Raw genomic sequence first — 57671 nt, forward strand, 5'->3', positions numbered from 1 at the left:
AAAAGCCTAGGCTTGATAGCAGGTCATCAACATCATCTTGCCCCGACACCACATCATCACGCGTATCTGCATGAATTTGTGGCCCTTCGGCACCAGAGTCTAAGCCTTGTTTTTTTTTGTTGGGCTTAGCGGCAGGGTCTTTAACTATGCCGGTTAACTCTTCGATTTGACCTGCTACACGCATTAATTCAACTAAGCGATCTTCAACATCTTGTACCAGCGCTATCACCTTGGTGATGACCTGGCCGGTTAAATCTTGAAAATCCTGCGCCAATAAAATTTCATTGAACTTTTGGCCGAGTAAGGCATTGCCATCGATAGACTGCACTAAAAAGCCGTCTATACGTTCGGACAATAACTTAAACTCATCCACATCCATTTCGCGGCGCAATAAGCGCCCCCAGTCGGCTTGCAGCTGTTTGGCCGCTACACCTTGGGCTGTGGCGATGGGTATGCCTTCTTCAACCATGTCCATGGTCTTATCGGCAGAAGTTTGAGTAAGATTAATAACATAATCTAAACGATCTTTGGCGTTGGCCATTTGCGACTCATTATTCGCCGCATCACCGCCCGCTTTGCCGGGGTCAAGGTCAAAGTTGACTATCGCATCGTGTAAACCACGGGTTAGTTTACCCACCTCTTTGTAGAGGGTGTTATCACGCAACTCATTGAGATCTTGGATGACGTTATTGGCAGCAACATAATCGCGCTCTTCCAAGCTACTCATGAGAATGCCGGCTCGCTCTTTCAGCGACTCCCATACATCATCACTAGTGCCGGCCTTAGCCTGAGCAGAGTTATTGTTATCGTCCATGTAAAGCTATGCCTATCCCGAAGGGATCTGAGGGTGACTAACCGACGCGTTCAAAAATCTTTTCGATTTTTTCTTTTAGCACCGCTGCGGTAAAAGGCTTCACAACATAACCATTCACGCCGGCCTGTGCGGCCTCGACGATTTGGTCACGCTTAGCCTCTGCTGTCACCATCAAAATAGGCATGTCTTTTAAACGTGCATCTGCACGCACGGCCTTGAGTAGTTCTATACCGGTCATGCCAGGCATGTTCCAGTCAGTAACTAAAAAGTCAAAACTGCCATTTTGTAACATGGGCAAGGCTGTCTGACCATCATCAGCTTCTGATGTATTGGTAAAGCCCAGATCACGCAACAAGTTTTTAATGATACGCCTCATTGTTGAAAAATCGTCAACAACCAGAATCTTCATATCTTTATTCAAAGCCACCTCCAAACATATCATTACCCGCTTTGCGTTCGGTAAAATTATAATGTATCCAGTCTAGCCCCTGATTAGGGCGTAGCCAGTTTTTCTAACAAAAACAACGAATTAATCCTATTAAACCACAATACGTCAAGCTATGTATTAGCAACTGCCGTGGTTTGTTGCCTTAATAGGTATCTCGCTGCCAAGCCGACATACGGGTACGTAAACGCATCGCAGCCTGGCTGTGTATTTGGCTGACTCTGGACTCACTAACGCCCAGCACCAAACCAATTTCTTTGAGATTAAGTTCTTCATCGTAATACAATGACAGCACCATACGCTCACGCTCAGGTAACTGCGCTATACATGCCGCTAGACTTTCCCTTAGCGCTTGGCTTTCTATGCCATCTAGTGGATTTTCTGCATCACTAGGCAACTGCTCCTCGGGTTTGTCGTCACCGCTAACCAGCTCATCATAACTAAATAATTTGCTGGATGCAGAGTCTCTTGTAATTTTATAGTAATTTTCTAGGGGAATATTAAGCTCGTCGGCTACTTCTTGATCACTGGCATCTCTACCTGTGCGGTTTTCAACCGCTCGCATACCCTCGGATACCATCCTGGCATTACGATGCACTGAGCGCGGCGCCCAATCACCACGTCTAACATCATCTATCATTGAGCCACGTATACGTATGCCGGCGTAGGTTTCAAAGCTAGCACCTTTAGTGGTGTCGTAATTACGCGAGGCTTCCAGCAGGCCGACTAAACCCGCCTGAATTAAATCGTCTACCTGCACACTGGCGGGCATGCGGGCGAGCATATGGTGGGCAATACGTTTCACCAGCGGCGCGTGTCTCTCTACCACTTCATCTTGCGAAATACTTTCAACGTCGCTATACATCGATAATCTACTCGCTACAACCATTGGTTATTTCTCACCGCTACGATTCTGCCGAACCGTGTACTAGGCGCTCTACAAAAAACTCTAGGTGGCCGCGAGGGGTTGATGGCAAGGGCCATAAATCCACTTTTTCGGCCAACTGTTTAAACGCTATACCGGCTTTACTGCGAGGGGCAATATCCACTACCGCCCGCTGCCTTTGTACCGCTTTACGCACGGTTTCATCAAAGGGAATCTGACCTACATATTGCAGCGATACATCTAAAAAGCGTTCGGCCACGTGGGTAAGCTTATTAAATAAATTACGGCCCTCTTGGGCGGTGCGCGTCATATTGGCAACCACTCTAAAACGATCCACGCCATACTCACGATTTAGTAATTTAATCAGTGCGTAGGCATCGGTAATGGATGAAGGCTCGTCACAAACCACTACCAGTATTTCTTGTGAGGCGCGTACGAAGCTCACTACCGAATCAGAAATGCCGGCGGCGGTATCTATCACTAACACATCTATTTGGTGGCTAATTTCACTAAAGGCATGAATTAAGCCGGCATGTTCCATAGTGCCCAACATGGTCATTTTTTGGGTGCCGGAAGAAGCGGGAATAATACGTATACCACCCGGGCCAGTGAGCATTATATCGATTAAGGAACACTCCCCCGCCAACACATCTTCTAAGTTGCGCTTGGGGGTTAAACCCAATAGCACATCGATGTTGGCCAAACCCAAATCAGCATCCAATAGCGCAACGCGGCGCCCCATATTCGCCAAACTGACACTGAGGTTTATAGAGACATTGGATTTACCCACCCCGCCTTTACCCCCGGTTACTGCAATCACTTGTACTGGATGCGAACTACTCATGCTAGCGCTGACTCCTCGCTGCTATTATTTGAATGGCAATATTGCTTGGCATTCTACACTAACTATTCTGAATACCTAGCGATACACCGGGTATCACTAGGCTATTACGCTTATTCGGTTTAACTGATTAAGGCCTGTAACTCGACACTCATATCATCATCATCAACCTGCTGGTCTTTGGCCAACGCTATAGCCTCCCTAACAATAGTAGTCGACTCGGCAATGGCAATATCCTCGGGGATATTTTGGCCGTGGGTGCTATAGGCTACCGGTAGATTTTTTTCTACCGCCAAGCTAATACACTCCCCTAAGCTGGCGGTTTCATCCAGCTTGGTCAATATGCAGGCGGTTAAATTATCGGTTTTGTAATGATGATAAGCCGCTCGCAATACCTGCGGCTGACTGGTGGTAGGCAGCACCAGTATGGTTTTAACTTTAGCAGCCAATTCATTAATCGCCTGCGCCTGCTTAATTAAGCGTTGATCTTGATGGGTAAGCCCGGCGGTATCCACCAACACCCACTGCTTATGACGCAAGCCGTGCAGCACTCTGTCCAAGGGGTTATTTTTATCCACCACTTTTACCGGCACATTTAAAATGCGGCCCAGCGTGCGCAGCTGTTCATGGGCGGCAATACGGAAAGTGTCGGTAGTCACTAGGGCTAGGCTGTCAGCGCCATGTGCCATCACATGCCTGGCCGCTAACTTGCCTATCGTGGTGGTTTTACCGGCGCCGGTAGGCCCGACAAACACAAACACGCCCTGCTGGTTAATTAAATCTTCACCTACCACCGGTAATTGGTGGCTTAAGCGCCGCATTAATTGCATCCACACCGGTTTCTGGGCACTTAAAGCTGTAGGCCCTTCTAGTGACTGCCCATCTAGCAATTGATTAGCCACCTTAGCGGCTAGACCCATGCGCTTTAAACGTCGCCATAGGCCAGCCTTTTCAGGCTCGCTACTCGCAAACTGGCCCCAGGCCATAGAGGAGAGTTGCTGCTCTAATAACTGACGCATGGATTGTAGCTCTGAGCGCATTTGCAATACTTGCGGATCTTCGGTGTTGGCTGGCTGCTGCGACTTCGTGTACTCCTGCACCGCTGCCGCAACGGCCTCTTGTATGGCCTGTTTGTTTTGTTCAGCCTGCTGCGTTTGGCTGGCTGCAGAGATGGCTGTAGGGCTGTCTGCATTAGCAGCAGGGCTTAACTCTGGCGTAAAGCCCTGCTGCTGCATGGCTTCAACAAATTGATGCTGCTCATTCTTACCCAGTGTTGCTGCCAGTGCCGACGCCCGTTGGCGCGCCTGGTTTTGCATTCTGTCCACTTCTCTTTCTAGCTTGCTGGTCTGCTTTTTCTGTACTTTTTTGGTGGCTGCATGTGGCTGCATATCGGAGGGGTAAACACCGTTATCTTCAATTTCAGGCCGGTCTATGGCCGTCATTAATTCAACGCCTTCGGCGACCCGCTTATTCGACAGAATAACCGCATCGGGGCCCACTTCTTCCCTGACCATTTTTAAGGCCTGGCTCATGCTGGGAGCTACGAATCGTTTTAATTGCATCACGGTACCTACTTATTTAGTCAGCTTGCTGCTTATCAACCTATCGTGCCTCACCCTATGGTGCTTTCAATAGTGACCTGCTTGTCATCAGGTATCTCTGCGTAAGACAACACCTGCATATCGGCGGCGCTATAGCGTATAAACTTCGCCATCACCGCTCGCAGTGGTGCAGAAACCAGTAACACCGATGGCTTACCTGCCATTTCTTGTTGCTGCGCTGATTCCTGAAGAGCCTGTTGCAAGCGCTCCGCCAGCCCCGGCTCTAAAACAATGTCATCGCCGTTACCGGCTTGCTGGGACTGCTGTAAAGACTTAAGCAATAACTGTTCCATTGCTGGATCTAATGCAATAACAGGCAATAAACCGTCCCTACCGTAGATGGCCTGTACGATCACGCGGCGCAACGCCACCCTAGCCGAGGCGGTTAAGGCGGCAGAATCTTGACTCTGGCTACCGCTGGCCGCCAAGGCTTCGGCGATAGTGCGCAGGTCGCGGATGGGCACCTGTTCAGCTAGCAAGTTTTTCAGCACGGTAAGCAGCATATTCAAGGGCACTACACTGGGCAGTTCCTCAGCTAACTTAGGAGAGTTCTTGGCCAGCTTATCCAGCATCTGCTGCACTTCATCGTGGCCCAGTAACTCATGGGTGTGCTTTTGTAATAATTGGTTGATATGGGTGGCCACCACGGTGCTGGCATCCACCACCGTGTAGCCTAGCGTTTGCGCCTGATCTTTAGAGGCCGGGTCTATCCACACCGCCTCTAAGCCAAAAGCTGGATCGGTGGTGGGTACGCCATCTAGTTTGCCGAATACCTGGCCAGGATTAATAGCCAAGTCTCTATCGGGATAAATCTCGGCTTCACCGGCGGTAACCCCCAACAAAGTTATGCGGTAGGCATTGGGCAACAGCTCTAAATTATCCCGTATATGCACCGAGGGGATTAAGAAACCCACCTCTTGCGAGAGCTTTTTACGTATGCCTTTAATACGATTAAGTAACTCGCCGCCCTGGGATTTATCCACCAGCGGTATCAGCCTATAGCCCACTTCTAGGCCTATGGCATCGACGGGATGGACGTCATCCCAACCCAGTTCGGGTAGCTCTGCGGCCTGCTTGGCGGCCACCTCTTGCTGCTCTAACTGACCGCGTTCGACTTGCTGTGCTTGCTCTATTTTTTCGTCGCCATTTTTATTAATATACCAAGCCATACCTCCCGCCATTGCCGCCAAGGTTAAAAAGGCAAAGTGCGGCATACCGGGAATTAAACCCATAAACGCCAGAATCACCGCCGCCACACTTAAGGCCTTGGGGGATTCGAACATTTGGCTCATCACCTGCTCGCCCATATCCTTAGAGCTATTCACCCGCGTCACCATAATAGCCGCAGTAGTTGAAAGTAATAACGAGGGGATTTGCGCCACTAAGCCATCACCGATAGTGAGTAGCGAGTACACTTGCATGGCCTGACCAAACTCTAGGTCATGCTGCACCATACCTATGCCTAGGCCACCCAATATATTAATGGCGAGGATTAACATGCCCGCCACCGCATCACCGCGTACAAATTTGCTGGCACCGTCCATAGAACCGTAAAAATCAGCTTCACCGCCTACTTCTTCACGGCGGGTACGGGCTTCATCTTGGGTAATAAGGCCTGAGTTTAAATCAGCATCGATGGCCATTTGCTTACCGGGCATAGCATCCAAGGTAAAGCGCGCGCTCACCTCCGAAATACGGCCGGCACCTTTGGTTACCACCACAAAGTTAATAATCATGAGGATTAAAAACACCACTAAACCCACGGCGTAATTGCCCCCTATCACCACCTCACCAAAGGACTGAATCACCTTACCGGCGGCATCACCGCCCTTATGCCCTTCTAACAACACAACGCGAGTAGAGGCCACGTTTAAGGCTAAACGCAGCAAGGTAGCAATTAACAAAATGGTGGGGAATACCGCGAAGTCCAGCGGTCTCAGGGCGTAAGCTGCGACCAGCAACACGACGATGGCCAAGGCAATATTAAAAGAGAACAGCACGTCTAATAAAAACGGCGGCACCGGCAATATCATCATGCCCAATAAAGCCAACAACAATATCGGTGCACCTAGATTGCTTTGCAATATAACCTGCAGGGGAGTACGACGTGTTGCGGTAGTAACGGCCATAAGGGTTTTGGGCTCTTAACAATAGCGCCAGTTTTCTGGCAAAAAGTGGGTAATAAGGCTAATAGAGCAAGAAGCTTTCCAGTTTTTAGTTTTCCGGCGTATCGGGCCTAATTATTTTCCCATCCACCCCATAACTCACGTCATTAGGCACCTCTACATCCGCCATAGGTTTAGGCTTGACCCCCTCACCCTTGCGATGCGCCTTAAGCTGAAACACATAGGCCAGTACTTGCGCTACCGCCAGATATAACTGGCTGGGAATCTCTTCATCCAAATCAGTAGTGAAGTAAATGGCCCTAGCCAATGGCGGCGCGGCCATCATCATCACGTTGTGGGCAACGGCAATTTCGCGTATTTTTAACGCAATTTGGTCGGTACCCTTGGCTACCACTACCGGTGCACCGCTACCTTCTAAGTCATACCTAAGCGCTACCGAAAAGTGCTCAGGGTTGGTGATAACCACATCAGCGTTAGGCACTTCCGCCATCATACGACGCTGTGCTATCTCCCTTTGCATCTGTCTTATTCTACCCTTCACTTCCGGCTTACCCTCGGAGTCTTTCATTTCATCCTTGACTTCCTGTAGGGTCATTTTTAATTTTTTCTTATGGGAATACAGTTGATAAGGCACATCAAAGATAGCGATAAAAATCGTGGTTGCACTGATAGTCAGCACCGCATAGGACACCACCGCTATCGCATGCGGCACCGCCTCTTGTACCGAAGAAACCCCTAAGTTTAATAATTCGCCCTGAAAATAATTCAGCACCAGCATGGTAACGCTAGCCACCAATACAAACTTCGCCAAGGCCTTGGTCAGCTCCACCAGCGAGTTAGGTGAAAACAAACGCCCCAAGCCTTTAACTAGACTTAACCGGCTAAACTTCGGCATTAAAGCCTTAGCACTGAGCATCCAACCGCCCAGCAAAATATTGCCCATAAAAGCGGCTATAGCCAAGGTCACCATAAACGGTGTTAAAGCTTGTATAGCGGCGAAGGCAGTAGCCCCCAAGTGCGCAAACATCATTTGTTCATCGAAGGCCGCGGCTCTATCCAAGCTAAAGTTGTAGCGCATAATATTTTTTAAGGCTTCGGCCAAAGGCCCGCCAAAGCTAATTAAACCAATTACCCCGCCCACCAAAACAAAGGTGGTGTTTAGCTCTTTGGAACGGGCTATCTGCCCGTCCTCCATAGCCTTTTGCAGCTTTCGAGGGGTGGGTTCTTCGGTTTTTTCTTGACCGTTTTCGTTTTCTGCCACGTGGCTACTCAGTGATCGTATCTATTTAGCAGCCCGCGTCAAAAAAACACGCAGCTACGCCGTATTACAGGGTTAGAGCAAGACTTGTGCCTATATGCCTATTAATGGAGTTAGCGGTACCTCGCAGCGACCTAAACCATTAATTTGTAATAATTTGTAAAAACCGCTTTCACATAGGTCAATTACTTATATGCTTAAGCCTAATAATATATTTAAAGAGCCTAAGCTATGCCTATGTTTTCTTGTTTCAAACATTGCAGCCTCCCAACTTTACTCATACTGTGTTGCTGCCTACCTTTACAGGCTCACAGCTGCAACCTAAGTATGGGCTGGGAAGAATGGCAACCTTACGCCTACAAGAATACAAGCGGCGAAATAACCGGCCTAGATATAGAGTTAGTGAGTAGCATATTGGAAAACATGAACTGCCAATTACAGTTAAAAAATATGCCTTGGAAGCGACTGCTCAACGACACCAAAGAAGGTAGCAACGACTTAGTCTCTGGCGCCTCGATTACCGAAGAAAGAAAGCAGTGGGGTCAATTCACCCTTCCCTACAGGCAGGAAACTCGCGCCTTATTTGTGCGCAAAGGCACTAGCGAAAACTTTGCCATTAACCAACTGCAAGACATGGTAAGTGCAAAGTTTAAATTAGGCTTAACCCGTGGCGTTTATAACGGTGATGCATTTGCAAAGATGATGGGGAGCCCTGAATTTAAGAAACTCACCCAGGTAGTTAGTAAAGAATCTATCAATCCGAAAAAACTAGTGAAAAATCGTATCGATGGCTATGTGGCCGATGCTATTTCTGGCAGCCAGATACTTCGAGATATGGGCCTATCCGATAAAATAGAAATCCACCCCTATACCATCTATGCCGCTGACGTACATGTGCTGATGAGTAAAAAATCCACTAACCTAGAATTACTAGAAAAATTTAATAACAGCTTGGCGCAGCTGCAAAGCGAAGGAAAACTACAGGCCATAATTAATCGCTATCTACAGCAATAAGGTGGAGAGACCCTATTAGCGTATAGCGACCACTCCAGCCATCATATCTAAAGCCTCACGAGTAAAGTGTTCAAAGTGAGGCAAATAATTACCCATAGACGCCCAGATAATAGCCAAGCCTAGGATTACCATAAACGGAAAGCCTATGGTCATAATATTAAACTGCGGCGCTGAGCGCGTAATAACACCTAAGGCAGAGTTAACAATCATTAACGAAGTCACCGCCGGCAACGCGATTAACACGCCCGCGGCAAACATCCAACTAAACCAGCCCATGATACTCCATAATGCATTGTTACTAATAAACCCTGCACCTACAGGTAATACCACAAAACTTTCGGCCAACACTTCTATCATGGCCAAGTGACCACCCACCGCAACAAACAATAACGTCGCCAACATCAGGTGAAACTGGCTGACCACGGTAACGCTAATACCGTTACTCGGGTCTACCATAGAAGCAAAGCCCAGGCCCATTTGCATCGCTATCATTTGCCCGGCTAAAATAAAAACCTGCATTAACATTTGTAAAGCCATAGCCATGGCCACACCAATCAACACTTGCTGCACGGTAATAAAAAATGAATTTAGACTGACAGCATCAATGGCGGGCATAGCCGGTAAAATAGGTGCCAAGACTAGGGTCATTAATAGTGACAGCATTAAACGTATGCGCGCTGGCACCAGCTGGCTGCCCACTATGGGCGCCATCATAAAAAAACCGCTAATACGAAATAACGGCCACAGGTATTGCCCCACCCATCCACCTATTTGCTCAGCAGTAAGCTCTATCATAGGCTCTAACCGATTAAACTAGGTATGGACTCTAACAGGCGGATGAAAAAATCCATTACCTTATTAAGCAGCCAGGGGCCAGCAATGACCAGAGAGGTTAAAGTGACTAATAAACGGGGTAGAAAACTGAGAGTTTGTTCATTAATTTGGGTGGCGGCTTGAAACATACTCACCACCAAGCCCACCAACAAGCTAGGGATAACCATCATGGCCACCATCAGCATAATAATAAAAATAGCTTCTCTAAAAATATCTAAGGCAACTTCAGGCGTCATAACAGCACCCTAAATACCAAAGCTAGCAGCGAGGGTGCCGATAATCATCGCCCAACCATCCACCATCACAAACAGCATAATCTTAAAGGGCAACGAAATAATAACCGGTGACAACATCATCATACCCATGGCCATCAACACACTGGCCACCACCATATCGATGATGAGAAAGGGAATAAACAATAAAAAACCAATTTGAAAAGCGGTTTTTAATTCGCTGGTAACAAAGGCCGGCGCCAACACAAAAAACGGCACCTCTTCTGGGGTATTAACCGGCTCTGTTTTTGAGATACGCATAAATAAATCTAAATCTGACTCACGGGTTTGTGACATCATAAAATAATGAAACGGCCGAGACCCGGACTCTAAAGCCTGCACCGAGGTAATCTGCTCATTGAGATAAGGCTGCACCGCCACATTATTCACCTCATCAAACACCGGCATCATAATAAAAATAGTAAGGAATACCGTTAGCCCTAATAAGACTTGTGATGAAGGCGAACTTTGTAAACCCAGCGCCTGTCGCAAGATGGCAAACACAATAATAATACGAGTAAAAGAGGTCATCATAATTAAAAATGACGGCAATAAGGTCAGCACCGTCATCAGTGCCAGAATTTGCAGAGTTACTGTGTATTCCTGACTACCATCGGCATTGGTGGTGAGCTTAACGGCGGGTATGCCGCCTGAAGATTGGCTGACAGCTTGAGTTAGTGCGCCAGCAGCGGAGTTGATAGAGCTAGCCGCGCCGCTAGTTTGTGCCTGCGCAGACAGTGTAAAGCACAATAATAGGATCAGACCAAACCAGCGACAACAACAACTCATGGTTTTGGGCTCTCAGTGCTGGGCTTTTGTTGTTTATGAATAAACTGTTTTAATTTATTGGCAAAGTCATGGGGCTGTTCGGCATCAGTGATGACAACTTTTTCATCAAATACATGCAGTGCATTGATACTGCCCGGCGCCACGCCGATTAAAATTTGCTTATCACCCACCTCTATTAGCATCGCTTTTTCGCGCGTGCCCAAGGACAAAGTGGAGACCACTTTCATATGCTGATTGGCCATAAAGCCCGTTTTATTAAAATGTTTGATTAGCCAGGCTAAAAAAAATATCAAGCCCACTACCACTAACAAACCTAACAATACAGTTAAGGGGCTGGAGGTCGCTATGGCCTCGCTATGTTTAATAGTGCTGAGTGGCGACTTAATAGGCTCTGCTGCCCAGCTTGCAGCGGACATCAATAGCAGGGCTATTAGTAGCCCGTGTGTTTTTTGCAGGTATCCACACAGCATATTATTCATAAAGCTTACCGCAGTTTTTTGATGCGTTCTGAGGGGCTTATGACATCGGTCATGCGTATCCCAAATTTTTCATTCACCACTACCACTTCTCCATGGGCGATTAGCGTGCCGTTAACCAAGACATCCAGCGGCTCGCCGGCCAGCCTATCCATTTCGATAACCGAACCTTGATTAAGCTGCAATAAGTTACGTATGCTGATTTGGGTATTACCCACTTCCATAGAAATCCGCACCGGTATATCTAAAATCACATCCAAGTCGGGCGCTTCGCCACTGGCTACCGAGGTGTCGGTGAGCTCTTCCATAGGCGCAGGTTCAGCGGCAGGTGGGCTATCGTCCTGCGCGCCCGATAACAAAGCATCGATATCGTCTTGATCGGCCTCAACCCCCTGTTCGGACATCGCGGCAGCCCAATCATCGGCCATATCTTCTTGGTTGACATCTTCATCATCGCTCATAGTAACGCTCCACTACCTGTGCACCTGAGTGCGCTAAAACTTTGTTATTCAGACAAGGTTATTAAGACAAGGATTTACGATCAACCTTATCAATTATTTGTAAGGCCATATTGCCTTTGGACACACCTAGCTTGGTATTAAACACCGGTACATCATTGGCAAACAGTATCATTTTATCGGGGATGTCTACCGGTATAACATCGCCCTCTTGTAAATCTAATATATCGCGCAGCGATACCGTTTTTTTCGCAATAGTGCCATTCAGCGTAACCGCAGCACCCATCACGTCCTCGCGCAGTGAATTAACCCAGCGGTCATCGACATCATCAACGTCCGTTTGCAAACCGGCATCTAAGGTTTCACGTATAGGCTCTATCATGGAGTATGGCAGCGTAATATGCATATCACCGCCACCGCCATCCAGCTCTACGTGGAAGGTACTCACCACCACCACTTCGCTGGGGCTAACGATATTGGCCATAGACGGGTTAACTTCGGCGTTAACAAATTCAAACTGCACCGGAAAAACCGCTTTCCAAGCTTCTTGTAAGTCGACAAAAGCATCGCGCAATACCATTTCTACTACACGCAATTCGGTGGGGGTAAACTCACGGCCTTCAATCTTGGCGTGCCTACCATCGCCGCCAAAAAAATTATCCACTAATTTAAACACCAGCTTAGCGTCAAAAATAATCAGGCCGGTGCCTCTCAGCGGGCGCAGCTTAACCATGTTTAAACTGGTGGGTACATACAGGGTGTGTACGTATTCGCCAAACTTTTGTATTTGTATGCCGCCCACTGCCACATCGGCGGTGCGGCGCAATAAATTAAATAGGCTGATGCGGGTGTAACGGGCGAAACGCTCGTTAACCATTTCCAAGGTGGGCATGCGCCCACGCACGATGCGATCTTGGCTGGTTAAATCGTAGGAACGCGCCTCGTCAAAGTCGACCTCCTCTTCGGTTTCAACGTCGCCGCCATCCACACCGTGTAATAGGGCATCAATTTCTTCTTGTGACAGTAAGTCCTGCACGTTAGCCCTCTACCGCAATTAGCCAATTGTTCATTCGGTATACCTGTTATTGCATCACAAAATTAGTAAACAACACTTGTTCTACGCCGTCTTCTTTGCCTGTTTCTTCTGTGATAACCGCCTGCACACCTTGCATCGCCTGTTGTCGCATCAGTTCTTTGCCTTCATTAGTTTGTAGCTCTTGGTAAGCGCCACCACCTAAAATCATCACTAAACGGTTTTTTATTAACGGTAAATGCTTTTGTATGGTGGCAAACACTTCCGGATCACGAGTCATAATAGTGACGTCGGTTTGTAAAAATCGCTGCCTACCACGGGATTGAAAATTGACCACAAAAGGCGGCTGAATCGGAAAATACATCGCGCTAATCTTGCCCTTAGGCGCTTCTACCCCAGCCTCAGCAGCCGCTGCTGCCAGCTCTTCTTCGGTGGGTGGAGGTGGATCAAAAAAGCCCAAGAAGAACAGCGTTACCCCTACCGAGCCTGCTATTAGCACTAATACGGCAACAATAAGTACAATAATCTTGCCCTTACCGCCTTTCGCCGCCGTTGCGTCTTCCGCTACTTCACTCTCTTCTTCTGCCATGCCATTTTTCCGCCGCATTGAACGCTCTATCCTCTGGCAGCAAAAGCTATGCCAGCCTTAGAACAGTTTTTATTTTTTTAAAAAACAATTGCTTAGCGCAATATTTGGCCTAAGCCGTGAATATTGCCAACAGAGGGAAGTGTAATGCAGCTAACTAGAAATAAGGAGGGCTGTGGGCTAATTTAGTGCAAAATCATTGCCCACAGCATAATACGGTTAGATTTTACCCAGTTTCAGCGGAAACGCTTAGACATAGGCGTTAATCAAGCCTATGTCTTGTAACTGCGGCTGGGTGCCAGGCTGATCATTAGTCATCGCCTCATCACCTTGTTGCGCCAGCAAACCTGCCTGCGCGCCTTCGCCGCCATCATCGCCCTGCTCGGCCTTATCATGGCCAGGGTGCTCAGAGACATCGACATCGACCATATCCACCCCCTGCTCAGCCATAAGCTCACGCAGTTTCGGTAGGTTTTGATCTAGGGCATCACGCACCGCCGCATGCGGGCTGATAAAATTAACCGTGGTTTGCTCTTGGCTGGTATTGATTTTCACCATCAAGGAACCCAGTTCTGGCGGGTCTAACTGGATTTCGGCACTGTGAATTTGCTGGGAGCTCATCCACATCACTCTTTGCATCACAGTATCACCCCAGCCCTGCGCCATGACTGACGTAGAAACACTGGTTTGAAAGCTAGCGCTGGCAGCTTGCGCGTAACTCGCCCCCCCATCAACTTTCGGGTAGGACGTTGTCGAAGTAGCGGTAGCGGTTAACAGGCTGGCAGCTAATTTATCGGCTGCGGCACTATCTGGCTCAGCCGCTATGGACAATGCAGCGGCATTGGCCGCCAATAACGCCTCAGTGTTTTGCCCCGAGCTCTGCTGCAAGCCTTGATTTAATGCATTCAAACCGCCGCCCGGACCGGTAAGCTGGCCTTCAGCCAGCCCTAAACCCGGTATAGCTTGGCCACCGCTAAATTGCCCTAAACTGGTTTTTGACTGTGTGCTCATCGTTGTCAGCGCATCAGGGTCCAGCCATTGTTCAGCGAGAGCCTGCGGATCGGCCAACCCAGCGCCGGCACGCTGCTGTTTGAAATTATCCATAATAGTCACCATACCCTGTGCTTGGGCGCTTTGCTGTGACAATGGCGCTAACGCGTCACTACCTGCGGCTAACGTCCCCTGTACAGTGCCAGCCTGAGCATTAATTCCCGCCGGTGTTTGCCAGGCTATTTGCTGCTCTAAATCCACAGGCAACCCCTGTGAGCCAGCGGCTGCATTATTGGCCTCGCTAGCGCCTGCCTGCTGCCCCGACACACTCCAGCCAGCCATAGATTGTGGCAATAGGCCTGGCAATAACTCACCGGCAAACTGCAAGCCATTGCCGCTATCGGCCTCAGCCAGCAGCGCCTCTTGGCTAAAATCAAAGTGGGGAGTGGCGGTACCGGAGGATTTGTTGACGGCGCTAACAGCCTGAGTAGCAGGCTGGGTAGCATTGGCCATATGCTGGGCAAAAGGCTGATCAATATTGTCAGGTTGGCTGTGGCTCTGGGCTGACGAGGCATTCGCCGCCGCAGTTTTGGCACCTACACCACTATTGGCAGCGCGATCACTAGCCGCAGCAGTGGCTGCACGTGTTTGCCCTAACAGTAATTGACTAGCTGTATCCATTTTAATCCCCAGTACTAGGTAATATCACTAAGGGGAAATAATGCAGTTTAAATGCCAAGTTTTATTAGAATTTACTTCTTACCCAGTCTTTTACTGGATGTTTAAAAAGTGTTTTTACAGCGCCTGTAATCTTTCACGCACTATCGCGTACTCAGCGGTGATTTGCGCAAGCAAACTCTGACTATCGGCTAGCTCAGCCTCACCGGCCAAAGCTTCTAAGCGGCGACACAGGTCGGTTAAATTCACTGCTCCCATGTTACTGGCACTGCCTTTTAAACTGTGGGCAGCCCTACGTATAGCTTCAGCATCAGCAGCATTAACAGTCTCTTTAATACTGTTTATCCGTGTGTCACTGTCATTGATAAAGGTTTCGACTAAATGTGCAAACTCTGCGCCCATAACCTCTCGCAGCGCCGCCAACGCTTCCATATCTATATGTTCCAATACCATGTTGTACCCTTACTTTTTGTTAATCATTACTATGCCGAACTGGTGGCCGCTTCCCCCCAGGTATACACGGCTCTCACTTCATTACCCCGGCCTCTATACTCTAGCTCAGTGCAAAGCTTGGCAACCAAGTAGACTCCACGACCACTGTACACACCTTTGCCACCCAAACCTAAGCGCGAGTAATCAAAGCCCTCACCACTATCAATCACCTCTACCGTCAAAGAACCGCCCTTGCGCGTGCCCTGATAGTGTAATTCAAAACGTATGCTGCCCGCTTGTAAGTCTTGCAATAACGCTTCTCGGATTTGGTAGTAGCGGCTAAAACCTTCGGTGGAGTTTTTAACCACGGACTCTAGCTTAAGAATACCGTGATCTAAAGCATTATTAAAAAGCTCTGTTAACACAATATAAATCTGACCGCTAAAAACACGCAACATGGGCACTTGCATAATAAAGTTAAGCATTAGTGGCAGCGGATTAAACGCGCGCAGCGTTTCAGGGTTAAGCACATAACTCATAGTCCAGTTATTGGGGCCTGAGACCTCTTGCTCCAGTACCGGCGGCTGCGAGCCCTTAAAGTTCTCTGGTGTTACCTGAGTAATTTCCATCACGGAAATGTCATCTACATGCTCAGTGGCACCTATAAATTGATTTACCGCCCAGTTTACTTCGGCAAATAAATTATCAGGTATGGTGTTGGCCTTAAACACCTCGTATAAACGCTGTTCGCCAAATTGCTTGCCCTGGCTATTTTCAGCCTCCAGTATGCCGTCTGACCATAAATACAGCTTATCGCCCACTCGCACATCATAAAGCTCTGCACGGCCATTAAAATCCGCAGCAGCCAGCACCCCCAAGGGCAGATGCTGCGAGGTAAGCGCTACCAATTCACCACTCTCGGGCTTATAGATGATGCCGTCGGGCAAGCCGCCATTCCACACTTTTACAGTGCGCTCGTGAAAGTTTATTTCTGCCAATAAGCCGCAGCAAAAAACACCAACTGGCAGCACTTCATTTAATTTTTTATTAATTTCTACCAATATATCTTTGTGACTAAAACCCTTTTCCAACATGCTATAAAAAGTTTGTGCCAAGGGCATAGCCCCCAACGCAGCATTTAAACCATGGCCAGTAAAGTCACCTAGAAAAACCATCAAATTGCCCAGCGCATTAACCCCCGCTAAGGCCACGTCACCGTTAAAAACAGATACCGCTGATAGCGAGTGTTTGATATTGCTAGCATCTAAACAACCGGCGTGAGCCACTTTATCAAACACCCGTTTGGCTATTTCTTGCTCACGAATAAGCGTACGGTTATGCAGGGATATTTGGTCGCGGTTGGTCAGTAAGGTGCGGTTCATCGTCCGCATGCGGCTGAAGGCATTGATTTTTGCCTGCAGAATCACACTATTATAAGGCTTGCTGATAAAATCATCGCCGCCCGCATCTAAACAGCGCGCTAATGAGCCAGCATCTTGTAAGGAGGTAAGAAAAATAATGGGAATGAAGTCTTCACCCACCTGACTTTTGATGCGTTCGGCCACTTCGAAGCCATCCATGCCAGGCATGAGTGCATCTAATAAAATCAGGTCGGGCTGTTGTTGCTGAAATACCGTTAAGGCATCTAGGCCATTATCCGCTGACACCACAGTATGGCCCTGCTTGCGCAGAATGGTTTCTAACACCAATCTATCGGTAGGGTTGTCATCGACAACCAAAATTTTAATAACTGCCAGCGTATCCATTAATAATAAAAAGAGCGCACGGCTCTAATTAGGCGCTTATTGAATGGTAAACAGTTGATCGAAATTGGAAATAGCTAATATTTTTTGGACATCGTCATTGCAGTTGATAACCGAGATATCGGCGTCATCACCACCGGCATAGTCCTTAAGTAATAACAGCATACCCAAGGCCGAGCTGTCTAAATAAGTGGTTTCTTGCAAGTCAACGATATAGCGTGCAACTTGGCTGGGTTGGCCTTCATAGGCACGACGAAAATCCTGATGCGAACCAAAGTCAAAGCGCCCTTCAACACCGATAGTCAATTCATTTCCATCTGCTGATATAACCGATGTTATTGCCATTAATACGCCTCTCTAAGCTACATATTGAAGTTTATAAGATTATATTTATCTTAGATGACTATAGCGCAGCGAAATACGAATACCAGCTATAACTATATATTTTTTAATGCCTAGCTCTATCTTGTTTAAAGCTTAATCACCCTGCTGTAAATCTTTACTGCGGCCACGGTCATCCAATTCACGCTGTGATTTCACATCTTCCGTTTTGGTTTCTTGCTGCTGCTTTCTAAGGACTAGTTTTTCCATGTTTTTTTCGCTGGCATAGGCTTTTTGCCAATTCAGCCTATGATGTTCGTATTGGGTTTCTGACACTGCGCTGCGCTGCGCTTGGGTGTATACCGCCTCTTCTAAACTATTATAGAAACGCTGATAATTACGCATTTGCTGGCTGCTGACAGGCTGTTGTTCAAAGCTGTGAAAATGGCGATTATATTCGCCCTGGTAGGTTTGCAGTTGCTCGCCTTGGCTGCGGTTACGCTGTAATGCAGCGCTAGCCTGGGCCAGTTTATCGGCCGCTTGCTGCTGTTTAATATGGGCTAGCTTTAATACCACTTGTAAGCGCTGTGAGGGTTTTTTAGCCATAGTTAACGGCCATTAACCGCGGGTAATTGATCGGGCTGTTGCTGCACCGCCGTTGCCAGTAGTGTATTGAGTAGCTGAAAACTACTCTCCACATCAAAGGACTCGTTTAAACCTTGCTGTAAGAAGGTTTTAATAGCCGGCAATTTCTCTATGGCCAAGTCGGTTTCAGGGTCACTGCCGGCCACATAGGCGCCAACACTGATTAAGTCGCGGCTTTGCTGATAGCGCGAGTATAAAAAGCGCAGGCGCTGGGCCTGTTTCAGCTGCTTTTCGGTGACGATGTTTTGCATGGCTCGGCTAATTGAACCCTCTATATCAATGGCAGGGTAATGCCCCTCATCGGCAATGGCCCGAGACAGTACGATATGACCATCAAGTATCGCCCGGGAGGCATCGGCGACCGGATCTTGCAAATCATCACCCTCGGTTAATACCGTATAAAACGCAGTCACTGAACCGCTGCCATCGGCATTATTACCGGCCCGCTCCACCAACTTGGGCAGCATAGAAAACACCGAGGGCGGATAACCCTTAGTGGCTGGCGGCTCGCCTATAGAGAGGGCGATTTCACGCTGGGCTTGGGCATAACGGGTTAGGGAGTCCATTAGCAGTAATACATGTTTGCCTTGATCGCGGTAATACTCCGCTAAGCGCGTGGCTAAAGAGGCGGCCCGCATACGCATTAACGGCGCTTCATCGGCGGGGGCTGCCACCACTATCGCCCGGCGCATACCTTCTTCATCCAGGGTATGCTCGATAAATTCTTTAACCTCACGGCCCCGCTCCCCCACTAAGCCAACAATAACAATGTCGGCCTCGGTAAATTTGGTCATCATGCCTAGCAACACACTCTTACCCACCCCCGAGCCGGCAAACAAACCTATACGTTGACCCCTGCCCACGCTGAGCACGGCGTTGATAGCTTTAATACCCACATCCAGCGTATCACTAATGGGTTTTCTGGCTAGCGGGTTAATGGCTTCACCCTTCATGGGAATAAAGCCGCTGTTATTGAGCGGCCCTTTGCCGTCTAAAGGACGGCCTGCACCGTCGATTACCCGGCCCAATAGTTCGGGGCCTACCGGTACTCTGTCTTGATAGTCTATCGCCAGCACTCGCGCACCAGGGGTAAAGCCGGAGGATTGCTGTATAGGCATAAGGAATATTTTGTGTTCGGCAAAGCCCACCACCTCGGCCTCTACCTGGTGCTGCTCGCTGTTAATCACTACACAGCGGTGGCCTATGGGCAGTTGCAGACCCATCACTTCTAGGGTCATACCCACAACCCGCACCAAACGACCCGACACTTGCGGTTTGCTAAGTGCCGCTTTCGAGGGCTGGTATTGCTGCAAACGCTGGCTAAATAGAGGGCGAGACATAAGGCGCTTTATCCCTCATCCGGGCTAGTATCATTGGGGGCTATATCGCTGGGGATGGCATCGTTGGTAGTGGTATCGCTGGCAGCTGACTGCCTACCTAGCTCGGCATAGCGGCTATCCACTAACTGGCTTACGGTTTGCTGAAATTGCTGCTCAGTGCTGTAGTCAGCCGCGCTGTATTGATTGCTCACCCGGCAGCCTCCCACGCTTAACGTCGCGTCAGTGTGTAATTGCCATTGTGGCTCTACCTGCCCCATGGTGGTGACAAACTTATAATCTTGCGGGCTTAAGTAAATATCGACTTTCTGCGCCTTGGCATCAATGGCGGCTATCGCGTCATGTATCACAGCCTGTATATGGCTGCCATCTAGGATTAACTCACGCCGCACTATCGATTCTGCCACCCCAGTAGCCAACTCTGCCAGCACCTGCTCCACGGCGTTATCCTGCTGTTGTAGGGCGTCATTGAGCTGGCTAATCAAGGCCTGCAAGCTAGTGAGGTGTTGCTGTATTTGGTTTTGGCCTTTTTGCAGGCCCGCTTTATAGCCTTTATCCAAACCCTGCTGCAAACCCTCTTGGTAGGCCTCGTGCTTTATGTCCTGCTTGATGCGCTGGCTAATCTCTTCGATTTGGCCCACGGTCACTTTACTGTAAACCACTAGGTTTTTATCGATGCTGGGGGCTTCGCCGCGGGCGACATCGCGCCTGGTTTTTTCGGCGTGTATGATTTGCCCCTCGTTCACCTCGGGCAACTGCCAACGCTTATAGCCTAGCGATTGAATAGCGGGGATACGATCAGTGTTTTTCATCAATCAACCTAATACAGCTTAATACCATGCCCTAGCTATAAGCAGCCAGGGCAGCCTTGTGCTTACAGCATTTCTTCGCCGCTGCCACCCAGTACAATTTCGCCAGCATCGGCCATGCGACGGGCAATAACCAGGATTTCTTTTTGCGCACCTTCCACTTCGCTGAGTTTGACCGGGCCCTTGGCTTCGAGATCGTCGCGCAACAATTCGGCGGCACGCTTAGACATATTGCCAAAGATATGTTCTTGCAGCTCGTCGTCGGACCCTTTGAGCGCCAAGATAAGCACATCGGAAGACACTTCTCGCAACAATGCCTGAATACCGCGGTCGTCCACCCCTTTGAGGTTGTCGAACACAAACATAAGGTCTTGAATTTGAGTGCCCAAATCCTCGTCCACTTCGCGTATGGAGTCCATTAATTCAGACTCTATAGAGCTGTCTAGGTTGTTCATGATTTCGGCGGCGACTTTGATACCACCCATTTCTTTAGTTTGCGAACCGGCGCTGCCAGAGAATTGTTTCTCTAATATGTCGTTAAGCTCTTGCAAAGCGGTAGGCTGTACCGAATCTAAGGCGGCTACCCGCATAACGATGTCTAGGCGCACTTTATCTTGTAAGTTAGAAAGCACATCGGCGGCTTGGTCGCCATCGAGGTAAGACACGACTATGGCCTGTATCTGCGGATGTTCGTGGCGAATAATATCGGCCACGGCGCGAGCATCCATCCACTTTAAGGTATCTAGGCCGGTGGTATTACCACCTAATAAAATTCTATCGACTAGCGAGTTGGCCTTATCATCACCTAGGGCCTCTACTAGCATATTGCGTATATAGCCATCGGAGCCCACACCTAGGCCGGTTAAGGTACGCGCCTCGTGTAGGAAATTATTCATTACGGTTTCGACGTGGGATTGCGGCACGTTTTCTAAGCCCGTCATGGCGGTACCTATGCGCTGCACCTCTTTGGGCCCTAAATGCTTAAGCACTTCGGCGGCCTCTTTCTCCCCCAACGACATCAATAAAATAGCCGCTTGATTGAGCTTGGTGATGTTAATTTTATCAGCGCCGCCCGCTGCTGTATCGTTATCACTCACCGCTGTTCACCCATTGTTTAACCACTTGTGCGACTCTCCCGGGGTCTTCAGCAATTAAGCCTTTAACCGCATTAAGCTGCTGCGCATAACCCTGCCCGGGACCCGTTAGCAGCATACTATCGCCACCGGATAAAGTAACGGTTTCATCCGCTAAGTCAGCACCTAAATCGGCGGATAAGTCATTTAGTGCCTCCTGCGCCTCTAACTCGCGCATTTCCTTAGAGGTATCGGTTAGGTTGCGCATAACCGGCCGCAACACCCCGAAAATAATCACCATGACGAATATGCCGCCCAATATTTTTTTAGCCAAGTTTAGTATTTCTGGCTGCTGCCACAGGGGCACTTCCTCTATTAATTCCACTTCGGGCTCTGGCAAGGTCACAAATTCAGCATTGATAATATTGACGCTATCACCACGCGCAGCGTCAAACCCTACTGCATCGCGCACTAAGCCTGAAAGACTGTCCAGCTCCTCTTGCGGCATAGACACTGAGTTCATGGCACCGGTGGTGGGGTCTTTTTTAACTACATTATCGACCACTACCGCTACACTGAGCCTACGCACCTTACCGGTTTGATGACGGGTATAACTCACCGTGCGATCCAGCTCGTAGTTGCGGGTAGCCTGCACTCTACCGCTACTGCCACCCTCGCCACCTTGATCTTGGGCGGTGGCATTTTCGGGGGCGGCGCCATCTGCAGGGGGCTGATTGCTCAACGCCCCTGGCACACCACCGATTGAGCCTACATTGCGGCCTTCTTTTAGGGTTTGCTCACTGCGTATAGCGGGCAAGTCGGGGTTAAACTGCTCCTCGGCCTGCTCTACCTCGGTAAAATCGACATCGGCGCTCACTTCGGCTCTGAATTTACCCTCACCCAAGATACGCACCAAGATGGAGTGAATGCGGTTGATATAGCGCTGCTCCACCTCTTTGGTGTACTCCATTTGACGGTTGGCGGCGATCATTTTTTCGTCGGTTTCAAAGTTGGACAGCAAGTTACCGCGTTGATCGACCACAGTGACATCCTGTAGCGCTAACTCGGGGATACTGGATGCCACCAAGTTGGCGATGGCGCGTACCTGTGGCGAGTTAATACCCGCGCCACTGTACAAATCGATAAACACGGAGGCCGTCGGTTTGCGGGAATCGCGCACAAAGGCCGAGGTCTTGGGTATGGCCAAATGCACACGGGCGGCTCTAACCTGACGTATGCTGGTAATGGTACGGGCTAGCTCACCCTCTAAGCTGCGCTTAAAGCGGGCGTTCTCCATAAACTGGCTGGTGCCCAAGGGACGCTCTTTGTCCATAAGCTCAAAACCAAAACTACCATCGACAGAGATCCCCTCACCCGCTAGCTTTAGCCGCGCATCGTGAATTTGATTGGAGGCCACCATTAACGCGCCGTTGTTTTCATCGACCTTATAAACAATTTGGTTGCTATCTAATATAGAAAGTACCGCGCTGGGGTCCATACGATCCAAATTGGCATACAGGGGCTTATAGTCTTCACCCTGCGACCACAGCACCACCGCAAAACCTATCGCCACACTGGCGGCCAAGCCTATCATTAGGCCTAACTGCCGGATAAGATTTAAACCGCCAAAACCATCAAACACCTGGCTTTGTGGTTGTGACGAGCCTTCTGCTGCCATTTTATTATCTCTTTAAATTTCGCTATATATCTCTATAAATCGCTTTATAGACTTAATGGATAACTGCAATACACCGCTACACCGGCATATTCATCACATCTTTATAGGCTTCAACTACCTTGTTGCGCACCTGCGTCATGGCATCAAAGGCTACTGACGATTTTTGCGAAGCGATCATCACCTGCGACAAACTCACACCAGGTGCACCCTGCTCATAGGCTGCTTGCAGGCTACCAGCGGTTTTCTGGGTTTGGTTAACGCCGTCTATCGCACCCTTAAACATGGTGGAAAAACTGGGCGAGGCACTATCGGCCTTTTCTATGCGGCCATTGAGCGCTTGCTGCACACCCTGTGGCCCCTGCATATCGGCGGGGCCGCCTGCAGGCATTCCTGCTGGCATGGTAGCCGCCTTCATTTCACGCATTTGGCTGAGTAAGCTATTGATATCTGTACGACCTACATTCACCGGACTTCCCCTTTACTTAACACTCGCTATTAACTGTCAAAGAACTGACATTCAATCTAACCATTACGGTTAAGCTAGCGTATTTAGATGTAGAGGCAGGATATAAGACAGTAATTTGACTGTGATGCAGCCCGCTTCTTGTTAGCAGTAGGGGTTGCACAAAATGGGCCAATTCTCAGAGTAGGGAAAGCGATGCTGCGGCACTTAGGCTTTGAGAGACGTTTCAACACGAAGATAGCCATCGCTAAACACCGCTAATAGGGCAATAGGCATGACAGTGCCCAGCCATAAAAGCATGGCTGGGGAGGCACCTTACTTTAGCAGGTAGCTTAATAGCGGCGCTTAGCTAGCCGCTTGATCACCCAACAAACGCACTTCCCGTTGCGGGAAAGGTATAGCCACCCCATTGTTTTTTAAGGCCGCAAAAACGGCCTGATTAACCTGGTATAGCTGTTGATAATATTGCTGGGTGGGCAGCCATATACGTATGCCCAAGTTAATACTGCTATCGCCAAAGCTAGCTATACCCACCTGCGAGGGCTTGTTATTGTCTAAGCCCTCTAAAGCATTGATGGCTTGCTCTATGTAGCTTATGGCCTGCCCTGGGTCTTCGTGGTAGGCAATGCCTATGGTTACTTCCGCCAAGGTACTTAGCTGTGAGTTATGTAAGATCTCACCAATAATATGTTTATTGGGTATGCTAATGCGCACGCCATCTTCATCCACCAATAAGGTATAGGCCAAACGCACTTCTTCAACTTGGCCAGTAACACCTTGCACCCTAATGGTATCTCCCACCACAAAGGGGCGGGTAATAATAATATTAAAGCCCGCACTGTAATTAGACAGCATGCCCTGCATGGCCAAGCCCACACCTAAAGAAGCAGCGCCTAACAACGCTAAAAATGGTGTAACACTAATACCCACTTTACCTAGGGCAACCAGCGCCACCATAACGATAATTAACACCTTAACGCCAGCAGCAATAAAATGGCTAAGGGTAACGTCGAATTGTTTTTTCTCTAGTAGTGACAATACCCAATTACTGACTTTGCGGGCCAACCAAAAGCCCAGCAACATAACAATAATGGCACCCAGTATTTGAAAACTGTAATTAACAAAAAACTCAATCACCATCTTATAAATAGCGGTGGCTTGCTCTAACTCTTTGCTTAGGTTCTGTTCCATGATGGCACCCTTTTTATTGCTTTTATATTGCTATTAACTAGCGACTAAACAGCGTTATAGCCGAGTTACTGATTGTCGAATACAAACTTTTCACCACGGCCATACAACAGCTACATCCACGACTACAAATTAAGCACATCCACCATTTGCACACCATTACCCGACGACGATACTGTGGCCTCGGTAAAGGCATACTCGGCTTTATCGCTGCTTCTATCTAAGGGTAGCTGCTCAAAATCAAATAGGTTTTTATCGGCCAATTGGCTGGGGCTAATATGCTGGGTGGAGCGAAATATACTCTCTACCCTACCCGACTGCTGTTTATCCCAACCTTGTAACATGGCTTTAATGTTTTGCCTTTGCAGGTTCTCTTGCGAGCCGCATAAATTACAGGGGATGATGGGGAATTTTTTAGCGTCGGAAAACTTAATTAAGTCTTTCTCGCGGCAATAGGCCAGCGGCCGTATCACCACATTGCGCTGGTCATCGGAGCGCAGCTTGGGCGGCATAGCCTTCATGCGGCCACCGTAAAACATATTTAAAAATAAGGTTTCTACCATATCGTCCATATGGTGGCCCAGGGCAATTTTGGTAGCCCCTATGCTTTCAGCAAAGCTATACAGGGTGCCACGACGCAGCCGTGAGCACAGGCCACAGGTGGTTTTGCCCTCGGCTACTTTCTCTTTCACCACGCTGTAGGTGTCTTTATCAACAATGTAATAGGGCACCCCTATCTTTTCAAAATAGGCGGGCAGTATATGCTCGGGGAAACCTGGCTGCTTTTGATCCAAATTGACCGCTATCACCTCAAAATTAACCGGTGCGGCCTTTTGCAGGTTGATCAATATCTCCAACATCGCGAAGGAATCTTTACCGCCGCTAATACAGGCCATCACCACATCGCCCTCGGTGATCATGCTGTAATCCGCTATCGCCTCGCCCATTTGTCGGCGCAGGCGCTTTTGCAGCTTATTAAATTCCAGCGTCTGTTTTTTAAGCTTGGCCGCCTCTTCGGTTGAGGGTTGGCCCGCTAGGGGAATGTCGGTAACTAATGGAGTAGAAAGCTGTTGCACAATAAAACCACGGCCTGTTGCTGAGTCAATAAATCATAGGATAGCTAGAATGGCGCGCATTTTAATCGTTTTTAGCCAGAATTACCCCTTTATTTGTCGCCATCACAGCCTAGAAACTGGCAATTTAAGGGCCAAATCACTAGAATTAGCCCGCCTTAAAAGGCCTTTGCGTCAGAAAGACGCGGCAGCCAGAGCCACCCTCTGCCGTTGCCATACCAACGCTCATTGCAACACTTTACTTGCAACACATAGGAATCATCATAATGAAACAACCTGTTCGCGTTACCGTTACCGGTGCAGCTGGCCAAATCGGCTATGCCCTACTTTTCCGCATTGCCTCAGGCGCGATGCTAGGCAACGACCAGCCCGTTATTCTTCAGCTGCTAGACATCACCCCAGCATTAGGCGCCCTAGAAGGCGTAAAAATGGAACTAGACGACTGCGCCTTTCCATTATTAGCTGGCGTAGTATGCACAGACGATCCGAACCTAGGTTTTAAAGACAGTGATTACGCCCTATTAGTTGGCGCACGCCCACGTGGCCCAGGCATGGAGCGTAAAGACTTACTAGAAGCCAACGCTGCCATCTTCTCGGTACAAGGCAAGGCGATTAACGACAACGCCAGCAAAGACATCAAAGTATTGGTCGTGGGCAACCCCGCCAACACTAACGCGTTAATTACCCAACGCAATGCGCCTAGCATAGACCCACGCAACTTCACCGCCATGATGCGTTTGGATCACAACCGCGCCAAGTCACAGCTTGCCCAAAAAACTGGCAAAGACGTTTCTGACGTAAAAAACATGACCGTGTGGGGCAACCACTCAGCCACACAATACCCTGATCTTTCTACAGCTAAAGTTGCCGGTACCCCCGCACTAGAGTTGGTTGAGCAAGACTGGTACGAAAACGACTACATCCCCACCGTTGCCCAACGTGGTGCTGCCATCATCAAGGCACGTGGCGCATCATCTGCTGCCTCAGCTGCTAACGCCGCTATAGACCACGTACGCAGCTGGGCCCTAGGCACAGACGGCGACGATTGGGTAAGCATGGGCGTTTACTCTGACGGTTCTTACGGCATAGCCAAAGGTTTGATTTACTCATTCCCTTGTCGCTGTAAAAATGGCGATTGGGAAATTGTTGCCGGTTTAGAGGTTAGCGAATTTAGCCAAGCGCGCATGAAAGCGACTGAGCAAGAGTTAACTGAAGAGCGCGATGCAGTGAGCCACTTATTACCTTAATGGTTGATAGGTAGTTGGTTAGTTTTAGAAACCCAGCTTTTTAGCTGGGTTTTTTTATGGCTGAATCGCACCGACTTCTCTAGACACTCCTTTCAGTCGCGGGGCTCTACCGGTGCATACCGGTATCCAGAACCTACTACCCTGTCATGCCGGCGAACGCCGGTATCCAGTGCTTTTCTTAATTAATAATTTGTTATTCGAGCGAGGTTTCGCCTTGCCGGGCGATAAGGGCACCCCTACTTCATTCGGCACATCCATGTGCCTCACCTAAAGGCAGCACTTCGTGCTGTGCAAATTGGCTATCCTGCCAATTTGTCGTCGTCGGCTACGCTCCTGTTATTGACAAGTAAGCCTGCGCTACTCACAAATTTCGCCTAGGGCGGAATTTGGACGCCAGCTTTATCATGGCGCCCGAAGGGTGAAAATACGCTTTGCGTATTTGAATCACAATTTAACGGCCGCTGCGGAACTCACCTTTTGAAGATACTCAATCTTCAAAAGGCTTAAACAGTCCTCGCTACTTCGTGCCGTTAAATTCCTCCGTTGCTCGGCGACTCCCAAGGGGAATCTGGGTGCTTCGTAGAGGGTAAGTGCCAAAGTGTTAGAACCGTGAATAATTTACAAGAAAACAGATAGGCACTGGTGTTTGAACCTGTGTATATTTATGTATTGATGTACGGATATAGGCTTTGTGTATAGCTCTAGGCATAAAGTTTAAATCTGGCCATTCTCGTTAATAAAACTGTTATGTATCAACGTCGTAACTAGAGTTTTGGCACTTTCCAGAGAAATCTAATGAATTGGCAAAATTTAATTAAATATTCCAGCGTACAGTTAAGAAAACTGGATGAACAAGGCGCGCCCTGTGGTATAGGTTCAGGCTGTCTATTAGATTTTAAACAACAACGATTCTTGATTACAGTTTTTCATGTTGCAGAGAAATCATCAGATTGGTGCGCTCAAATAAAGTTCAATGAAGATATTCAACAAATAGAAGTCCTCTTTTTAAATGAATTTAGTTTTATTGGTGATTTTAGTTCCGACAAGAAATCTATCAAAGATGTTGAATTTTCTTTTCACCCTGTAAGGCCTGACTTTAAGTGTTATTTCCATAATAGAGATTGGCGAGGAGATACTTTAGAAATTACAGAAAGACCTGTTCTCAGTACAGCTGATATTGGCGAGCCTAATAAACTAACAAAATATGGTTTTTCAGGCGATATTAGGCCAGAGCTTATTCCAGACCAAAATGCATTTATAACAGATCATCACATTTATCATGGTTTAGAATACGATCGGACTGAAAATGATCTACACTATTTTAAAATGCCAGAAGATCATCCAGGGCATGACTTCTTTCAAGGGTGTAGCGGTGCTCCAATTATTGGAGAAGATGGAAAAGTTGTTAGCTTGGTAAGTGGTGGTTCACTTGAAACAAATGAAATATATGGCAACAACTTGGCTAAATGTATAAGAACATTAGATCGGTTTATAAAATAAATAATACATAACAAGCGCAGGCTGACGGAACACAGGGACGTCGCTTTGCTCCTAGAAGCTCCCTGCTTCCGCAGCTGCGAGCGTTAGGCACCCAATCGAATGACTGAGAAAATAACGAAAATTGAGGCAGCCCAACGGCAATTAATCACCGCTATTGAATTATTTCTTAGAGGGGGGGAGCCTGTGTCGGTGTATAGTTTGGCAACTAATGCTTGGGAAGTCATAGATGCCTTATGCACCAAAGAAGGCATCGATAGCCTTTCCGATGAAACCAGAGAGAATATAACCACTGGGAGTGAGTTAAAGAAAGATCTAATTAATAGCCCTTATAGAAATTTCTTCAAACACGCGGATCGTGATCCAGACTCTGTGCTTGAAGGCTTCAGCGATTTAGAAAATGACCATATAATTTTCCTTTCTGTTGAAGATTATATTCGTCTAAATAAGAAGTCACCGGTCGAGTTACAGGTCTATCAGCTATGGTACTTGTCGATAAATATCGACAAAGTAGCTCATGAGGCACTGGCTGATATTCTGGCAGCAACTGAAGTCATGTTCCCATCTATTAAAGAGCAAAATAGGGAGCGACAAAAGTCTATGGCTTTGCAAGCAATAACTGACGCATATGGAGACAGAGAGCTTAATGATAGTCCAGAAGTTGAAAAAGCATATCACCGGCTATTTGAGCCAAGCGCCTAAGGTAATTGGCGGGTAATTGGGGTCAGATGAAACTTTGCATTTCGTTCCAGCCTTCCCCAGCAAGCTGACAGCGACCTTCTAATCACGGACCAACGCACATCATGGAAATAAAAATAACCACCAACGACAGCATCACCGAACAAGAGGTTATCGACCTATACCAAGCTAACGAATGGTCATCCGCCAACAAGCCTGAAAAACTGTTACCCGCACTACGCAACTCTCACACACTGGTAACAGCTAGACTAAATGGTCGATTGATAGGCATAGGCAATGCTATATCTGATGGCCACTTGGTTGTTTACTACCCTCATATGCTGGTTCACCCTGAGTACCATGGTAAAGGCATAGGTAAAAAAATGATGGCGGCTATGCAGAGTATATACTCTGAATTTCATCAGCAAATGCTAACCGCCGATGGCGACGCCATTAATTTTTATAAGGCCTTAGGTTTTGAGCGCGCAGGTAAAACAGAACCTATGTGGATTTACGCAGGCGATGAACATTAAGTCGTAGCGGCAACCACGCTTCTAACAAAACCATCTACGAAGCACCCAGATTCCCCTTGGGAGTCGCCGAGCAACGGAGGAATTTTACGGCACGAAGTAGCGAGGACTGTCTGAGTGCAAAAACGATTGAGTATCGTTTTTGTGCGAGTTCCGCAGCGGCCGTTAAATTGTGAGTAGCACAGGGAACCCGAAGGGCGACGGACTAGGGGTGCCCTTTCTTTTGGTTCCGTTTTCTTTGGGCAAACAAAGAAAATGAACCCGCCCAGCTGGGCGGAACCCAGCAATCAACTTACTACGATAACCAAAAAAATAAATACAAAAAACCAAAAAAACTGGATACCGGCCTTCGCCGGCAGAGCCTGCCCCGCGACTGAAAGGAGTGCCTTGGGTATGACAAGACAAAGACATTATTCAATATCCCAGCACTCACTGGCATAGCCAGATGAGTGAAATCTAAATAGACCTCATCCCTCCGCCACAATCCGATTCAAAACATACCGCAACACACCACCAGCCCGGTAATACTCAACCTCAACCGCCGTATCTAACCGCAACTGCAACTGAATATCTCGCTGCTTACCATCCGCATAATGAATCACCGCACTAACCACCTGGCTAGGCTGTACCGCTTGATCTAAACCCAAAATATCAAAACGCTCATCACCGGTGAGTGCAAAAGTTTTACGCCCTTCGCCGGGCATAAACTGCAAGGGTAATACACCCATGCCCACCAGATTTGACCTATGGATGCGCTCAAAGCTTTCCACTATCACGGCCTTGGCACCTAGCAACAAGGTGCCCTTAGCGGCCCAATCGCGGCTGGAGCCGGTGCCGTATTCTTTACCGGCAACGACTACTGTGGCCACACCTTTGGCTTGGTAGTCCATGGCCGCATCGTAAATAAACATGGGCTCGGTGCTGCCGCTTAGGCGAGTATAGCCGCCTTCGATCTGCGGGGTCATTTCATTGCGTATGCGTATATTGCCGAATGTGCCGCGCATCATCACTTCGTGGTTACCGCGGCGCGAGCCATAGGAGTTGAAGTCGCTGTCGGCCACACTATTGTCACGCAAATACTGTGCGGCGGGGCTATCTAAGGGTATAGAACCGGCGGGCGAGATGTGGTCGGTGGTTATGGAGTCACCCAGCATCGCCAGCATCGGCGCTTGTAAAATATTGCTTTGGTTACCTGCATACTGCGGCTCAAAAAACGGCGGTAATTGTATATAGGTGGAATCAGGGGAGAAGTTATAGGCAGCACTGCGGCTGGTCTCTATTGCGCGCCAGCTGTCATCACCTTTAAAGACCTCTGCGTATTCCGAGGTAAACATAGAACTGCTAACGGTAAGTACCAAGTCGGCAATTTCCTGGTTAGTGGGCCAGATGTCGCGTAAGTATACCGGCTCGCCGTTAGTGTCGGTGCCTAGGGGCTCGGTGCTTAAATCTATACGGGTGGTGCCCGCTAAGGCATAGGCCACTACCAATGGCGGTGACGCCAACCAGTTGGCCTGTACCAGCGGATGTATACGGCCTTCAAAATTTCGGTTGCCCGACAATACTGATGACACCACTAGGTCGTTATTTTTGATAGTGTCGGCTACGGCGCTATCCAAGGGCCCAGAGTTGCCTATGCAGGTGGTGCAGCCATAGCCCACTAAATTAAAACCCAAATCGTTGAGTGATGTTTGCAGCCCCGCTTTTCCTAAATAATCGGTCACCACTTTTGAACCCGGTGCTAATGAAGATTTTACCCAGGGCTTTCTCTGTAAGCCTTTGGCCAAGGCTTTTTGGGCAACTAAACCTGCGCCTATCATCACTGAGGGGTTAGATGTGTTGGTGCAAGAGGTGATGGCGGCAATTACCACGTCGCCGTGATGCATGGCCTCGTCGCTACCGGCCAAAGCAAATGCGGTATCGAGTTGATCGTGCTTACCTTGCAGATCAATAAAATCATCAATCGCTTTATTTAAATTGCGTACTGCAACGCGATCTTGTGGCCGTTTGGGCCCGGCCAAGTTCGCTTCAACCGTGCTCATATCTAGCTGCAACGTGGCGGAAAAATCGGCTACTTGATAGTTTTCGTCGCGCCACATGCCCTGCGCTTTGCTATAGGCTTCGACTAAAGCAATGGTGTCTTCGTCACGGCCACTTAAGCGCAGGTAGTTAATGGTTTGTTGATCTACGGGGAAGAAACCACAGGTGGCCCCATACTCCGGAGACATATTGGCTATGGTGGCGCGATCGGCCAGTGGTAAATGGTCTAGGCCGGCACCATAAAACTCGACAAACTTACCCACCACGCCATGCGCCCGCAGCATTTCTACCACTCTTAACACCAAATCGGTAGCGGTGATGCCTTCCTGCAATTTGCCGGTTAATTCAAAACCGACCACATCGGGGATTAACATAGAGATAGGCTGGCCTAGCATCGCCGCTTCCGCCTCTATGCCGCCAACGCCCCAGCCCAACACGCCCAGTCCGTTAATCATGGTGGTGTGGCTGTCAGTGCCTACCAGTGTATCGGGGTAGGCAAACAGCTGATCGCCGTCACTGTGCGACCACACGGTTTTGGCTAAATACTCCAGGTTAACCTGATGGCATATACCGGTGCCGGGTGGCACTACCCTAAAGTTGTCAAAGGCCCCTTGGCCCCATTTTAAAAACTCATAGCGCTCGCCATTACGCTGCATCTCTATAGCAACGTTTTCGTCAAAGGCGGATGCGGTGGCAAATTTGTCTATGCTTACCGAGTGGTCTATTACTAAATCTACCGGCGATAAGGGGTTTATTTTTTGAGGATCTAGGCCCTGCTTCACCAGCGCATCGCGCATCGCCGCCAGATCAACCACGGCGGGGACGCCGGTAAAATCTTGCATTAAAACTCGTGCGGGGTGATAGGCGACCTCTTGGTCGCTACCCTTGCCGGCACTGGCAGCCAAGGCCTCAATATCATCGCGGCTGCAAACTAGGCCATCTTCGTGACGCAACAGGTTTTCCAGTAAAATCTTAGTGCTAATAGGCAGCCTGCTGACCCCGGCCTTGGCGGCTAACTCACCACCATTAATCGCATAATAAGCGTAGCTTTTACCGTTAACTTGCAACGTATTTAGGGTGTTAAAGGTATTTGATGATTGAGACATAGTTGACTTCCATAAACCTGGGGGTTAAACAATAAAACTAACCTTGCTCTCTTGAGCGTACACTATTCACAGTATTAAAGAGTCACACTAGCCCTTCTATAGTAAAAATCAACTCTCTAGTCGCCAATGTTGACTCATCGATTCAAGCACCTATGAGCTATAAACTATGGGCCATAACTCATGAATCAAACATATTTTGATTAGTAAAATGACGCAAAACACCACACACAAGGATAAACCAACCCTTTTAGGGAGCTTTCACTCCACCTTACATCACGTTACGCTATTGTAAATAAAGGTTTGTATTGGAGTATATTTATGGCTACAACCCATCAAGGATCAATAGGATCTATTTCCCCACAAAACAATAATGACAGCTCTGAACAAAGCGCTGAAGCTATTGCGGTTATCAACACCAAACCTGAAGACTTTGAGGCATTAATAGAGATGGTTTTTAATGCTTTTAAAAATGACCCTTTTTTATCTTGGGCATTTACCAACCCCGCCTCTCGCAAACAGTTTTTATCATTATTTTTACAAGGCTCGCTGCGCTACCCATGGGTTTTTCATACCGAAAATCATGAAGCGCTTGTTGCCTGGATACCACCTGGCGGCAGTGTGTTTACCCAACAACAAAAAGAGAACTTTTCTGACATGTTGCAACAACTATGTGGCGACAGAGCAGATGAAGTCGCCTCTGCTTTTGACCTGTTCGCAGAAATGCAGCCAAACCCGGCGCTTAATTATTATTATCTAGGCCTGCTGTGCACAAACACCCATTACCGAGGTAAAGATATAGGCATAAATTTATTAAAAGAAAACTTAGCCAGAGTGGATGAGCTCGATATGCCAGCCTACTTAGAATCAAGCAACATCGCTAATAACCCACGCTATGAAACGGCGGGATTTAAAAGCATTGGCTCTTTTCAAGCACCCAATAATGGACCTATCATCACTGGTATGTGGCGGGATAAAAAAGCACAAAGGCCCGACTAATTCTATAAAACATAGTACTGGCGCGAAAATTACTGGATGCCATATGCCTAGTTATAGCTAACAGCTTTTTCAACGCCATTTTGCAGGTAGTTAATAACAGCCAAAAAAAATCCCCGCACTGGCGGGGATTTTAAAGCTAGGCCTGTGCCCGCATATGCGGAAACAGTAATACATCTCGAATCGTCGGTGAGTCAGTAAACAACATCACCAAGCGATCTATACCTATGCCCTCACCCGCTGTTGGCGGTAAGCCGTATTCTAGCGCGGCTATGTAGTCAGCATCGTAATGCATGGCTTCGTCGTCACCGGCGTCTTTTTCGGCAACCTGTGCTTGAAAGCGTTCGGCTTGGTCTTCAGCGTCATTAAGCTCTGAGAAGCCATTAGCAATTTCGCGGCCACCCACGAAAAACTCAAAGCGATCAGTCACAAAAGGGTTGTCGTTGTTACGACGCGCCAACGGTGATACTTCGGTGGGGTATTCAGTAATGAAGGTCGGTTGAATTAAGTGCTGCTCTACCACTTCATCAAATATTTCCATTTGTACTTTGCCTAAGCCGTATATGTCTTTCAGCTTAATACCTAAACCTTCGGCTACTTTACGGGCGCTTGCTAGGTCGGCAATATCTTCCGCTTTTATCTCTGGGCAGTATTGCAAAATAGAATCGAATACCGAGATGCGCGCAAAGGGCTGAGCTAAATCATACTCTATGGTTTTCACCACTTCGCCTTCGGCATCGCGTACGGTATTCACTAAAGTGGTGGTGCCTAGTACCGACTGCGCCATTTTACGCAACATATCTTCGGTGAGATTCATCAAGTCTTTGTAATCGGCATAGGCTTGGTAAAACTCTACCATGGTGAACTCGGGGTTGTGACGAGTCGATAAGCCTTCGTTGCGAAAGTTGCGGTTAATTTCGTATACCCGTTCAAAACCACCTACTACTAAACGCTTGAGGTAGAGCTCGGGCGCTACCCGCAGGTACATGTCCATATCTAGGGTATTGTGGTGGGTAATAAAAGGACGCGCCGTGGCACCACCAGGTATGGTGTGCATCATGGGGGTCTCTACCTCCATAAAGTTTTCAGCGTCAAAGTAGTTGCGCATAAAGCTAATCATTTTGGAGCGCGTTTTAAACACATCCCGCGACTCGGGGCTCATGATTAAATCCACGTAGCGCTGGCGATAACGCATCTCTTGATCTTTTAGTCCGTGAAACTTATCAGGTAAGGGGCGCAGTGATTTGGTTAGCAACTCTACGCTTTCCATATACACATACAAATCGCCTTTACCGGATTTATGCACCGGGCCGGTACAGCCTATAATATCGCCTATATCCCAGGTTTTAATTTCAGGCAGCTGCGCTTCGGGCAGTTGTTTTTTATCGACATAGGCTTGAATGCTGCCACTCATATCTTGCAGCACTAAAAACGGGCCACGCTTGGCCATAATGCGGCCAGCCACTGAAGCGCGTCGGTCTAGGTCTTCTAAGGACTCTTTTTCCTTGCTGCCTAATTCGTTTTGCAAATCTTGCGCATAATCAGCGCGACGAAAGGTATTGGGGAAAGCGTTACGCTGCTCGCGTATATCGGCTAACTTAGCGCGACGCTCAGCAATCAGTTTGTTCTCTTCACCTTGCTGTTGGACGGCGTTATTTTCTGTTGGCTCTGACATACGTTCCTCTATTGTTTCTATTAAGTGTGTGCTGCTATTCCCCGTACGGGGTCTTCAAAACTCTAAATATCTTTACTTCACTCTAGCGACTAGCGACTATCAACTAGTGACTATTTTTTAAACCCCCAACTTCAACGATGCCACGATAAACTGATCGAGGTCGCCATCTAACACTGCACCACAGTTGCTGCTTTGTACGTTGGTGCGCAGGTCTTTGATCCGTTGGTCATCTAATACATAGGAGCGTATCTGGCTGCCCCAGCCTATATCTGATTTGCTGTCTTCCATGGCTTGTGCCGCTTCGTTACGCTTGGACATTTCCATTTCGTAAAGCTTGGCTTTTAACTGTTTCATGGCGTTATCGCGGTTTTGATGTTGCGAACGCTGATTTTGGCACTGCACCACTATGCCGCTGGGCTCGTGGGTAATGCGTATAGCCGAGTCCGTTTTGTTGACGTGCTGGCCACCGGCGCCACTGGCGCGGTAGGTGTCTACCCGCAAGTCAGAGGGATTGATTTCTATATCGATATTGTCGTCCACTTCCGGCGACACAAATACCGAGCAAAAGGAGGTATGGCGGCGGCTGCCGGAATCGAAAGGTGATTTGCGCACTAAGCGATGCACACCCGTTTCGGTGCGCAGCCAGCCATAAGCATACTCGCCAGTAAATTGTATGGTGGCGCTTTTGATGCCCGCCACGTCACCGTCGGAGGCTTCTAACAGCTCAGCTTTAAAACCTTTGGCCTCGCCCCAGCGTAGGTACATGCGGCATACCATTTCGGCCCAATCCTGCGCCTCGGTGCCACCTGAGCCTGACTGTATCTCTAGGAAGGCATTATTAGGGTCCATTTCCCCTGAGAACATGCGGCGAAACTCCAGCTTTTCCAGCTGGGCCTGAAGCTCTGCTAGCTCGGCCTCTACTTCGCTAAGGGTCTCGACATCGTCTTCGGCGGCGGCCATATCCAACAGGTCGCTAATATCCGCCAAGCCGGTGGTCATTGTGTCGATGGTGGCAACCACCGCCTCTAAGGATGAGCGCTCACGGCCTAACTCTTGCGCCCTATCGGGATTATCCCAGACAGTGGGTTCGCCCAGCTCTAGCTCAACTTCCGTGAGCTGCTCTTTCTTGGCATCATAGTCAAAGATACCCCCTAAGAACTTCCGTTCTAGCCGATAAGTCCTTGATATTTTGTTTAATGGGGTTCACTTCTAACATGGGTTTTAATAGCCGTTACATATTGAGTAAGCTGCCTAGCGGTACAGCAGAGCAAGGTACACACTAAGCACCCCGAAAGCGCGGCATTTTAGCCTAACTAGCCGCATAGGTAAATCAACAGAACTTGCAGCTTAAGCCCTAAGCTTGCTATATAGTAATAACAACGGCCGACACCAAGAGGCAAATGTGTTTTATATTATTGATCAAGGCCTGCGCATACAGACCCCCGTGGAAACACTAGCCAGGGACAAGACCGTGCAGGCCATAGAAAAGCCCGCAGCCACCTCGGCCATTAGCAAAGAGCAAGAGGTGCCAATCCCCAAACAACCCCCCAAACAAAACCCGGCACAGCCTAATGCCGATAAGCTAGCCCACCACTATCAAGAAAACAAACAGGCTAGCCAGCAAAGGCGCCAACCCGCTGTTTTTGCCACTCAAATCATGACCCGCCCCGCTATTGCCATGAATGATCAAGAGAGTATCTACAGCGCCAGCCTATTGCTAAAGCGCCAGCGTTTTCACCATCTACCCATTATCAATAAAAATGGCGAACTGATAGGCATAGTCACCGATAGGGATATGATGCGCTTTAGCCTAGATAACAGCCTGGCAGATTTACGCAGTATTACCGTTAGCCGAATCATGAATAAAAAGGTCATTACCGCCGCCGAAGAAACCGAGATACGCAGCATTGCTGATGTTATGTGCCGGCAAAATATCAGTGCTATGCCGATTACCGACCAGAACCGGCGATTAATAGGCATCGTCAGCAGCACAGACATCTTGCGCACACTGGTGCATCAAGCACCGCTAGAGCTATGGGCTTAAACTTATGAGCAAAGCCAAGATGCGTTTAGTACTGGTAGGTGCCGGCCACAGCCACTTAATGGTGTTGCAGTATTTTAGCCAAAAGCCTATCGCCGGCTTACAGCTTACCGTAATCAGCCTCAGCAACTATATCCCCTACTCCGGTATGATACCCGGCTTAATCGCCGGCCATTACAGCTGGCAGCAATGCCATATTCACTTGGCTAATCTCTGCCACCGGGCCCAAGCCAAGTTAATCATTGGCGATATAGATTATATCGATAGTGCCGAACACAGCGTGTCCGGGCCGGGCATACCGCCCATAGCTTATGACTGGCTATCGCTTAACACCGGCTCTAAAAATCAATTGGATACGATCGCCGGTGCTAGCGACCAAGGCTTGGCCAGCAAACCTATAGAACAGTTCTTGCCCGCCTGGCAGCAAAAAATAACCGAGATCCAGCACTGCCGTAATAGTTATAAAATTGCCGTAGTCGGCGGCGGCGCGGCCAGCGTGGAATTGCTACTGGCAATACAACAGCGCTTACAAACCCTGCCCAAACAGGTAACCGTAAGCCTGAGCTTAGTGACCGCCGCCAAAAACCCACTACCCCAATACAATCCGGCGAATAGCCAATTAATAAAAAAAGAATTACAGCGCCATACAATTAAACTGTATGTAAATAGCTGTGCCAGCAAAGCCCATCACCATGGCCTAGATTTAGCCGATGGCAGCAGCATAGCCGCTAATTGCGTTATTTGGGCTACCCAAGCAGGCGGACCGCTGTGGCTAAAAAACACCACAGTTAATTGCGACGAACAGGGGTTTGTGCATGTAAACCAATTTTTGCAAAGCAGCTCGCACCCCAATATTTTTGCCGCTGGCGACATGATACATTTTAGCGAGCAGGCTCTGCCTAAAAGTGGCGTCTATGCGGTGAGAGCCGGCCAGGCTTTGGCCAAAAACTTACACCGGGTGATACGCAACAAAGCCTTAACACCCTACCAGCCCCAGCGTTATTTTTTGAATATTCTATCGCTGGGTAATAAGCGGGCTTTAGCGCAGTGGGGAATTTTTTCTGCTGCCGGGAGCTGGGTATGGTATTGGAAAAGCTGGCTGGATCGCCGCTTCGTCAACAAGCTTAATAAAAAAGACTAAGCTAGGCTAAACGCTGCGCTATTTAGGGTAGGAGGCTAAAGAGCCTAAATTCTTTATCATCAGCTCTTGCAACCTACCACTTTGGTGCAAGCGCTCTATGCCTTCATTAAAGATTTGCAGTAACGCTTGGCCATTTTTAAACGAGTCAGTAACTTTATAATAGAAGCTTCTGCCAGATGTCTAATTACAGCTCACCTTCAGCCTTAATAAAATCATCTACCGCTAGCGACATTTTTGCCGCCTGCTTAATGGCCGCTTGCATATACGTGCCTTCCTGCCCCTCTTGCACGCTGCCATTACTGATATAAGCTGCGTAGATTCTAGAGGCTGCTGCCAATATGGCCGCCTCGGTGGAAACCAACTGCACGCTAACGCGCTTATCCTGCTCTTGACCTTCCAGCTCTAACATTATTGCTCCTTAACGCTATTAACTAGCTAGTTTATTTAATGCACCGAGGTGGGCCTTAAAAATATTTGCTGCCGGCTGAGTAACTTAACAACATCCCTAAGTGCTTGCACAAGTTCTTTTCTACCGGTAAAGCCTAATTGTTTTGCCACCCAGGGCGCTGGCCGATTTTGCAATAATACATACACCACTAAATCACGCTGCGCATCCGTCAACCACTGCCTAACTTCTAACTGCCCGGTAAAGCTACAAGCTAGTTTCCACAGCGGCACACTGCAAACTTCATACACCCTATAACCTTCGGCAAAGGCGGTGATGTCTAACCAGTCTTGATCATCCAATAGGATAAGGTCGGCCATCTCGCCACCAAACATTAAACCGGCTGCCAACTCCGGCTCTAAGCCCGCAAACAAAGTGAGTAATTGATGAGGGAAATGCTCTAAAAAACGATAGCGTACTAAATCTATCACCAACTCCCCCGAGAGATTAAACGACTGCAGCACTATGGCCGAGTGCGTGCCACTACAGGCATCGCGCGACACGCCTAAACGCACTGGGGTAAAACCGGCACGCTGCCAAAAATGTAACACGTCGGCAGTCACCCCAAAACTAGAACCCAAAATGTCTACATCGGATTTTTCGGCCTGTTCGCTAATCGCCGCTAGCATCGCTTGCCCGAAGCCTTGCTGTTGCAGCTCAGGCTGCACCGCAATGCGCATAATACGCTGGTAGCGCAGCTTAGGTGCCACCTCTACCCCGGAATGCGCCGCTAAGGTTTGTGGCAATAAATGGCCACGCAAACGACGTTCGCCCTTCCATACCGCCGTGGCTAACTCTCTACTAAAGTCGCCTTCGTCAGTAACCAAGGCGGTGGCCAACACCTGATCTTCATATAAAGCCACCCATACGCGAATATTGGGACCATCTAATAAATTGCGTAAATCTGCCGGCGTGGTTTGATAATGAGCCAGCACCAATAAGGAAAATATTTGCCTGAGTAAAGCTTCATTGTTCACTAAATCGCGGCGTTCGAGCTCAACAAATTTACAATCGCGGGGTTTTATTTTTTTCGCCAAGGACAGGCTGTAATCGGCGTTAAGTAATAGCGCTTCAAACAACCACTGCTCTACCGGGTCATTAGCCTGCCAGCGTATGGGCTGCTCCAGTGTCAGGCTTTTCCACTGTGGCGTTTGTTCATCTAATATTTGCTGAAAGCGTATGCCGAAGCCTCGCCCCGCGCCCTCGTAACCATGCACCGTGGAGGCAAACACCACGCGGCTATATTGCTGCAATAGCGTCGCTAAAATAGTGAGCGGTATGGCTGCGGCTTCATCCACCAATAACACATCAGCTTTAGGAGCCGGCCTGAGTAATTGATCGGGCGGCATAAAGATCAACTGCTGATTATCCAGACTTAAACGGCCTTTATCACTATGCGTGCCGCCCCCTAACAATTGTTTGGCATGTTCGAATACAGCCTGCACTGCCGCTAATGTTGGCGCGGTAATGATAATTTTTTGCACACCGCTTTTCATTAGCTCTGCGGCCGCTATACCCAGTGCAGAACTCTTACCTCTGCCTCTATCGGAGGTAAGCACCAAGGGCCTGCGCCTGTGGCCTTTAACCACCTTAACAATAGCCGCCACTGCCGCGCGCTGATCAGCCGTACGGCAGTAATCGGCTTGCGTGGCACTGCTAATAGCAGGCGCGGCAATTGCTGTGGCGCCGGATTGGGCTAGTGATGTGGGTGTGGGTGTAGGTATCGTTAAGCCATTTTTTTCTGAACAAATCAGTGCGCTATCCAGCTGTTCGATAGTACTGGCAAAGCGGCGTATAAATAAATGTTCTAGCTGTTCCGGCTTATTGGGATGCACCAGTAAACGGTGATAATCGGGGTCTAAAAAATTATGCCAGTCGTCTAATTCTGGAGTGAGCATAATCAACAAGCCGCCGCCCACTATCGCACCGCCCAGCACACCGATAGCATCGGGGTCTAAACCGCTATAGGCATCGTATACCAAACAGCTAATATCCGTGCCCAGCATTTGCTGTGACTTTTTACGGCTAAGGGTAGTGATAGTAGGATCTTCAGCCCCCAATAGTTCTTCACTAATATGGTGCTGCTGTTCAAAAAACTGTGACAACATTAATTGCTGTAGCTGCTTGCGCCCCCAAGCTTGCTCGCCAGCAATAATAACTAAGCGGCGTTGTTGCGATTGTTGAGCATCGGCAAGCAATTGCTTAAAGGCTTTGTTTACTGCACTGACTGCCACGGTGGTTCTCGCTCTGAAATAGCTTAGGCGCTATAAAATTGGTTAAACTGCTCAATAAAATCAGGTAGTTGCGCAGCAGGTAATTCATTAATACCCGCTGCCGCTGCCCTACCACCACCACTAGTAAAGCGACGGCAAAGTTCATCGGCACCGGTTTTGTTATTTAATGGCGCTCTCACACTAACCAAATAATTGCCGTTAGGTTTTTCGGTAACCACGGCATGGCCGCGACTGGAAAATTGATTGGCCAGGTCATTGCCATAAACACCACTGACACGACGCGCCCAAGGCTCATCGGGGAAAACAAAAACCGCGACATTGTCGTTACTGAATTCGGGGGCTATATGGGTAGCTGAATACATATCTTCTTCATAGCCCTGCTCTAAATGCTGAAAGGTATCTTTAGCGTCTACCATAAACTCCAGCGGCGTTTTATAGGTAATCATAGAACGGTACAGCTGATCAGGCGCGAAGTGTAAGTCTTCAACGCTAGAGCCATAGCCGTTGTAGTTCATGTATATGCCCAAATTTTCTAAGCGCTCTAACTCATCGCCAGTTAAGCTCATGGTTTTAGCTAAGGCCTGCGCACTGTTTTTTAAATTATCGCCAAAGGCGCCTACTAAAGCCCACTGAGAAAACTGGCCTTTTAAATGGCCATTAATTAATAGGCTGGTGCATACGTCAGCCGCTATGTTGATAATGGTTGTAAGATTGGGATGAACCGGGATCTCACCGGCATGGTGGTGATCCACATAAAACACCGTCGCACCTGCCGCCAATGCAGCTTCTACACCCTGGCGGTTTTTATCAAAAGAGATGTCGAAAACATTGACCGTATCGCCTGCTACGGCCTGCACTTTATCCAACAACTTTATATCGCGCTTAACCCCGGTAATTAATTGGCTATCGGCAGGTTGCGCATTGCGCAGTTGCAACAAGGCGCAGATACCATCGGCATCGCCATTAAAAACATCATAAATTGCCACAGACCACGTTCCTTTATGTAAAAACTCTATAGAGGGATAAACCCTTCATATAAAAAGGCGCAGCTTAACACAAATAAGGGCTGCATAGAGGCTTTAGCTCAGGCATAAGCTAGAGGGTAGCTAGGCAGAAACGGGGATGACAGATGTAAAAAAACCGACCCAGCGGCCGGTTTACTTACGAGCAAAGCTAATCGTAGATACCGCGTTAAAGCGTAATCCTATCGCGATTATCCTGTACTAACTTAACCCCTATACCCTTAATTTCGGTAAGCTCTTCAGGGGATTTAAAGCTGCCATTTAGCTCTCTGTATTCAATAATAGCCTTGGCTTTATTGGCACCTACACCTTTTAAGCCCTTTGCCAATTGCGCAGCATCAGCGGTATTAATATTAACCTCAGTGATAGCGGCTGACTGATCGGCCCAGGCAACGCTGGTAGGTAGCAGTAACAAGGTACAGAGAATGGCGGTAATGAGTTGTTTCATGAGTAAGTCCTTTTAGTTTTTCACGGTTATTATTGCTGTTAACAGCCGGTTAATAGACTCGTAAATCCTATTAACAAGCCATTAATGAAAAACTAATACAGCCTTACGCTTTAGGCAACTGCGCCACAGCTAGATTGGTAATATTTACGTTATTAGTCGCTTAATTGCTGATTAATGGCCTGTAAAGCCGCTAAAGGATCGCTACTTTGGGTAATAGGTCTACCGATCACCAAGTAGTGGCTGCCCGCAACCATCGCCGCCTTAGGGGTGGCAATGCGGCGCTGATCGCCCTGTTCACTATCGACTGGGCGTATGCCGGGGGTCACTAATTGAAACTCTGCACCCAAGGCGTCACGCAACAGGCTGGACTCTTGCGCCGAGCACACCACGCCATCTAGGCCCGATTGCTGGGTTAGCCTGGCCAAACGCTGCACCTGCTCGGCGGGCGTGCAGCTGATGCCCACCCCAGCCAAGTCGGCCTGCTCCATGCTGGTAAGCACGGTGACGGCAATTAAGGACGGGCGCTGCTGGTGATTGGCAATGGCCTCCCTGGCCGCTGCCATCATGCGCTGGCCACCGCTGGCATGCACATTCACCATCCATACCCCCATATCAGCGGCAGCTTTGACAGCGCCGGCTACGGTATTGGGGATGTCGTGAAATTTTAAATCGAGAAAAACCTCAAAGCCTTTGCTATGCAGCAGCGAGAGTACCGCCGGGCCGCAGTAGGTAAATAATTCCTTGCCCACTTTCAAGCGGCAATCGGCAGGGTTTAGTTGCTCAGCCAAGGCTTCAACCTGCTGTAGGTTATTGTAATCCAAGGCGACAATAACGGGGGATGTGGTAGTCATAATATCTCTATATGTCTTAATCTATTACTGATAAATGTAAACGCTTAATCGCCTTCGGCGCCGCGTATGGGGGCAACCTCACCCCACTGTTTGCAACTGGGGCACAACCAATGCAATTTTTTGCCAGAAAAGCCGCAATGCTGGCAGCGGTAGTGCGGCTTGCTGGCCATTAGTTTATGTATTAATGCCTGTAAAATAACCAAGTTGTCACGGGCCGTGCCCTGACTATTGGCCACATGCAGGGCTACCAATTTATCTAAGCCGCGTAGCGAGGGCCGGCGCTTTAACTCGCCACCCATAAATTTAGCGGCGGCTTCATCGCCCTCTAAGCGCTGTATATCTTCAGCCAACGCCAGCACTACGCTAACTGAGGGGTATAAATCCAAACACATTTTAAGATAGCGCTGGAAAGATTGCGGGTCATTTAACTTTTCGCAGCACAATTTTAACAAGTTTATAGATTCAGAAACATAGCTTAAATTTTGATGGCGGATTTTATGCAGGCTTTTAACCGCGTTTTCGTAATGGCCGGTTTCATATTCGGCCCTGGCTAACAACAGCGAGGCACGCACGCAGTCTTTATCGTGCATCAGCGATTGTTTCAGATCTTTTCTGGCCGCGTGATAATCATGCTTATCTAGCGCTTGCTCAGCCAGCTCGCAATAATAATGCGACAAGGCCCGCACTATCATCGGGTCGCCAGCGGCGGCTTTTAATAGCGTTTTTTTGGGCAGTAACTGCTGCGCCTTGACTACTGCTTGCCGCCACTCTTTTTCATCTTGCAAAATCTCTAGCAGTAACAGCGTGGCGGTTTTGTGTAATTCGGGGGCATCGACAATTAAATCTTCTAATAGTAGCTCGGCTCGGTCTAATAAACCTGCGCTGATGAAATCTTTTGCCAATTCTAGGTGAGCTTGGTGTAGCTGCTCGCGGGGTAACGTCGGCCGGGATAATAAGTTTTGGTGTATGCGTATAGCGCGCTCCACCTCGCCCTTACGGCGCATTAAATTACCTACCGCTATATGGGTCTCTAAGGTTTCGCTGTTAACATCCAGTGCTTCGATAAAAGCATCCAGCGCGCCATCGGGTTGATCATTAAGTAGGTAATTAAGGCCTTTATAATATTGCTGCTGCAACGCCGTCTGCGCATGCTGCTGTGACATCACAGAGGATGAGCGCTGCCCCAGATACCAACCTATACCTATGGCAGTCACCAATAATAACAACAGCCAGCTATCTACCATGTCATGCCTTAGCTGTTACAGCTTTGCCAGCGTTACCGGCACGCAGTTTTTCCAACTCTTTATTAGCCGCCTGCAGCTGACGATTTAAGGTATAACGTTCGCGTTTTACCCGCCACAAACTCAGCAGCCCTGCCAACAAACCAAACACGCCACCCAAGGCAAAAGCCAGTAACATCCAAAGCGCTAACCATTGCGCATCCAGTTGCACAAATAACAGATCCAAAGGCACCGCTGTATCATTTTGTAGGGTAAACAACACCCCTACCGTAAATACCGCAATCAACACTACCAGTAATACTAGGCGCAGTAATAAGCGCACGGTCACCTCCTTCCCTTACAGATAATTAACAACATATCTAGCATAGCCTTTATCCACAAAAAAAGCGGCGTGACCAATGATCACGCCGCCTGTATAGAGTACCGGTAAACCGGGCTAGCACGCAATAACAGAACCCAGTATCCGCTGACCTATTTAGCCTATCTGGCTTTTTGTCAGCGGTTCTATCGGACTTTAAGCAAGCTTTCGTTTACCCGCTCGCGCATCTCCTTACCGGGTTTAAAATGGGGCACATATTTGCCCGCCAATTGTACCGTTTCACCAGTTTTAGGGTTACGGCCTAAGCGCGGCTCGCGATAGTGCAAAGAGAAGCTGCCGAAGCCGCGTATCTCTATGCGCTCACCCATAGCTAATGTCTGTGACATTTGCTCAATAATAGTTTTAATAGCCAGCTCTACATCTTTAACCGACAACTGTTGTTGACGAGAAGCGATACGCTCAATCAACTCCGACTTGGTCATAATGGTTTCCTGTTATCTCTCTTATGCACTGCTTGCTAGGCACATCTTGCTAATGTCTGGCTATTCTCTAACTACTGCCTAACCATCGTTTAACTATGGCCACTTTTAACCACTAGTTACTGTCAGCCTTAACATCAGCCCTAAGCATTTGTTTCTAAACAGATTTTAGATAAGTGAAGATTAGCACAGAAAAACCATAGTGCTAGCCCGTTTGTGCAATTTGCGGCCTAAATCAACAAAAAAAGCCTTAAAAATCAAGTTTTAAGGCAAATGTAGTGGATATTTAACCAGTCTTAGAACAGCAGGCATAAAAAAAGCGCCTAGGTTTGGGCCTAGGCGCTTTTTAATGGCTCTAAGAGCTATGCAAAATTAGTCTTTTTGCATTTGCGCTTTGATCAAGTCACCAATAGTGGTCGGTGCAGTACTTGCCGCTGTAGTATCTTTGTGCGATTTAACAGCTTCTTTCTCGTCAGCAATGTCTTTCGCTTTGATAGACAACGTAATCGCGCGATTTTTGCGGTCAGCAGAAATGATCTTCACTTCAACTTCTTCGCCTTCTTTCAACGAGTTACGTGCATCTTCAACTTTTTCACGGCTGATTTCAGAGGCTTTTAAAGTACCTTCTATGCCTTCAGCAAGCGTAATCACTGCAGACTTAGCTTCTACTTCTTTAACAATACCTTTGACGATGGCGCCTTTATCGTTCTCGGCCAAGTATTCAGAGAATGGATCATCCTCTAATTGCTTGATGCCTAAAGAGATACGCTCGCGTTCTGGATCGACAGAAAGGATAACAGTTTCAATTTCGTCACCTTTCTTGTACTTGCGTACCGCGTCTTCGCCAGTCTCATCCCAAGAGATGTCAGACAAGTGAACTAGACCGTCGATAGCGCCGTCCAAGCCAATGAAGATACCGAAGTCAGTAATAGACTTGATAGCACCAGAGATTTTGTCGCCTTTGGTGAATTCACGACCGAACACATCCCATGGGTTTTCTTGACACTGCTTGATACCCAAAGAGATACGACGACGTTCTTCGTCTATATCCAATACCATGACTTCAACTTCATCACCTAAGTTAACAACCTTAGACGGGTGAATGTTTTTGTTAGTCCAATCCATTTCTGAAACGTGAACCAAACCTTCAACACCCTCTTCGATTTCGGCGAAACAACCGTAATCCGTTAAGTTAGTGATTTTAGCCTTAACTTTGGCACCCTCTGGGTAACGACCAGTAATCGCCAACCATGGATCTTCACCCAATTGCTTAAGACCTAGAGATACGCGGTTACGCTCGCGATCAAACTTAAGGATTTTAACGTCGATTTCGTCACCAACGTTAACGATTTCACTTGGGTGCTTAATGCGCTTCCAAGCCATATCGGTAATGTGTAATAGGCCGTCAACACCACCTAAGTCTACGAAAGCACCGTAGTCAGTTAGGTTTTTAACGATACCTTTAACCGCTTGGCCTTCTTGTAAAGTAGCAAGCAATGCATCACGGTCAGCAGAGTTGGCTTCTTCAAGAACAGCGCGGCGAGAAACAACAACGTTGTTGCGCTTCTGGTCTAATTTAATTACGCGGAAATCTAATTCTTTACCTTCAAGGTGAGTAGTTTCGCGAACGGGGCGAACGTCAACCAATGAACCAGGTAAGAATGCACGGATAGAGTTAACGTCAACGGTGAAACCGCCTTTAACTTTACCGTTGATAACGCCTTTAACAACCTCTTCAGCAGTGAAAGCAGCTTCAAGTACTTTCCACGCTTCAGCGCGTTTGGCTTTTTCGCGAGACAGTTTAGTGGCACCAAAGCCATCTTCTACTGCTTCAAGAGCAACTTGAACTTCATCGCCTATTTCTAGAGATAGTTCACCGCTCTCGCTTAGGAATTCACTACGGGGGATAACGCCTTCAGACTTTAAACCAGCGTGGACGGTAACCCAGTCGCTGTCGATGTCGATAACTACGCCGGTCACAATAGAACCAGGCTTCATGTTTAAAGTGATTAAACTTTCTTCAAATAACTCAGCAAAATTTTCCATTAATAATACTCTTTACTTAGCAAACACAGTGATTATCAGCCACTAGGGGCTTGAGTAATTTGCGTTCTCCATATGATCAGTACACATGGGCCATTTTAATAAAACCTACGTAGCGGCAATAACTGATATTGAGCCATGAACGTAGAGGTTAAAAATCTTTTGATACTCAGCCACTTAAAGAGATTTATTAATCTCAATCATCACCTGATTGTAAACATCTTTAATACCCATTACAGAGCTATCAATAACGACAGCATCAACTGCAGGCTTTAGCGGCGCGACTTCACGATTCATATCGCGATCGTCACGGGCGTGGATGTCTTCCAAAAGCGCGGCGAGAGTAACACTTTGGCCCGCTTCTTTCAACTGTTTATAGCGCCTACTGGCGCGCTCTTCGGCGCTGGCAGTGAGGTAAATTTTAGTGGGCGCATGGGGGAACACCACCGTACCCATATCGCGGCCATCGGCCACCAAGCCCGGCGCTTTCGCAAAGCTCTGCTGCAAGGCTAATAAGGCATCGCGCACACCATTATAAACCGCCACTTTTGAAGCCAGCGCACCGGTGGTTTCGGCACGCACCTGCCGGCTAATATCTTGGCCATCCAGCAATACCGCAGCGGGCTCACCCGGCGGGCCAGGCTTAAACTCTACATTTAAATGAGCCGCCAGTTGCGTCAGCGCCACCTCATCGTCAAAGCTCACGCCCTGCTGTTGCGCCGCTAAACCGACTATGCGGTATAGCGCGCCACTATCTAATAAATGCCAACCCAGCTCTTTCGCCAACAACTGGCACAGGCTACCCTTGCCGGAGCCACTGGGGCCGTCGACGGTAACAATCTGCTTAAATTCACCTTGCTCTGCCATAGGGCTAATCAACCTGCTCAAGTTTAAAACCGGCCTTTTGCGCCAAGGCGACAAAATTAGGGAAGGACGTGGCCACGTTATCGCAGCCATTAATGGTAATAGTCTCGCTAGCCCGCAAGGCCGCTACCGCAAAAGACATGGCAATACGGTGATCGTGATGGCTTTCTATCTCGCCACCGCCAAACACCACCTCTTCAGCACCCCTGCCCTGTATCACTATGCCATCAGCCGTAGGCTGGGCATCAACACCTAAAATGTGCAGGCCGTCGGCCATAGCTTGAATGCGGTCACTCTCTTTAACCCGCAGCTCTTCGGCGCCGGTTAAAGTGGTAGTGCCCTGCGCGCAGGCGGCCGCCACAAACAATACTGGGAATTCATCTATCGCCAGCGGTACTTGATCTGCTGGTATATCTATACCTATCAACTCAGATGAGCGCACCCGTATATCGGCCACGGGCTCGCCACCCACTACTCGCTCATTAAATAGGGTGATATCAGCGCCCATTAAACGCAGTACATTAATGACGCCCTCGCGGGTGGGGTTAATGCCTACATGTTGCAACATAATCACCGAGCCGGGAGTAATGCTGGCCGCCACCATAAAAAACGCCGCCGAAGAAATGTCGGCGGGGACATCGATAGCCATAGCTGTTAACTGGCCGCCGCCCTGCAGGCTGGCAGTCGCACCATCCACCGTTACCGGATAACCAAAACCATTGAGCATGCGCTCGGTGTGATCGCGGGTGGGGGCAGGCTCGGTGGTTGAGGTTTGCCCCTCAGCGTATAGCCCCGCTAATAACACACAGGATTTAACTTGGGCACTGGCCATGGGTAAATCATAGTGTATGGGCCGTAAGCTACCCTTACCTTTAATCACCAAGGGCGGCCTACCGCCTTCCTGGGTTTCAACCTCTACCCCCATTAGCCGCAAAGGTGTGGCAACACGCTCCATGGGGCGCTTAGATAAAGATACATCACCAGTCATAGTCACAGTAAAGTTTTGGCCAGCCGCAATACCGGCCAACAAGCGCATAGAGGTACCCGAGTTGCCTACATACAAATCACCGGCTGGCGCGGTTAAGCCGTGCAAGCCCACGCCATGTATGGTGACCTTGCCCTCCACCGGGCCGTCAATTTGCACACCCATGGCGCGAAAGGCATTTAAGGTTGCCAGCGCATCATCGCCCTCCAAAAAGCCTGTCACCTCGGTGACGCCTTCGGCCAAAGAGCCCAACATAATAGAACGATGAGAGATGGATTTATCACCGGCTACACGAATGTCGCCAAACAGTTGCTGCCCACCGGGGCTGGCTATAAATTTCACGGGCTGAGTTACCTTTTAGTAAGCGATGCTTTGTAGTAGTGATCTCTTGCGCGGTTTAACGCAACATTTCACACGCTATTCATACAATAGTAGCTGCGACATTTGGCACAGCAGAGAATCAAGGCGCAAATTGTACTGAATTTGCTAGAGGAACGCACTCAGCAACTGTTAGGCAAATAGTGGCGCTCAATAATTGCACAATACAGCCCCGCAAATGCGCGCTTGATAATCAGCAGCAAAAAGCGATAATGCTCCCCCAGAAAAAACGCAGACATGTACAAAAAGCAACCAAGCGCAACACCCTCCCCGGTTGTTTGCCCGCTTCTTTTTGAATTAACTCAACAACCCTCAACCCATTGGCTTACATTAGCTGGTACGGCAGTAATTCTGTTTTATGACTAAACCCGCACTAAACGCTACCCGCAATGGTTCTAGGCTCAGCCACCATTTAGCTGAGCTGGGCTTTAACAGCCAAGCCCCCAGCCATAAAAACTTTGCCGAACGCGTAGGCCAACTGATAGGCCTGCCCGGCTCCTTAGTCTTGTCAGCCCTGCCGCTTAAACCCGTCATTAATAGTAGCAACCCTAGCAGCGAGAAAGCACAGGCCATACAAGCAGATTTTTTGCAGCAGCATAACGAGCTGATTCAATTTATAGGCAAGTGCTTCGATAACAGCGAAACCCGTAGACGCTTTCGTCTGCCCGAGGTTGATGCCGACAGTTTTCTCGATAGCAAAAGCACCCAGGTACTGTATCAGCGTTTTTATATCGCCATGCAAACAGAGCTGGCCAGTAAAGCCTACAGCTTACACAGCTTAGTAAGAGATGCAGCCACCGACTGCTCGCCCGCACTTAAACAACTTTGTACTTTAGACAAGGCCATGCAGGAAATCCTCAGCGGCCAATTACGCAAAGCCTATAGCCAAATACCAGCAGTCGTAGCTCAGCGCTACCAACACTGGCAGCAACAATTTTCAGCAGCTGATAGTAGCGAGCAACACGATGCAATTGCAGACGATGCCATATCAGCAGCTATAGAACAGTTTTGCCAAGAGTTACGGCAATTACTACTCACCGAATTAGATGCACGATTACAAACCACTTATGGCCTAATCGAAGCACTTAACCAACAGGTAACTCCAGCAACTACAGGTAACAACAAACCATGACTAGAGTATTATTTTACAGCGCGTTGCTGCTGGGCGGCCTCGCCATTGTCTGGATGGGCGCCAGTTTTATAGGCACAAATAGCTTAGCCTTAATCGTCACGCTGTTAATTGGCCTCGCCTATTTAATCGGTGCATTTGAACTGTTTCATTATAGAAAGCAAACCGCTAGCTTAAGCCATGCACTTAAACAAATTAACGGCGCGGTAGATAACCTAGACCTATGGTTAAGCCAATTACACCCCGCCTTAAAAAATGCCGTACGCGCTCGCATTAGCGGCGAAAGCGTAGGCTTACCTGCCCCTGTTGTTAGCCCGTATTTAATTGGCCTGTTAGTGATGCTGGGTTTATTGGGTACGTTTTTAGGTATGGTAGCCACCTTACAAGGTGCAGTTAGCGCCCTAGAAGGCACTAGCGAACTACAAGCCATACGCGCTGGTTTAGCCGCGCCTATACAGGGCTTGGGTTTAGCCTTTGGTACGTCGGTAGCGGGTGTTGCCGCCTCGGCCATGCTGGGTTTAATGTCTACTTTAAGCCGCAGCGAAAGAATCCAAGCTACCGAAACTTTAGATAGTAATATCCATAACGAGCTGCGCGAATTCTCTTTAAACCACAGCAAGCAACAAACCTATAGCGCCCTACAACAACAAGCCGCTGCCCTGCCCGATGTCGCCGACAAGCTCAACACTCTGGCCGACAAACTCATCACCATGAGTGAAAAGATAGAGCAAAGTTTAACAGCACAGCAGCAGGCATTTCACAGCTCAGTTGCCGCCAATTATTCTGAGCTTGCGCTTTCTATAGACAAATCGTTACAACAAACCTTGGCCGATAGCGGCAAGCTAGCAGGCGAAAACATCAAACCCATTATTGAAACTATGATGGCAGAGATTAGCAGCAATACTAGCAACACCCATAAAACCCTAACCGACACAGTGCAAGAGCAGCTATCAACATTGCGCAGCGATTGGCAGCAGCAACAGCTAGCCCACGACGAAGCCAAACTAGCGCAATGGGCGCAAACCTTTGAACAGCTAAACCAAAAAACCCATCAACAATTTGATAACGCTGGCCAGCAATTAGTCGCGCAACTGCAACAGGCCTCAGACGCACAGCAAACCTCGGTGCAAACCATTGTTAGCGAATTTTCACAAGCTACCGCTGGCTTAAATGAGCAATGGCAACAAGCCAACCAACAAAGCCGCGAGCAGCAACAAGCTATTAGCGCCAGCCTTAGCAGTAGCAGCGAATCACTGACCACACAGCTAAGTGCCAGCACAGAAAAATCGTTAAGTGCCATCAGCAAGCTGATCGCCAGCTCGGAAGAACTCGTTAAAACCCGAGCCGAGGCAGAGCAGCACTGGCTCAACCATTATGAGCAACGCGCCACACAACTTAATGAAAAGCTGGCTGAGCAATTAGGTAGCAACACTCAACAAAACATCACCGAAATCAGTAAGCTGCTAACCAGCACAGAAGAGCTAGTCAAAACCCGTACCGATGCGGAACAGCATTGGCTACAACATTACGAGCAGCGCGCCACGCAGCTTAATGAAAAACTGGCCGAGCAATTAGGCAGTAATACCGAAAAGAACATAGCAGAAATCAGCAAGCTATTAGCCAGCGCAGATCAGCTAATCCAATCCAGAACTGAGTCAGAACAAGCATGGCTAAATCAAAACGAGCAACGTGCTACACAGTTTAACGAAACCCTGCAAAGCACCCTAAACCAGCTGCGTGACGATGAACAACAACGCGGCCTAGCGGCCCTAGAGCGATTGGGGCAGTTAGAAGGCAAACTCAGCGAGCACCTATGCGCCTTAGGCCAAGGTTTAGAAGCGCCTATGGCTCGCCTGATAGAAACCGCCTCAGAAACACCCAAGGCTGCCGCGCAAGTGATAGAACAACTGCGCAACGAAATTTCTAAAAATCTGGTTAAAGATAACGCCCTATTAGAAGAACGCAGTGGCATTATGACCGAGCTAGATAAACTTTCTGCCTCACTGGCACAAACCGCTACCGATCAGCGTCAGTCTATAGAAACGCTAATCACCGCCTCCGAGCAAATGCTAAGCAAGGCCAGCGAACAGTTTGGCGTAGAGGTAGAGCAACAAGTAGCGCAGCTAGCTGAAGTGAATACCGAATTCAGCGGCAACTCTATAGAAATGGCCAGCCTAGGCGAAGCCTTTACCCTAGCCGTGCAACATTTTGATGAGTCCAATAACAATCTCATCGCCAGCCTCAGCCGCATAGAAACCAGTTTGCAACAAAGCGGCGCACGCAGCGATGAACAACTGGGCTATTACGTGGCGCAAGCCCGTGACTTAATAGACCACAGTATTGTTTCGCAAAAAGCCATGTTTGATGAACTGCGAGAAATTAAAACGCAGCAAATTAGCCTCGCCCTAGAGGATACCTAATGGCACAGCTTAACGATCAGGATTCACAATCACCACCGGTGTGGGCCATCTTTGGCGACCTTATGTCCGGGTTGGTGGGCGTTTTTGTTTTGCTATTAATTTGGGTATTGGGCTTTCAATTAGAATTATCCAAAACCTTGGAAGAAGAAGTCGCCAAACGACAAGCCTCCGAGCAACGACGCCTAGCCTTAGAAACCGCACTGGCCGACCCATTAGCCAGCGGCCGCGTAACCCTTAACAATGGCCGCATAGGCATTAGCGGCAGCGTATTGTTTTCACTCAACTCAGCAGAGCTACAAGCACAGGGGCGAGAGCTACTACACACCTTAGTTACGCCACTGCAGGTTTACCTCAGCGAGCGCAACGAAATACTAATGGTTAGCGGCTTCACCGATGACCTCCCCATACAGCAAGGTAACAATCGCTTTGATGACAACTGGGAACTGTCGGCACAACGCGCCCTCACCGTTACCCGCGCCCTAATAGAACAAGGCATGCCTGCCAACATGGTATTCGCCGCCGCCTTTGGTGCGCAGCAACCGGTAGCCAGTAATAGCGACAAAGACGGCCGTTCCAAAAACCGCCGCGTAGAAATCGCGCCCGTGCCCAAAAACAGCGAACACGTAGCCGCACAATGAGCCTAAACGCCGACAGCAAAAACAATAGCGACTCAAACGCTAATGAAGAAAACTGCGACAGCTTGGCAGCGACTCTGCAAGAAGCACTGCAACAACTGCAAGAAGCCCAGCAACACCTACACTACCCCAGCCGTTTTTTTCACTTACAGGCACTGCTTAAACGCGCGCAACAAAGCCAGCCGCTATTAAGTCAGTTACTAACAAGTAAAGTGCAACAAGGACTAGAAGATTACCAAACACTACTCGCCAATAAAAAAGCGCCCAGTGAAAGCAGCGAAAACCACTCAGCCGCCAGAACCGAGCTAGCGCAACTCAGCCAATACTTAAACGGAAAAAACCTAAGCACCAGCACCGCCCTGCCCGCCAGCAGCTTTGACGGCATGCTACAACAGCAAGAACAAAAAGCATTACAATTCGGCTATACCGAACAACCGCAACAAACCATAGTCGAGCAATACCGCGACGCCATCACCCAACTCAACACCGAAAAATTTATTAGTCAGGTAATTAACGAAGTGCCTAAAGATGCGGGGCCGCTTAATGCTCATAGGCTGGTAATTAAAACACTCACCGCTATGCAGACGATATCGCCGGATTATTTACGGCGCATGGTGAATCAAATAGATACGATGTTTTATTTGAATGCGGGGGGAAAGTAGTAAAGTAGGGTCAGATAAGACTTTCTCCTATTTGCGGCCTCCCCATTCTTGCCGGCCGTAACCTTCTTCCACATAAAGCTTCAATATCAGACTTGAATTTTTCATTTCCAAGTGCCAAGCCTTTGTTCAAAGCTTCTCGAATATCTACCATCAAGTTTTTATCAACATGGTCTTTAAATAATTGTCGGTAGCGATTCTGCCTAGTTTCCACATCTTTCGCCAACTTTAAATATTCTTCATGCGGAGTATGTAATTTAATTGTTTTTCCTAGAGCATGAGATTGGTAACTGGACCACGTATATTCAGCCGGATCATCGACCATTAATGCCCTCACTGGATTCATCTCAATATAACGCTGACACTGCAGTAGATAGGTTTCACTTTGAACCAAGCTGGATTTAAACCGCCCCTCCCACAATGTCCCAGTACGATCGTACTCACTATTAAAGTATCTTACATAACGTCGCCCTAAAGCCTGCATCATTTTTGAGACAGCATTAGGCATAGTTGGCGTAACTAATAAATGCACGTGATTAGTCATAAATACCCAGGCATGTATCTGCGCACCAAATTCGGCAGCGTAATCGTCCAGCCAATTCGCATACAACGCTAAGTCCTGCTCTTGAGCAAAACAAAACTGTCGATTATTACCACGCTGAATCACATGCTGAGGAATACCCAAAGGGCATATTCTAGGAAGTCTAGCCATGGTTGCATCCTTGTAACCAGTGTAATGTTGAATCTAACTATTCTAACGGTCGTTAAGCCTTAGGAAAAGACCAGATAAGTTTTATCTGACCCCACTAAACATTAGAGATATTTTATTTTTCATTCATAAAGTCCTTTTTAATCTACATTGAAATAATCTTATTTTTCAGATAACAAGAAAATCAATAGAGAGATAATACTTAAATATTATGCAACATTTTTATCACAGGCTCACTAAGCCCTACTCGTCCGTAATCGTCCCCAACTGCTGCTTAGACAAAACATCCGAAAAATGATCCCGCGCTGCCTTGGCCCGGGTAAAGCACTCAGTAATAGATTCACTATCTGCAGTAGCTATAGCATCACGTAAGCTATTCAACTGCGCCGAAAACAAATCAATCATTTTAAGCAAGGCTTTGTCATTAGCCAAAGCTATGTCATGCCACATTTTGGGATCGCTAGACGCTATGCGGGTAAAATCCCTAAAGCCACCCGCGGCGAAGTTAAAGATATTTTGTTGTTCTTTTTGCCCTGCTAAAGCATCGACTAGGGCGTAGGCTAATACATGGGGTAAGTGGCTGGTGGCGGCCAACACTTCATCGTGCTCATCCACCGGCATAGTCACTACATCGGCACCGGTGACTTGCCACATGTCGGTAACGGTAGAGATAGCGGCTATGCTGGTTTCTTCGGAGGGGGTTAGGATAACGCGGTGGTTAATAAATAGTTTTTCGTTAACGGCTTCTACGCCGCTTTTTTCTGAGCCCGCTATAGGGTGGCCCAACACTAAGTTCGGCGGCACTTTGCCAAAAAATTCTTTAGCAGCAATTAATAAATTGCCTTTAACACTGGCCACATCGGTAATAATCGTGCTTTCTGGCACTAAGGTGGCCAGTTGCTGCAGCATGTCTACGGCAATTAAGGTGGGCGTTGCGATTACAACGATGTCGCTGCCAGCTACGGCTTTGGCTAAGTCTAGCTGGTAGCTATCGATTACGCCTAACTCTATGGCGCGCTGTAAGGTTTGTTCGTTGCGGCCCCAACCGACGATCTCATGGGCAAAACCTTTGGCACGCAGGGCTTTTGCCAAGGAGCCACCAATTAAACCTACCGCTAATACCGTTATACGATTGACGTTGGCCATGGGCTAAACCTTATTGCAAAAATAATTACAGTACCGCGGCCGGGTATGAACCCAGCACTTTTAACATCACCGACTGCTCGATGAGGTTGTCCAGCACCGCTTTAACTTTTGGATCTTGCTGATGACCTTCAAACTCTACAAAGAATAAATAGGCCCAGTTTTGGGTGCGCGAGGGGCGTGTATCGATACGGGTTAAACTGATACCAGCCTCCTCGAAGGGGGTAAGCAAATGCAATAAAGCACCAGGCTTGTTATGGGCAGAGATAATCAGTGAGGTTTTGTCGTTACCACCAGCGGGTACATCTTCGCGGCCTATAATTAAAAAGCGCGTGGTGTTATTGGCTAGGTCTTCTATGCTGGAAGCCAGCTTCATTAAGCCGTATTTTTCGGCGGCGATATCACCAGCTACGGCGGCAATAGTGGGGTCATCTTTGGCCATGCGCGCCGCTACAGCGTTGCTGCTAACGGGCAGGCGTTCTATGCCAGGCCAATTATTATCTAACCACTGCCGGCACTGCGCCAAAGCTTGGCGGTGGGCGCAGATGGTTTTAACGGTTTTAGCGGTAGCCGATTCATTCACCAATAAATGCAGCTGTATACGCAAGGCCACTTCGCCACAAATTTTTAAAGGGGAATCAATAAAGTTGTCTAGGGTATGATTAACCATACCTTCGGTAGAGTTTTCTACCGGCACCACGCCATAGTTGCACTGCCCCGATTCAACCTGGGCAAACACATTAGCAATTTCTGGCTGCGATACGGCAATCACGCCGTGGCCAAAATGTTTCATGGCCGCAGCTTGGGTAAAAGTACCCTCTGGCCCTAAGTACGCCACT

Annotated in this window: 55 protein-coding genes (2 of these 55 cut by a window edge); 12 read left to right on the forward strand and 43 right to left on the reverse strand. The window is 48.3% G+C overall.

Annotated features, from left to right (window positions below; translation table 11 throughout):
• From B067_RS0112280 to flhB, 7 genes are all read right to left on the reverse strand, one after another.
• Positions 1–814 carry the 5' portion of a protein phosphatase CheZ gene (locus tag B067_RS0112280; RefSeq protein ID WP_019530383.1) on the reverse strand. 2 nt of this gene lie to the left of the window's left edge, so only the first 814 of its 816 coding nucleotides appear in the window; it begins with the start codon at positions 812–814; its stop codon straddles the left edge of the window (only 1 of its three bases is visible, at position 1).
• 37 nt (positions 815–851) lie between these two features.
• Positions 852–1235 (reverse strand): chemotaxis response regulator CheY, encoded by a 384-nt coding sequence (gene cheY / locus B067_RS0112285; protein ID WP_026244621.1) that lies wholly within the window; start codon positions 1233–1235, stop codon positions 852–854.
• Positions 1236–1404: 169 nt separating this feature from the next.
• Complete coding sequence (locus tag B067_RS0112290; RefSeq protein ID WP_019530385.1) at positions 1405–2124, reverse strand: RNA polymerase sigma factor FliA; 720 nt, start codon at positions 2122–2124, stop codon at positions 1405–1407.
• 40 nt (positions 2125–2164) lie between these two features.
• Positions 2165–2989 (reverse strand): MinD/ParA family protein, encoded by an 825-nt coding sequence (locus B067_RS0112295; RefSeq protein ID WP_019530386.1) that lies wholly within the window; start codon positions 2987–2989, stop codon positions 2165–2167.
• A gap of 119 nt (positions 2990–3108) precedes the next feature.
• Entirely contained in the window at positions 3109–4548 is a 1440-nt protein-coding gene (gene flhF, locus B067_RS0112300) for a flagellar biosynthesis GTPase FlhF (RefSeq protein WP_019530387.1), read from the reverse strand.
• Between the two features lie 50 nt (positions 4549–4598).
• Positions 4599–6716 carry a flagellar biosynthesis protein FlhA gene (gene flhA, locus B067_RS0112305; protein WP_019530388.1) on the reverse strand — a complete coding sequence of 706 codons (2118 nt, stop codon included), beginning with the start codon at positions 6714–6716 and terminating at the stop codon, positions 4599–4601.
• Positions 6717–6801: 85 nt separating this feature from the next.
• Complete coding sequence (gene flhB / locus B067_RS0112310; RefSeq protein ID WP_019530389.1) at positions 6802–7974, reverse strand: flagellar biosynthesis protein FlhB; 1173 nt, start codon at positions 7972–7974, stop codon at positions 6802–6804.
• Between the two features lie 324 nt (positions 7975–8298).
• On the opposite strand from flhB, the gene B067_RS0112315 reads away from it, so the two are divergent.
• On the forward strand, positions 8299–8985 hold the full coding sequence (locus B067_RS0112315; RefSeq protein WP_019530390.1) for a substrate-binding periplasmic protein: 687 nt from the start codon (positions 8299–8301) through the stop codon (positions 8983–8985).
• A gap of 15 nt (positions 8986–9000) precedes the next feature.
• On the opposite strand, the gene fliR is transcribed toward B067_RS0112315, so the two are convergent.
• The 19 genes from fliR to ttcA all read right to left on the reverse strand — a co-directional run bounded on the left by fliR (position 9001) and on the right by ttcA (position 25853).
• Positions 9001–9780, reverse strand: coding sequence for a flagellar biosynthetic protein FliR (gene fliR, locus B067_RS0112320; RefSeq protein ID WP_019530391.1), 780 nt, complete (start codon positions 9778–9780; stop codon positions 9001–9003).
• 5 nt (positions 9781–9785) lie between these two features.
• On the reverse strand, positions 9786–10055 hold the full coding sequence (fliQ, locus tag B067_RS0112325; RefSeq protein ID WP_019530392.1) for a flagellar biosynthesis protein FliQ: 270 nt from the start codon (positions 10053–10055) through the stop codon (positions 9786–9788).
• Positions 10056–10064: 9 nt separating this feature from the next.
• Positions 10065–10880, reverse strand: a complete 816-nt coding sequence (gene fliP, locus B067_RS0112330; protein ID WP_019530393.1) for a flagellar type III secretion system pore protein FliP — start codon at positions 10878–10880, stop codon at positions 10065–10067.
• Entirely contained in the window at positions 10877–11359 is a 483-nt protein-coding gene (gene fliO, locus B067_RS20385) for a flagellar biosynthetic protein FliO (RefSeq protein ID WP_019530394.1), read from the reverse strand. Before fliO ends, fliP begins: the two co-directional genes overlap by 4 nt.
• A gap of 5 nt (positions 11360–11364) precedes the next feature.
• Complete coding sequence (fliN, locus tag B067_RS0112340; protein WP_019530395.1) at positions 11365–11817, reverse strand: flagellar motor switch protein FliN; 453 nt, start codon at positions 11815–11817, stop codon at positions 11365–11367.
• Positions 11818–11878: 61 nt separating this feature from the next.
• Complete coding sequence (gene fliM, locus B067_RS0112345; RefSeq protein ID WP_019530396.1) at positions 11879–12850, reverse strand: flagellar motor switch protein FliM; 972 nt, start codon at positions 12848–12850, stop codon at positions 11879–11881.
• 46 nt (positions 12851–12896) lie between these two features.
• Positions 12897–13454: a flagellar basal body-associated FliL family protein gene (locus B067_RS0112350; protein ID WP_019530397.1), complete on the reverse strand. Its 558-nt coding sequence runs from the start codon at positions 13452–13454 to the stop codon at positions 12897–12899.
• A 228-nt stretch (positions 13455–13682) separates the two neighbouring features.
• Entirely contained in the window at positions 13683–15104 is a 1422-nt protein-coding gene (locus tag B067_RS0112355; RefSeq protein ID WP_019530398.1) for a flagellar hook-length control protein FliK, read from the reverse strand.
• Positions 15105–15218: 114 nt separating this feature from the next.
• Positions 15219–15554: an Hpt domain-containing protein gene (locus B067_RS0112360; protein ID WP_019530399.1), complete on the reverse strand. Its 336-nt coding sequence runs from the start codon at positions 15552–15554 to the stop codon at positions 15219–15221.
• Between the two features lie 29 nt (positions 15555–15583).
• Positions 15584–17299, reverse strand: coding sequence for a fused response regulator/phosphatase (locus B067_RS0112365; protein ID WP_019530400.1), 1716 nt, complete (start codon positions 17297–17299; stop codon positions 15584–15586).
• Positions 17300–17335: 36 nt separating this feature from the next.
• The gene (locus B067_RS0112370; protein ID WP_019530401.1) at positions 17336–17641 is read right to left on the reverse strand and encodes an STAS domain-containing protein; all 306 of its coding nucleotides are present in this window, start codon (positions 17639–17641) and stop codon (positions 17336–17338) included.
• A 132-nt stretch (positions 17642–17773) separates the two neighbouring features.
• Positions 17774–18223 carry a flagellar export protein FliJ gene (gene fliJ, locus B067_RS0112380; protein ID WP_019530403.1) on the reverse strand — a complete coding sequence of 150 codons (450 nt, stop codon included), beginning with the start codon at positions 18221–18223 and terminating at the stop codon, positions 17774–17776.
• A 2-nt stretch (positions 18224–18225) separates the two neighbouring features.
• A complete protein-coding gene (gene fliI / locus B067_RS0112385) occupies positions 18226–19602 on the reverse strand; it encodes a flagellar protein export ATPase FliI (protein ID WP_019530404.1) in 1377 nt (458 codons plus the stop codon).
• A gap of 8 nt (positions 19603–19610) precedes the next feature.
• Positions 19611–20411, reverse strand: coding sequence for a FliH/SctL family protein (locus B067_RS0112390; protein WP_019530405.1), 801 nt, complete (start codon positions 20409–20411; stop codon positions 19611–19613).
• A 62-nt stretch (positions 20412–20473) separates the two neighbouring features.
• Positions 20474–21505 (reverse strand): flagellar motor switch protein FliG, encoded by a 1032-nt coding sequence (fliG, locus tag B067_RS0112395; RefSeq protein WP_019530406.1) that lies wholly within the window; start codon positions 21503–21505, stop codon positions 20474–20476.
• A complete protein-coding gene (gene fliF / locus B067_RS0112400; protein WP_019530407.1) occupies positions 21498–23159 on the reverse strand; it encodes a flagellar basal-body MS-ring/collar protein FliF in 1662 nt (553 codons plus the stop codon). Before fliF ends, fliG begins: the two co-directional genes overlap by 8 nt.
• A gap of 76 nt (positions 23160–23235) precedes the next feature.
• Entirely contained in the window at positions 23236–23625 is a 390-nt protein-coding gene (fliE, locus tag B067_RS0112405; protein ID WP_019530408.1) for a flagellar hook-basal body complex protein FliE, read from the reverse strand.
• A gap of 342 nt (positions 23626–23967) precedes the next feature.
• Positions 23968–24813 carry a mechanosensitive ion channel family protein gene (locus B067_RS0112410; RefSeq protein ID WP_019530409.1) on the reverse strand — a complete coding sequence of 282 codons (846 nt, stop codon included), beginning with the start codon at positions 24811–24813 and terminating at the stop codon, positions 23968–23970.
• Between the two features lie 122 nt (positions 24814–24935).
• Positions 24936–25853: a tRNA 2-thiocytidine(32) synthetase TtcA gene (ttcA, locus tag B067_RS0112415; protein ID WP_051083855.1), complete on the reverse strand. Its 918-nt coding sequence runs from the start codon at positions 25851–25853 to the stop codon at positions 24936–24938.
• 296 nt (positions 25854–26149) lie between these two features.
• Here ttcA and B067_RS0112420 point away from each other — a divergent pair, with 296 nt between their 5' ends.
• The 4 genes from B067_RS0112420 (at position 26150) to B067_RS0112435 (ending at position 29838) form a co-directional block, all read left to right on the forward strand.
• A complete protein-coding gene (locus tag B067_RS0112420) occupies positions 26150–27130 on the forward strand; it encodes a malate dehydrogenase (RefSeq protein ID WP_019530411.1) in 981 nt (326 codons plus the stop codon).
• Positions 27131–27925: 795 nt separating this feature from the next.
• Positions 27926–28630: a hypothetical protein gene (locus B067_RS0112425; RefSeq protein WP_019530412.1), complete on the forward strand. Its 705-nt coding sequence runs from the start codon at positions 27926–27928 to the stop codon at positions 28628–28630.
• Positions 28631–28729: 99 nt separating this feature from the next.
• Complete coding sequence (locus B067_RS20390) at positions 28730–29329, forward strand: hypothetical protein (RefSeq protein ID WP_019530413.1); 600 nt, start codon at positions 28730–28732, stop codon at positions 29327–29329.
• Between the two features lie 101 nt (positions 29330–29430).
• On the forward strand, positions 29431–29838 hold the full coding sequence (locus tag B067_RS0112435; protein ID WP_019530414.1) for a GNAT family N-acetyltransferase: 408 nt from the start codon (positions 29431–29433) through the stop codon (positions 29836–29838).
• Between the two features lie 464 nt (positions 29839–30302).
• Here the strand turns inward: B067_RS0112435 and acnA are convergent, their stop codons facing one another.
• Positions 30303–32978, reverse strand: coding sequence for an aconitate hydratase AcnA (acnA, locus tag B067_RS0112440; RefSeq protein WP_019530415.1), 2676 nt, complete (start codon positions 32976–32978; stop codon positions 30303–30305).
• A gap of 318 nt (positions 32979–33296) precedes the next feature.
• Here acnA and B067_RS20395 point away from each other — a divergent pair, with 318 nt between their 5' ends.
• Positions 33297–33974, forward strand: a complete 678-nt coding sequence (locus tag B067_RS20395) for an N-acetyltransferase (protein WP_019530416.1) — start codon at positions 33297–33299, stop codon at positions 33972–33974.
• A gap of 136 nt (positions 33975–34110) precedes the next feature.
• Here the strand turns inward: B067_RS20395 and lysS are convergent, their stop codons facing one another.
• Together lysS and prfB are read right to left on the reverse strand one after the other, a co-directional pair.
• Positions 34111–35646 carry a lysine--tRNA ligase gene (lysS, locus tag B067_RS0112450; protein ID WP_019530417.1) on the reverse strand — a complete coding sequence of 512 codons (1536 nt, stop codon included), beginning with the start codon at positions 35644–35646 and terminating at the stop codon, positions 34111–34113.
• A gap of 117 nt (positions 35647–35763) precedes the next feature.
• Positions 35764–36862 (reverse strand): peptide chain release factor 2 gene (gene prfB / locus B067_RS0112455; protein WP_156820823.1). Its coding sequence is split into 2 segments (ribosomal slippage): positions 35764–36786 and positions 36788–36862, totalling 1098 coding nucleotides; the frame shifts between segments, so codons are not numbered across the junction.
• A 186-nt stretch (positions 36863–37048) separates the two neighbouring features.
• On the opposite strand from prfB, the gene B067_RS21330 reads away from it, so the two are divergent.
• Complete coding sequence (locus tag B067_RS21330; RefSeq protein WP_156820824.1) at positions 37049–37690, forward strand: CBS domain-containing protein; 642 nt, start codon at positions 37049–37051, stop codon at positions 37688–37690.
• Between the two features lie 4 nt (positions 37691–37694).
• Positions 37695–38828: an FAD-dependent oxidoreductase gene (locus tag B067_RS20405; protein WP_019530420.1), complete on the forward strand. Its 1134-nt coding sequence runs from the start codon at positions 37695–37697 to the stop codon at positions 38826–38828.
• 184 nt (positions 38829–39012) lie between these two features.
• On the opposite strand, the gene B067_RS0112470 is transcribed toward B067_RS20405, so the two are convergent.
• From B067_RS0112470 to aroA, 11 genes are all read right to left on the reverse strand, one after another.
• Complete coding sequence (locus B067_RS0112470; protein WP_019530421.1) at positions 39013–39237, reverse strand: hypothetical protein; 225 nt, start codon at positions 39235–39237, stop codon at positions 39013–39015.
• Between the two features lie 35 nt (positions 39238–39272).
• Positions 39273–41507 carry a tRNA(Met) cytidine acetyltransferase TmcA gene (locus B067_RS20410; protein ID WP_019530422.1) on the reverse strand — a complete coding sequence of 745 codons (2235 nt, stop codon included), beginning with the start codon at positions 41505–41507 and terminating at the stop codon, positions 39273–39275.
• Between the two features lie 23 nt (positions 41508–41530).
• Positions 41531–42493: a DHHA1 domain-containing protein gene (locus B067_RS0112480; protein WP_019530423.1), complete on the reverse strand. Its 963-nt coding sequence runs from the start codon at positions 42491–42493 to the stop codon at positions 41531–41533.
• Positions 42494–42698: 205 nt separating this feature from the next.
• The gene (locus tag B067_RS0112485) at positions 42699–42977 is read right to left on the reverse strand and encodes a ComEA family DNA-binding protein (protein ID WP_019530424.1); all 279 of its coding nucleotides are present in this window, start codon (positions 42975–42977) and stop codon (positions 42699–42701) included.
• 152 nt (positions 42978–43129) lie between these two features.
• Complete coding sequence (gene pyrF / locus B067_RS0112490) at positions 43130–43828, reverse strand: orotidine-5'-phosphate decarboxylase (protein ID WP_019530425.1); 699 nt, start codon at positions 43826–43828, stop codon at positions 43130–43132.
• Positions 43829–43872: 44 nt separating this feature from the next.
• Entirely contained in the window at positions 43873–45072 is a 1200-nt protein-coding gene (gene lapB, locus B067_RS0112495; protein WP_019530426.1) for a lipopolysaccharide assembly protein LapB, read from the reverse strand.
• Position 45073: 1 nt separating this feature from the next.
• Positions 45074–45391 carry a LapA family protein gene (locus tag B067_RS0112500; RefSeq protein ID WP_026244625.1) on the reverse strand — a complete coding sequence of 106 codons (318 nt, stop codon included), beginning with the start codon at positions 45389–45391 and terminating at the stop codon, positions 45074–45076.
• A gap of 182 nt (positions 45392–45573) precedes the next feature.
• Positions 45574–45870 carry an integration host factor subunit beta gene (gene ihfB / locus B067_RS0112505; RefSeq protein WP_019530428.1) on the reverse strand — a complete coding sequence of 99 codons (297 nt, stop codon included), beginning with the start codon at positions 45868–45870 and terminating at the stop codon, positions 45574–45576.
• Positions 45871–46239: 369 nt separating this feature from the next.
• Entirely contained in the window at positions 46240–47913 is a 1674-nt protein-coding gene (gene rpsA, locus B067_RS0112510; protein WP_019530429.1) for a 30S ribosomal protein S1, read from the reverse strand.
• A gap of 174 nt (positions 47914–48087) precedes the next feature.
• Complete coding sequence (gene cmk, locus B067_RS0112515) at positions 48088–48777, reverse strand: (d)CMP kinase (RefSeq protein ID WP_019530430.1); 690 nt, start codon at positions 48775–48777, stop codon at positions 48088–48090.
• A gap of 4 nt (positions 48778–48781) precedes the next feature.
• On the reverse strand, positions 48782–50101 hold the full coding sequence (gene aroA / locus B067_RS0112520) for a 3-phosphoshikimate 1-carboxyvinyltransferase (protein WP_019530431.1): 1320 nt from the start codon (positions 50099–50101) through the stop codon (positions 48782–48784).
• Between the two features lie 394 nt (positions 50102–50495).
• Here aroA and B067_RS0112530 point away from each other — a divergent pair, with 394 nt between their 5' ends.
• The 4 genes from B067_RS0112530 to B067_RS21335 are packed head-to-tail and all read left to right on the forward strand — an operon-like array spanning position 50496 to position 54983.
• The gene (locus tag B067_RS0112530) at positions 50496–51269 is read left to right on the forward strand and encodes a DUF3348 family protein (protein WP_019530433.1); all 774 of its coding nucleotides are present in this window, start codon (positions 50496–50498) and stop codon (positions 51267–51269) included.
• Positions 51266–53686, forward strand: a complete 2421-nt coding sequence (locus tag B067_RS0112535) for a coiled-coil domain-containing protein (protein ID WP_019530434.1) — start codon at positions 51266–51268, stop codon at positions 53684–53686. Before B067_RS0112530 ends, B067_RS0112535 begins: the two co-directional genes overlap by 4 nt.
• On the forward strand, positions 53686–54324 hold the full coding sequence (locus tag B067_RS0112540; protein WP_019530435.1) for an OmpA family protein: 639 nt from the start codon (positions 53686–53688) through the stop codon (positions 54322–54324). The genes B067_RS0112535 and B067_RS0112540 overlap by 1 nt, the downstream gene beginning before the upstream one ends.
• The gene (locus B067_RS21335; protein WP_019530436.1) at positions 54321–54983 is read left to right on the forward strand and encodes a DUF2894 domain-containing protein; all 663 of its coding nucleotides are present in this window, start codon (positions 54321–54323) and stop codon (positions 54981–54983) included. Before B067_RS0112540 ends, B067_RS21335 begins: the two co-directional genes overlap by 4 nt.
• Before the next feature lie 10 nt (positions 54984–54993).
• Here B067_RS21335 and B067_RS0112550 read toward each other — a convergent pair whose 3' ends face one another.
• The 3 genes from B067_RS0112550 to pheA all read right to left on the reverse strand — a co-directional run.
• Positions 54994–55692, reverse strand: coding sequence for a transposase (locus tag B067_RS0112550; RefSeq protein WP_019530437.1), 699 nt, complete (start codon positions 55690–55692; stop codon positions 54994–54996).
• A 240-nt stretch (positions 55693–55932) separates the two neighbouring features.
• Entirely contained in the window at positions 55933–56835 is a 903-nt protein-coding gene (locus B067_RS0112555; protein WP_019530438.1) for a prephenate dehydrogenase/arogenate dehydrogenase family protein, read from the reverse strand.
• Between the two features lie 25 nt (positions 56836–56860).
• Positions 56861–57671, reverse strand: partial view of a prephenate dehydratase gene (pheA, locus tag B067_RS0112560; protein ID WP_019530439.1) — the 3' portion only. Its footprint extends 332 nt past the window's final position; 811 of the gene's 1143 nt are visible here — the last part of the coding sequence; the start codon falls outside the window, past its right edge — the gene reads right to left on this strand; the stop codon is at positions 56861–56863.

The sequence above is a fragment of the Dasania marina DSM 21967 genome, assembly GCF_000373485.1.
Taxonomy (GTDB): domain Bacteria; phylum Pseudomonadota; class Gammaproteobacteria; order Pseudomonadales; family Dasaniaceae; genus Dasania; species Dasania marina.

Coding starts and splice junctions, on each gene's coding strand:
- acnA (WP_019530415.1), bottom strand. CDS start 32,978: ATGTCTCAATCATCAAATACCTTTAACACCCTAAATACGTTGCAAGTT.
- B067_RS0112370 (WP_019530401.1), bottom strand. CDS start 17,641: ATGGCAATAACATCGGTTATATCAGCAGATGGAAATGAATTGACTATC.
- B067_RS0112350 (WP_019530397.1), bottom strand. CDS start 13,454: ATGCGGCGGAAAAATGGCATGGCAGAAGAAGAGAGTGAAGTAGCGGAA.
- B067_RS0112360 (WP_019530399.1), bottom strand. CDS start 15,554: ATGGTATTGGAACATATAGATATGGAAGCGTTGGCGGCGCTGCGAGAG.
- flhA (WP_019530388.1), bottom strand. CDS start 6,716: ATGGCCGTTACTACCGCAACACGTCGTACTCCCCTGCAGGTTATATTG.
- rpsA (WP_019530429.1), bottom strand. CDS start 47,913: ATGGAAAATTTTGCTGAGTTATTTGAAGAAAGTTTAATCACTTTAAAC.
- B067_RS20390 (WP_019530413.1), top strand. CDS start 28,730: ATGACTGAGAAAATAACGAAAATTGAGGCAGCCCAACGGCAATTAATC.
- lapB (WP_019530426.1), bottom strand. CDS start 45,072: ATGGTAGATAGCTGGCTGTTGTTATTATTGGTGACTGCCATAGGTATA.
- lysS (WP_019530417.1), bottom strand. CDS start 35,646: ATGTCAGAGCCAACAGAAAATAACGCCGTCCAACAGCAAGGTGAAGAG.
- B067_RS0112290 (WP_019530385.1), bottom strand. CDS start 2,124: ATGTATAGCGACGTTGAAAGTATTTCGCAAGATGAAGTGGTAGAGAGA.
- B067_RS0112530 (WP_019530433.1), top strand. CDS start 50,496: ATGACTAAACCCGCACTAAACGCTACCCGCAATGGTTCTAGGCTCAGC.
- fliN (WP_019530395.1), bottom strand. CDS start 11,817: ATGAGCGATGATGAAGATGTCAACCAAGAAGATATGGCCGATGATTGG.
- B067_RS0112555 (WP_019530438.1), bottom strand. CDS start 56,835: ATGGCCAACGTCAATCGTATAACGGTATTAGCGGTAGGTTTAATTGGT.
- fliO (WP_019530394.1), bottom strand. CDS start 11,359: ATGAATAATATGCTGTGTGGATACCTGCAAAAAACACACGGGCTACTA.
- B067_RS0112470 (WP_019530421.1), bottom strand. CDS start 39,237: ATGTTAGAGCTGGAAGGTCAAGAGCAGGATAAGCGCGTTAGCGTGCAG.
- B067_RS20405 (WP_019530420.1), top strand. CDS start 37,695: ATGAGCAAAGCCAAGATGCGTTTAGTACTGGTAGGTGCCGGCCACAGC.
- ihfB (WP_019530428.1), bottom strand. CDS start 45,870: ATGACCAAGTCGGAGTTGATTGAGCGTATCGCTTCTCGTCAACAACAG.
- fliQ (WP_019530392.1), bottom strand. CDS start 10,055: ATGACGCCTGAAGTTGCCTTAGATATTTTTAGAGAAGCTATTTTTATT.
- B067_RS0112435 (WP_019530414.1), top strand. CDS start 29,431: ATGGAAATAAAAATAACCACCAACGACAGCATCACCGAACAAGAGGTT.
- B067_RS0112355 (WP_019530398.1), bottom strand. CDS start 15,104: ATGGATACAGCTAGTCAATTACTGTTAGGGCAAACACGTGCAGCCACT.
- fliF (WP_019530407.1), bottom strand. CDS start 23,159: ATGGCAGCAGAAGGCTCGTCACAACCACAAAGCCAGGTGTTTGATGGT.
- B067_RS0112365 (WP_019530400.1), bottom strand. CDS start 17,299: ATGGATACGCTGGCAGTTATTAAAATTTTGGTTGTCGATGACAACCCT.
- B067_RS20395 (WP_019530416.1), top strand. CDS start 33,297: ATGGCTACAACCCATCAAGGATCAATAGGATCTATTTCCCCACAAAAC.
- pyrF (WP_019530425.1), bottom strand. CDS start 43,828: ATGACTACCACATCCCCCGTTATTGTCGCCTTGGATTACAATAACCTA.
- B067_RS0112420 (WP_019530411.1), top strand. CDS start 26,150: ATGAAACAACCTGTTCGCGTTACCGTTACCGGTGCAGCTGGCCAAATC.
- fliR (WP_019530391.1), bottom strand. CDS start 9,780: ATGATAGAGCTTACTGCTGAGCAAATAGGTGGATGGGTGGGGCAATAC.
- B067_RS0112410 (WP_019530409.1), bottom strand. CDS start 24,813: ATGGAACAGAACCTAAGCAAAGAGTTAGAGCAAGCCACCGCTATTTAT.
- B067_RS0112295 (WP_019530386.1), bottom strand. CDS start 2,989: ATGAGTAGTTCGCATCCAGTACAAGTGATTGCAGTAACCGGGGGTAAA.
- flhF (WP_019530387.1), bottom strand. CDS start 4,548: ATGCAATTAAAACGATTCGTAGCTCCCAGCATGAGCCAGGCCTTAAAA.
- B067_RS0112535 (WP_019530434.1), top strand. CDS start 51,266: ATGACTAGAGTATTATTTTACAGCGCGTTGCTGCTGGGCGGCCTCGCC.
- cmk (WP_019530430.1), bottom strand. CDS start 48,777: ATGGCAGAGCAAGGTGAATTTAAGCAGATTGTTACCGTCGACGGCCCC.
- B067_RS0112485 (WP_019530424.1), bottom strand. CDS start 42,977: ATGAAACAACTCATTACCGCCATTCTCTGTACCTTGTTACTGCTACCT.
- B067_RS21335 (WP_019530436.1), top strand. CDS start 54,321: ATGAGCCTAAACGCCGACAGCAAAAACAATAGCGACTCAAACGCTAAT.
- B067_RS0112550 (WP_019530437.1), bottom strand. CDS start 55,692: ATGGCTAGACTTCCTAGAATATGCCCTTTGGGTATTCCTCAGCATGTG.
- B067_RS0112315 (WP_019530390.1), top strand. CDS start 8,299: ATGGGCTGGGAAGAATGGCAACCTTACGCCTACAAGAATACAAGCGGC.
- B067_RS0112540 (WP_019530435.1), top strand. CDS start 53,686: ATGGCACAGCTTAACGATCAGGATTCACAATCACCACCGGTGTGGGCC.
- fliJ (WP_019530403.1), bottom strand. CDS start 18,223: ATGGCTAAAAAACCCTCACAGCGCTTACAAGTGGTATTAAAGCTAGCC.
- B067_RS0112390 (WP_019530405.1), bottom strand. CDS start 20,411: ATGAAAAACACTGATCGTATCCCCGCTATTCAATCGCTAGGCTATAAG.
- fliI (WP_019530404.1), bottom strand. CDS start 19,602: ATGTCTCGCCCTCTATTTAGCCAGCGTTTGCAGCAATACCAGCCCTCG.
- B067_RS0112425 (WP_019530412.1), top strand. CDS start 27,926: ATGAATTGGCAAAATTTAATTAAATATTCCAGCGTACAGTTAAGAAAA.
- fliP (WP_019530393.1), bottom strand. CDS start 10,880: ATGAGTTGTTGTTGTCGCTGGTTTGGTCTGATCCTATTATTGTGCTTT.